Genomic DNA, 57,671 nt, shown 5'->3' with positions numbered 1-57,671 from the left:
TATTGTCTGATGCAGTTTGATAACGGCACGGCTTCCAGTGGGCTATCCTGGCTGTCAGTTGGCATGACGATGATGTGTATTGCAGGCTATGCGATGAGCGCCGCGCCGGTGGTGTGGATCCTGTGTTCGGAAATTCAGCCACTGAAATGCCGTGATTTTGGTATTACCTGCTCCACCACCACCAACTGGGTGTCGAACATGATCATTGGCGCAACGTTCCTGACGCTGCTCGACAGCATTGGTGCCGCCGGTACGTTCTGGCTCTATACTGCGCTGAACGTCGTGTTTATTGGCATCACGTTCTGGCTGATTCCAGAAACCAAAAACGTCACGCTGGAGCATATCGAACGTAAGCTGATGGCAGGCGAGAAGTTAAGAGATATTGGGGTGTAAGTCAGACAAGCATGCCGGATAGCGGTTCAGCCTTATCCGGCCTGCGAGTGGAGTCTCTTATAGGCCGGGAAAGCGTCAACGCGACCCGGTTTTTTTATTTAGCACCTTACCCGTGCAGAAAATCTTCGCGAATTGGGGTAAAGGTATCCAACAGCGTTCCCGGTTTTAAGCAGACGCAGCCATGCATAATGTTGGGCTGTTTATACAGGGTATCGCCCGCCCTAACGATATGTTTCTCTTCGCCGATGGTAAATTCAAACTCACCGGACAACACGTAAGTCAGCTGCTCGTGCGGATGATTGTGCATCGGGCCGATTGCGCCTTGCTCGAAGTTCACCTCAACCGCCATCATGTTACCGCCGTGAGCAAGAATGCGCCGGGTAACGCCATTGCCCAGATCGTCAAGCGTGGTCTCTTTATGAAAAATAAACATCCGGCCTTCCTGTAATTAATTAAAACAGTGTTTCATTAAAGCTATATCAGAAAATTAAAAAAAGAAATGCACGCCAACAGATGTGGAAAGTTGATCACATCTTTGGTTCACTGGAGAGACAACAACGAGTCAGGGGAAATGATGAAAACGATCGGTCTGTTAGGCGGTATGAGCTGGGAATCTACCATTCCTTATTATCGACTCATTAATGAAGGCATAAAACAGCGTCTGGGTGGTCTGCATTCTGCGCAGATTCTGTTGCACAGCGTGGATTTTCACGAGATTGAAGCCTGTCAGTCAAGCGGTGACTGGCAGCGAGCCGGTGAGATCCTCGCGCAGGCCGCCACAGGGCTACAGCAAGCCGGGGCGCAAGGAATTGTGCTGTGTACCAACACCATGCACAAAGTTGCTGAGGCGATTGAAAGCGCCTGTGATGTGCCGTTTCTGCATATTGCTGACGCGACGGGGCGGGCGATACAAAAGCAGCAGATGAACAACGTGGCGCTACTGGGTACGCGTTACACCATGGAGCAGGATTTTTACCGCGGGCGTTTACAGACTGAATTCGGCATTAGCACGTTGATCCCTGAAGCTGCTGATCGTCAGAAAATAAACCAGATTATTTTCGATGAGCTGTGTCTCGGGGAATTCAGCGAGGCTTCCCGCGATTATTACCTGGGCGTCATCGACCAACTGGCGAAACAGGGGGCGCAAGGGGTGATCTTTGGCTGTACCGAGATTGGTCTGCTGGTTCCCACCGAGCTAAGCCCACTACCGGTTTTCGACACTGCGGCAATCCATGCGCAAGATGCGGTGGCGTTTATGCTTTCGGCTGCGGATGCAAAATAGCCTCCAGCGGGTCAATAAGCCTCGGTAGATGGGCTTGCAGATGCGCCGTAAAAGCATCAACCAGCGCCGAGGCGGGGCGATGAAGCGGGTGAATCAGGCTGACTGTAAAGGGTACCGAAATACTGAAGCGGCGGATAACGACTCCGCTGCTGGCGTAATCCAGCGCGGTCAGTGGGTTCACCACCGAGATCCCAACGCCCGCCCGCACCATTGCACAAATTGAAGCGGCGCTATGGGTTTCAATCACCATGCGGCGCTTCACCTGGTGCTCATTAAACAGGGTATCCAGTAGCTGACGGTAGCTGTCGGTGCGCGACAGGCTGATGTAGTTTTCTCCCTGAAAATCCTGCGGCGTTAACACCGCTTTCTTAGTCAGCGGATGGCCCTGCGGCAGCACGCACACTTCATCCAGCGCCAGCAATTCGGTGCGTTTCGTTCCGGCAGGCGTATGCAGCGTTTCCGTTAACCCCAGATCGTGGCGCTGCGCCGACAGCCACTCTTCCAGCAGCGGTGACTCCTGCGGCACTATCTGAATATTGACCTGTGGATAGCGTGCGAGGAATGGCTGCAGCAGCGGCGGTAAAAAAGACTGTGAGAATACCGGCAGGCAAACAATCGACAATTCGCCCTGGCGAAACTCGCGCAGACTTTCGGCGGCGCTCACAATTCTGTCCAGGCCATACCACGAACGTTGCACCTCTTCAAACAGACGTAACCCTTGCACGGTTGGGTGCAGTCGGCCACGCGTACGTTCAAACAGCGTTAATCCCAGCACTTTCTCGAATCGGGCCAGTTCCCGGCTGACGGTGGGCTGCGAGGTATGTAGCATGCGCGCGGCTTCTGTCAGATTGCCTGCCGTCATGATGGCGTGAAAAATTTCGATGTGTCGCAGGTTAACGGCGGGCATGGGCAATCCTCGAATGAATCAATCCATATCATTTTTGCATAGACTCACGATAAAACGATATTTTTTATTCTTTTCGGGCTGTGGCGTAATCATAAAAAAGCCAATACCGGAGCACACCATGCCACGCCCACTCAATAGTACTGACACTGACCTGACCGCCGACAACCTGCTACGCCTGCCTGCCGAATTCGGCTGCCCGGTGTGGGTCTATGATGCGCAGATTATCCGCGGGCAGATTGCCAAATTGAGTCAGTTTGACGTGGTGCGTTTCGCCCAGAAGGCATGTTCGAATATTCATATTTTGCGCCTGATGCGCGAGCAGGGCGTGAAGGTTGATTCCGTCTCGCTTGGCGAAATTGAACGTGCGCTGGCGGCAGGCTTCGTACCGGGGAAAGATGAAATCGTCTTTACCGCCGATATGATTGATGAAGCGACGCTCGCGCGGGTGCATGAATTGAGCATTCCGGTAAATGCCGGGTCGGTGGATATGTTGGAACAACTGGGCCAGGTCTCGCCGGGCCATCGCGTGTGGCTACGCGTAAACCCTGGCTTTGGGCATGGGCACAGTCAGAAAACCAATACCGGCGGCGAAAACAGCAAGCACGGGATCTGGTATAGCGATCTTCCCGCGGCGCTGGAGGTGATTCAGCGCTATAAGCTGAAGCTGGTGGGGATTCATATGCATATCGGCTCCGGCGTGGACTATGCGCATCTGGAGCAGGTGTGCGGTGCGATGGTGCGCCAGGTGGTTGAATTTGGCCAGGATCTGGAGGCGATCTCCGCAGGTGGCGGTTTATCAATCCCGTATCACGAAGGCGAAGAGGCGATCGATACCGATCACTACTTTGGATTGTGGAACGCTGCGCGTGAACAGATTGCTAAACACCTGGGTCACCCGATCGCGCTTGAGATAGAGCCGGGGCGTTTTCTGGTCGCGGAAGCTGGCGTGTTAGTGGCGCAGGTGCGTAGTGTAAAAGAGATGGGTAGCCGCCACTTTGTGCTGATCGATGCGGGCTTCAACGATCTAATGCGCCCGGCCATGTACGGTAGCTATCACCATATCTCCGCGCTGGCAGGGGATGGTCGTTCTCTGGAACACACCCCGCAACGGGAAACCGTGGTAGCCGGGCCGCTGTGTGAATCTGGCGACGTGTTTACCCAGCAGGAGGGCGGAAATGTGGAAACCCGTCTGTTGCCTGCGGTGGTGCCGGGCGATTATCTGGTGCTGCATGATACTGGGGCGTACGGCGCGTCAATGTCGTCAAACTACAATAGCCGTCCGCTGCTGCCGGAGGTTTTGTTCGATAACGGTGTGGCGCGGCTAATTCGCCGTCGCCAGACCATTGATGAGCTGTTAGCGCTGGAATTAATCTGATTACAGCGTTGTGAAATGCCGGATGGCGCTACGCTTATTCGGCCTACGAGATTAACTGCGCCGCCATCCGGCATTTGATTACTTAAAGTATGGCCCGAGCGTTACTGAGTCACGTAGTACCAGTTTGCCGGTAAACGGTGGGATTGGCTCGACGCTCTCGCCGTTGGCCAGCCGGATAGCCTGGTCGATTGCCGTGGTTATCATGGTATCAATCGGCAGATAAACGGTAGACAGCCCCGGCTCCAGCCATTTGGCGCTGGGCGCATCATCAAAACCAAACAGTGAGACGTCCGTTGGGATCCTCAGCCCGGCCTGATGTAACGCTTTTGATGCGCCTAATGCCATGTCATCGTTACAGGCGAACAGGGCGCTGAATCTCACCCCTTCCTCCAGCAGTTCACGGCAGGCCTCATAGCCTCGCGTCATCGTGGAGTCGCCGTATTTGACCTTATTGGGATCCCAGGGAATACCGTTTTTTTCCAGCGCCTTACGATACCCCATCAGGCGGGATTTACCGGTAGGCGTATGGCCTGGCACAGTGATACAAGCAATATCGCTATGTCCCTGCGAGATCAGATAATTGACCGCCTGATAGGCCGCGTCTTCCTGTTCAAAGAAAATTGCGCGATCGCGGGCCTGGCTGACATCACGGTTGATGACCAGCAAGGGCATAGCAATGCTGTTCATCAACGACATAATCGCCTTTTCACTCATATAGCGGGTATAGAGAATAATGGCGTCGCACTGCCTGTCCGCCAGCATTTGCACGGCTTCCTGCTCACGCTCTGGTGTGTCGTGTCCGTCGGTGACGATCAACTGCTTGCCGTGAGATTCCGTCTGGCGTGAAGCCTGTTGCAGCAGGCGGCCAAAGTAGAATCCATCAAATGTGGAAACTACCAGACCAATGCTGTTGCTGGTGCGGTTTGCCAAAGAGCGCGCTAAAAAATTAGGCCGATAATCAAGTGCCTGCATGGCCTTAAACACTTTCTGGCGCGTGCTCTCTTTTACCTGACCCGTGCCATTCAGTACGCGCGAAACGGTCGCTTTTGAGACGCCTGCGTGTCGTGAAACGTCCAACATCGTAGTCATAACGCTATCCTGGTTAATCGTTTGACGATGAATTCCCCGGCTCTGTCAGCGTCGAAACGGAATGGCGACGCACCAGAGTTGGGTTAAAAACGTGGGTAATTTCAGGCACGGGACGCTTCTCCGCCAGCGCGAGCGCCAGTTCGGCAGCCTGGGTTGCCATCGTCACGATCGGGTAGCGCACCGTGGTCAGACGCGGGCGCACGTAGCGGGAAACCAGCACATCATCAAAACCAATCAGCGAGATTTCTCCCGGCACATCAATGCCGTTATCATTCAATACGCCCATGGCACCAGCCGCCATTGAGTCGTTGTAGCAGGCTACCGCAGTGAAGTTTTTGCCACGGCCAAGTAACTCGGTCATGGCCTGCTCACCGCCGCTTTCATCCGGTTCACCAAACGTTACCAGTCGATCGCTGACAGGAATATTGCTCTCTGCCAGCGCGTCGTAATAGCCTTGCAGACGATCTTCAGCATCTGAAATCGTGTGATTGGAGCACAGATAGCCAATGCGCGTATGGCCCTGCTGAATGAGGTGTCGGGTCGCGAGCCAGGCGCCGAAACGGTCATCAAGGGCAACGCAACGTTGTTCGAATCCCGGCAGAATTCGGTTAATCAATACCATGCCGGGGATTTGCTTCATGAGCGATGCCAGCTCAGCATCCGGGATAATTTTTGCGTGGACAACAAGGGCTGCGCAGCGGTGGCGAATGAGCTGTTCAATCGCCAGTCGTTCCTTCTGTTCGTTATGGTAGCCGTTACCAATCAGTAAAAAATTACCGGTGTTATACGCCACCTGCTCGACAGCTTTAACCATTGCCCCAAAAAATGGATCGGACACATCACCTACCACCAGACCGATGGTTTCAGTGGATTGTTGTGCCAGCGCACGCGCATTGGCGTTGGGGTGGTAGCTGAGTGATTCCATTGCACTCGTTACGGCCAGGCGCGATGCTTCGCTGGCTTTAGGGGAATCATTAATCACTCGAGAAACGGTGGCGACTGATACACCAGCTAGTCGGGCTACATCCTTTATGGTCGCCATGATAGTACCTGTTGTGGGTAAACGCTTACATTCCGTCAGTGTTACGGAAAATGGCTGGCTGTTCAAGCAGATTGCCCGTCAGAACGTCGCAAATGTGAGCGCACACGAGCGAAGTAAGACAGAAAATAGAAAATGCTAATTTTTGCTTACACTTTGCGATGTGCTGTTGCGATTGTTCGCTGGTGAGGGAACTGAGCAGATTGCTAGAGTTGAGATCCCAGAGGTATTGATAGGTGAAATCAACTTTCGGGTTGATCACTAGAATTACACCAGCCTGCGCAGATGCGCAGGTTTTTTTTTACCTTCAGCCTATCTGTAACAGTAACCGATAATTTACACAACTCGTTGCATTTGGGTTCATTCCTTTGCGTTTTCGCACTGGCGTATCTGGCTGCTGACGACCACAATCAAGATCCCAGAGGTATTGATTGGTGAGATTATTCGGTACGCACTTCGTACCTGTCTCTTGCACCAACCTGCGCGGATGCGCAGGTTTTTTTTCGGATTGTATTTACCAGTTACCTGTCGCGCCAATTCCCCAACTCGTATACTCTCCCACCATTGATGTTTATATAATTAATGGCACAGGGAGTTGAGATGCTATTTGGCTTTTTTCGTAATCTGTTTCGCGTGCTTTTCCGCGTTCGCGTCACGGGCGATGTCGGCGCGCTACAGGGAGAACGCGTTCTAATCACTCCCAACCATGTCTCATTTATAGACGGCATCCTGTTGGCGCTCTTTTTACCGATTCGTCCCGTCTTCGCTGTTTACACCTCGATCAGCCAGCAATGGTATATGCGCTGGCTAACCCCGCTGATTGATTTCGTACCGTTAGATCCAACCAAACCGATGTCGATTAAACATCTGGTTCGTCTGGTCGAACAGGGCCGTCCGGTGGTTATTTTCCCGGAAGGACGTATTTCGACCTCCGGCTCGTTAATGAAAATTTATGACGGCGCGGGGTTTGTTGCCGCTAAGTCGGGGGCGACGGTGGTTCCTGTGCGCATTGAAGGCGCGGAGCTTTCCCGCTTTAGCCGCCTGAAAGGTTTGGTTAAACAGCGATTCTTCCCGCGCATCCGCTTACACATCCTACCGCCCACACAACTGCCGATGCCGGAAGCTCCGCGTGCTCGCGATCGCCGCAAAATTGCCGGAGAGATGCTGCATCAAATTATGATGGAAGCACGCATGGCGGTTCGTCCGCGTGAAACGCTATACGAGTCGCTGCTGGCGGCGAAATACCGTTTTGGCGCAGGCAAAAACTGCATTGAAGATGTTAACTTTACCCCGGACAGCTACCGCAAGCTGCTGACAAAGACGCTCTTTGTGGCCCGTATTCTGGAAAAATACAGCGTCGAAGGTGAAAAAATCGGCCTGATGCTGCCAAACGCTGGGATCAGCGCAGCGGTCATTTTTGGCGCCATTGCGCGCCGACGCATTCCGGCCATGATGAACTACACCGCGGGCGTGAAAGGATTAACCAGCGCCATTACTGCGTCTGAAATTAAAACGATCTTCACATCCCGACAGTTTCTCGATAAAGGCAAACTCTGGCATTTACCGGAACAGCTCACCCAGGTGCGTTGGGTTTATCTGGAAGACTTAAAAGCTGATGTGACCTTTAGCGATAAGCTGTGGATTTTCTCACATCTGCTGGCACCGCATCTGGCGCAGGTGAAGCAGCAGCCGGAAGACGCTGCGGTGATCCTCTTTACTTCTGGTTCAGAAGGCCATCCGAAAGGTGTGGTTCACAGTCATAAAAGCATTCTGGCGAACGTTGAGCAGATCAAAACGATTGCCGATTTCACCGCCGATGACCGTTTTATGTCGGCGCTGCCGCTGTTCCACTCCTTTGGCCTGACGGTGGGATTATTCACGCCGCTACTGACTGGCGCAGAAGTGTTTCTTTATCCCAGCCCGCTGCATTACCGCATTGTGCCAGAGCTGGTATACGATCGGAACTGCACCGTGTTGTTTGGTACTTCAACGTTCCTCGGCAACTACGCGCGTTTTGCGCATCCGTACGATTTCCACCGCCTGCGCTATGTGGTGGCGGGAGCGGAAAAACTTCAGGACAGCACAAAGCAGCTGTGGCAGGAGAAATTTGGCCTGCGCGTTCTTGAAGGCTATGGCGTGACGGAATGTGCGCCGGTTGTGTCGATTAACGTACCAATGGCGGCAAAATCGGGAACGGTAGGGCGCATCTTGCCTGGTATGGATGCTCGACTGTTGGCCGTTCCGGGAATTGAGGACGGTGGGCGTTTACAGCTGAAAGGTCCTAATATTATGAGCGGCTATTTGCGCGTCGAAAAACCTGGCGTGCTGGAAGTGCCGACAGCAGAGAATGCGCAAGGTGAGATTGAGCGCGGCTGGTATGACACCGGAGACATCGTGCGCTTTGATGAAAACGGCTTTGTACAGATTCAGGGGCGCGCTAAGCGTTTCGCTAAAATTGCCGGAGAGATGGTTTCGCTGGAAATGGTTGAGCAACTTGCGTTGGCGGTATCTGCAGACAAAATGCACGCCACGGCGATCAAGAGTGATGCCAGCAAAGGTGAGGCGCTGGTGCTGTTCACTACCGATAGCGAACTCACGCGTGAAAAACTACAGCAGTATGCGCGGGCGCACGGTGTACCTGAACTCGCCATACCACGTGATATTCGCCATCTGAAGCAACTCCCCTTACTCGGCAGTGGTAAGCCGGATTTTGTTACGCTGAAAAGCTGGGTCGATGAGCCGGAAAAACAACATGAGTGAGTCAGTGCACACTAACACTTCAATCTGGTCCAAAGGGATGATGTCCGTTATCGCCGCGCAGTTTCTGTCGGCGTTTGGCGATAATGCGTTGCTGTTTGCTACGCTGGCGTTGCTGAAAGAACAATTCTATCCGGACTGGAGTCAGCCAATCCTGCAAATGGTGTTTGTGGGCGCTTACATTCTGTTTGCTCCCTTTGTGGGACAGGTGGCGGATAGCTTTGCCAAAGGCAGAGTGATGATGTTCGCGAACGCTCTGAAACTGCTGGGCGCGGCGAGTATTTGTTTCGGTATTAATCCGTTTCTTGGGTATACGCTGGTGGGGATCGGCGCGGCGGCATATTCACCGGCCAAGTACGGCATTCTCGGTGAACTGACTACCGGCGACAAACTGGTGAAGGCTAACGGCCTGATGGAAGCCTCCACCATTGCCGCGATTTTGCTCGGTTCTGTCGCCGGCGGCGTTCTGGCCGACTGGCACGTGATTGCCGCGCTTTCTGCCTGTGCCCTGGCCTATGCTGGCGCGGTGGTGGCTAACCTGTATATCCCGAAACTGGCCGCGGCTCGTCCTGGCCAGTCCTGGCATCTGGGGAAAATGACGCGCAGTTTCTTCTGTGCGGCTTCATCGTTGTGGCGTAATGGCGAGACGCGTTTCTCGCTGGTCGGAACCAGCCTTTTTTGGGGCGCGGGCGTTACGCTGCGTTTTCTGCTGGTGCTGTGGGTCCCGGTGGCGCTCGGCATCACCGATAACGCCACGCCGACCTACCTCAATGCCATGGTAGCGATCGGGATTGTGGTCGGTGCGGGTGCGGCAGCGAAGCTCGTAACGCTGGAAACCGTGTCGCGCTGTATGCCTGCGGGGATCCTGATTGGCGTCGTGGTGCTGATTTTCTCTCTTCAACATTCGCTGCTTCCGGCTTACGCATTGCTGATGCTTATCGGCGTGTCGGGTGGCTTCTTTGTGGTACCGCTGAATGCGTTGCTGCAGGAACGGGGTAAGAAAAGCGTCGGCGCGGGTAATGCGATAGCGGTGCAAAACCTGGGCGAAAACAGCGCGATGCTGTTGATGCTCGGTATTTACTCACTGGCGGTGCTGGTGGGGATCCCGGCTGTTGCGATTGGTATTGGATTTGGTGCGCTGTTTGCTCTGGCGATTGCGGCACTGTGGATTTGGCAGCGCCGCCATTAGTCTGTTGTATGCTGTTGCCGGATGCTCACTTTGTAGGCCTGATAAGCGTAGCGCCATCAGGCGCTAATCGTCACGGTTCGAGATGAGCATGCTATGAATGTGCCGGATGGCGGCGTTGCCTTATCCGGCCTACAGGATGCTCACTTTGTAGGCCTGATAAGCGCAGCGCCATCAGGCGCTAATCGTCACGGTTCGAGATGAGCATGCTATGAATGTGCCGGATGGCGGCGTTGCCTTATCCGGCCTACAGGATGCTCACTTTGTAGGCCTGATAAGCGTAGCGCCATCAGGCGCTAATCGTCACGGTGCGAGATAAGTATGCTATGAATGTGCCGGATGGCGGCGTTACCGTATACGGCCTACAGGATGCTCACTTTGTAGGCCTGATAAGCGTAGCGCCATCAGGCGCTAACTGTTACGGTGCAGGATAGGTATACACCTGATGCACCGCTTCAATCTCCGCCAGTACTTCTTCGCTCAACTCCAGATGCAGACTTTCAACGTTGGTTTTTAGCTGCTCCATCGTCGTGGCGCCCAGCAAAGTGCTGGCGACAAACGGCTGACGACGCACGAATGCCAGCGCCATTTGCGCAGGATCCAGATTATGGCGTTTCGCGATATCTACATAGGCCGCAACGGCTTTCTGCGTCTGCTCGCCGCTGTAGCGCGTGAAACGACTAAACAACGTATTGCGTGCACCGGCAGGTTTCGCGCCGTTCAGGTATTTCCCGGTTAACGTACCGAAGCCCAGGCAAGAGTAAGCCAGCAGCTCAACGCCTTCATACTGGCTCACTTCAGCCAGTCCAACCTCAAAGCTGCGGTTCAGCAGGCTGTAGGGGTTCTGGATGGTGGCGATGCGTGGCAGATCGTGTTTGTCCGCCAGGTGTAGATAGCGCATCACGCCAAACGCGGTTTCATTAGAAACGCCGATGTAGCGAATTTTCCCGGCGCGCTGAAACTCGGCCAGTGCGTCCAGCGTATCGAGAAGGGAAACGACCGGCGCGGAGTCTGTCCAGCTGTAACCTAACTTACCAAAACAGTTGGTCGGGCGCTGTGGCCAGTGAACCTGATACAGATCCAGATAATCGGTTTTCAGTCTTTTCAGGCTGTCGTGCAGCGCTTCACGGATATTTTTACGATCCAGCGCCTGATTCGGTCGAATGCCGCTGTCGTTGTTACGTGATGGTCCGCTGACCTTAGACGCAACGAGCAGCTTTTCGCGGCTGCCGTGTTTGGCGAGCCAGTTACCTACGTAGGTTTCGGTGAGACCCTGGGTTTCAGGACGCGGCGGTACCGGATACATCTCGGCAACGTCGATCAAATTAATGCCCTGTGCTACGGCATAATCGAGCTGTGCATGTGCGTCGGCTTCGCTGTTTTGTTCACCAAACGTCATTGTGCCCAGCCCCAGTGTACTGACTTCCAGCGAGCTGTGGGGTATACGGTGATATTGCATAGCCGTTTCCTTTTTATAATCACGACATAAGGATTATAAAAATGGCTGAGGGAAGAGAAAAAGGGAAGTAAAATTGTTAAGGCCAGCGCGCTGCTGACCTCAACCATCAGCGTTCAATGATTTGAGACACATCATCACGGTTAATCTGCATCGCATTGCCCTGCTGGTCGTGATAGCTCACCAGACCAGTATCATCGTCAATTTCTGGTTTTCCATCGGTCAGGATCATTCGACCATCTTTTGTCGCCATAACATAATCGCTGCTGCATCCGGAAACGGCAAAAGCCAGTCCTACGGCGGAAATCAAAACTGCCCATTTTTTCATCTGCTTATCCTCACATGGCCTGCGTCTGACAATAGTTTAGTAATAACGCGAAGTTGTGCAGGGTGAAAGCAGTAAAATCTTAAACTGTGAGAAGGGGTAGGTGTGGCTGGCATTCGCTCCCCTTGCGGGGAGCGATGGATTTCATCAGAGCGGATTTTTTTTATTACGCCACAGGTTCAGGGTCTCTACCGCGATAGAGAAGAACATGGCGAAATAGATATATCCTTTCGGAACGTGGACGTCGAAACTTTCCAGAATCAGCGTAAAACCGACCAGAATCAGAAACGAGAGCGCCAGCATTTTCACCGAAGGGTGGCGATCGACAAACTCACCAATCGGGCGAGCAGCAAACATCATCACGCCTACGGCAATCACCACCGCCGCCATCATGATAAACAGATGATCGGACAAACCAACCGCAGTAATCACGGAATCCAGACTGAAGATAATGTCTAACAACATGATCTGTACAATCGCGCCCAGGAAAGAAGATACGCGGGTTTTTAACCCCTCTTCCTCACCTTCAATGGATTCGTGGATCTCTTTACTGGCTTTCCAGATCAGGAACAATCCCCCCAGCAGAAGGATCAGGTCGCGTGCTGATATCGCCTCGCCAAACAGCTCGAATAACGGGTTTGTCAGCCGCGTTACCCAGGCGATAGAAGCCAGCAGTGCCAGACGCATGATCATCGCCGCCGCCAGCCCAATACGTCGGGCATGATTGCGTTGCGCTGTCGGGAGTTTGGCTACAACCAGAGAAAGGAAAATAATATTGTCGATCCCAAGAACGATCTCCAGCAGCGTCAGCGTACCGAGCGCAAGCCAGGCGTTAGGATCGGTTATCCATGCAAATAACATCGAACAAAGTCCTGCCAAAAAAAAGAAGCGGTAATTATAGGCCCGTAACGCGGCAGGTGAAAGGCCGGACGGTGCCTATTGCGCCTGGAACAAGAAATGTCGCTCAAGCAATGCGCGGGTGAAGTTCTTTTTCAGGTAAAAGCCGCGTGGCAGGGTCAGGATGGGTTCGCCGTTGGCGCCAATGGCCTCGGTAAGCGCGCGGGCGTTGGCGGCTTTAGGACGCAGTTGCAGTACTTCCCCATGGCGAGCGGTGATGCGTTCGACATGTCCTAACACAATCATGTCCATTAACTCTTCCCAGTCCAGACGCAATTGCCGGTCTTCTTCTTCATTCGGGCTCCACAGCAGGGGAGAGCCGACGCGGCGCTCAGCCAGAGGGATGCTGCGTTCGCCTTCTACCGGGATCCACAGAACACGTTTGAGTTTGTGCCGTACATGGCTGGTTTCCCAGGTGACGCCGGTATTGCCGGTTAACGGCGCCACACACACAAAGGTGGTTTCCAGCGGTCTGCCAAGACTGTCCACAGGGATCGTTTTCAGCTCCACGCCCAGCGCCGCAAAATCCTGCTCTGGTTTACTGCCCGCGCTGGCACCGAGCCAGATTTCCAGCAGGACGCCAATCCAGCCTTTATCGCGCTTAAGATCCTTCGGCGTAACGATTCCCGCCATTGCCGCTAATTCTCCTAACGCGTAGCCCGAAAGCTGCCGTGCCTGGCTCAGCAACTGTGCTTCAGATTCAGGGGGAGAAAGCAACGGACGGAGTTCTGGCATCGGGTTAACCCTTAGGTGAAAAAATGAGCAATGATTTTATACCGTGTGGACAGAGTTTATCTTTTTCCACATGCTTTATTCAATTCTATGATTTATATTGGTTTTTAGATTCACGTTCGCAGAGTTGCGCAACAGCGAAGCGGGTTTTCCAATTCTGGTCACTGACAATGAACAGGATCTTACACCATGTTATCCACAGAAAGATGGGATAACTGTGAAAAACCCCCACTACTGTTTCAATTTACAGCCTTGACGTGCGACGAAAATCGAATTTTCACACAAATTGTGCCTAACTTATTGGCATAATCTGTGGATAAAACCAACGCTGGTCGATCTTTCATCAGCGTTAAGATCGTATGCGTGATGCACATCACATTTCTGTGTGTTTATCTGCGTGGATCGGTTTTAACTTTATGAATGTATGAGAGTATTTTTGATATGTGACGAATGTCTTATTCGGACTGTTCTGGGTTTTCCCATAGTAATTCCGTACTTCTTCACAACTATATCCACAGAAAAGGTGAATAAAATCGCCTTGCTTGCCCTTCTTCTGTTTATAACTCGGCCTTTAACTGTGAGTTATTCAATTGTTATTAGAATATCGCACCCTTAACAGAGTGGTTTACCGCCCCTCAGGAGTGTGAAACAATCGTTTGTATATAAGGTTTATGTTGAGGTAGTCCGGTGATTGATGACGATGGCTACCGCCCGAATGTAGGGATAGTAATTTGTAACCGCCAGGGGCAGGTCATGTGGGCCCGGCGATTTGGTCAGCACTCCTGGCAATTCCCACAAGGTGGGATCAATGCAGGAGAGACAGCAGAGCAGGCGATGTACCGGGAACTCTTTGAAGAAGTGGGTCTCAGTCGTAAAGATGTACGGATCCTTGCTTCTACTCGTAACTGGTTGCGTTACAAGTTACCGAAACGTTTGGTGCGTTGGGACACAAAGCCGGTTTGTATCGGCCAGAAACAAAAATGGTTTCTTCTGCAATTGGTCAGCAGTGATGCTGAAATCAATATGCAAACCAGCAGTACACCTGAGTTCGACGGCTGGCGCTGGGTGAGTTACTGGTATCCGGTTCGACAGGTGGTGTCATTTAAACGCGATGTCTATCGCAGGGTGATGAAAGAATTCGCAAGTGTTGTCATGGCGCTTCAGGAGAGCACTCCTAAACCGCAAAGCGCACCTGCGTACAGACGTAAAAGAGGTTAAGCTACGCAAATTATGCTCACCCGCCTGCGCGAAATAGTCGAAAAGGTGGCCAGTGCTCCGCGTCTGAACGAAGCGCTGAATATACTGGTTACCGACATCTGTCTTGCGATGGATACAGAGGTCTGCTCGGTCTATCTGGCCGATCACGATCGACGTTGTTATTACCTCATGGCGACCCGGGGACTAAAAAAACCACGTGGTCGCACTGTCGCACTCGCGTTTGATGAAGGTATCGTTGGCCTGGTTGGCAGGCTGGCGGAACCTATCAACCTCGCCGATGCGCAAAAACATCCCAGCTTCAAATACATTCCTTCGGTAAAAGAAGAGCGTTTTCGTGCATTCTTAGGCGTACCGATCATTCAGCGTCGCCAGCTTTTAGGTGTGCTGGTGGTGCAGCAGCGTGAGCTGCGTCAGTACGATGAAAGTGAAGAGTCTTTCCTCGTCACGCTCGCCACGCAAATGGCGGCCATACTTTCGCAGTCGCAGCTAAACGCGCTGTTCGGCCAGTACCGTCAAACGCGTATCCGTGCGCTGCCTGCCGCTCCCGGTGTGGCAATAGCCGAAGGTTGGCAGGATGCGACGCTGCCGTTGATGGAACAGGTCTACCAGGCTTCAACGCTGGATCCTGTGCTTGAACGCGAGCGATTGACCGGTGCGCTGGAAGAGGCGGCGAACGAATTCCGCCGCTACAGCAAGCGTTTTACCGCTGGGGCGCAGAAAGAAACGGCGGCGATCTTTGATCTTTACTCGCACTTGCTTTCCGATACCCGTCTGCGCCGCGAGCTGTTTGCGGAAGTGGATAACGGTTCGGTGGCCGAATGGGCGGTTAAAACGATCATTGAAAAGTTTGCCGAACAGTTCGCCGCGCTGAGCGATAACTACCTCAAAGAGCGGGCCGGAGATTTACGCGCGCTGGGCCAGCGCCTGCTGTTCCACCTTGATGACTCTATCCAGGGGCCGAATGCCTGGCCGGAACGCTTTGTGCTGGTGGCGGACGAACTTTCGGCGACCACGCTGGCGGAGCTTCCTCAGGACCGGTTAGTTGGCGTGGTTGTCCGGGACGGCGCAGCCAACTCTCATGCGGCAATTATGGTGCGTGCGCTGGGTATCCCTACCGTCATGGGGGCCGATATCCAGCCGTCGGTGCTGCATCGCCGTACGCTGGTGGTGGACGGTTATCGCGGTGAACTGCTGGTCGATCCGGAACCGGTATTGATCCAGGAATACCAGCGTCTTATCAGTGAAGAAATTGAGCTGAGCCGCCTGGCGGAAGACGACGTCAACCAGCCAGCACAGCTGAAAAGCGGCGAGCGCGTGAAGGTGATGCTCAATGCGGGCCTCAGCCCGGAACATGAAGAAAAGCTGGGTAGCCGAATCGACGGCATTGGCCTCTATCGCACCGAAATTCCGTTCATGCTGCAAAGCGGATTTCCTTCGGAAGAAGAACAGGTTGCGCAGTATCAGGGGATGCTGCAAATGTTTAACGACAAGCCGGTGACCCTGCGTACGCTGGATGTCGGCGCCGATAAACAGCTGCCCTATATGCCGATCAGTGAAGAGAACCCCTGCCTTGGCTGGCGAGGGATCCGCATAACGCTCGATCAGCCGGAGATCTTTTTGATCCAGGTTCGCGCTATGCTGCGTGCGAATGCGGCAACCGGAAACCTGAGCATTTTGCTGCCGATGGTAACCAGCATCGATGAAGTGGACGAAGCGCGACGTTTGATTGAACGCGCCGGACGCGAAGTGGAGGAGATGATCGGTTACGAGATCCCGAAACCGCGCATTGGCATCATGCTGGAAGTTCCGTCGATGGTGTTCATGCTGCCGCATCTGACAAACCGGATAGACTTTATCTCGGTTGGAACCAACGACCTTACCCAGTACATACTGGCCGTCGATCGTAACAACACACGGGTAGCCAGCATTTATGACAGCCTGCATCCGGGGATGTTGCGTGCGCTGGCGATGATTGCGCAGGAAGCCGAAAGAAGCGGTATCGATTTGCGCCTGTGTGGTGAAATGGCGGGCGACCCGATGTGCGTGGCTATTCTGATCGGTCTCGGTTTCCGTCATTTGTCGATGAACGGTCGTTCTGTCGCTCGCGTAAAATATCTGCTGCGTCATATCGATTTTGATGAGGCGCAAACGCTGGCGCAGCGCAGCCTGGAGGCACAGATGGCAACAGAAGTACGCCATCAGGTAGCGGCCTTCATGGAGCGTCGTGGCATGGGGGGCTTGATTCGCGGGGGATTGTAGGTCTGATAAGCGTAGCGCTATCAGGTATTACGGGGGATAGAGATTACCTATACAGATCTTTTACATCTTCCCGGCATCCGCTTCTAACCCCTTGTGCTATCATTCGCACCTTTGGAGCGCCTGCATTATGCAGGCGCGCTTATCAATTGCTGTCTGACTTCAGCGAAATAACAAGAACTTGTGGTGACAGATGACCAGTAGCTATCTGCATTTTCCGGATTTCGATCCGGTCATTTTCTCAATCGGACCCGTCGCGCTTCACTGGTACGGCTTAATGTATTTGGTGGGGTTTATTTTCGCGATGTGGCTGGCGACGCGCCGCGCGAATCGTCCGGGCAGTGGCTGGACCAAAAATGAAGTAGAAAACTTACTGTATGCGGGCTTCCTCGGGGTTTTCCTCGGTGGGCGTATTGGTTACGTACTGTTCTATAACTTCCCGTTATTCCTCGATAATCCCCTGTATCTGTTCCGCGTCTGGGACGGCGGTATGTCCTTCCACGGTGGACTTATCGGTGTGATCCTGGTGATGATTATCTTCGCCAAACGCACTAAGCGTTCGTTCTTCCAGGTTTCTGATTTCATTGCCCCGCTGATTCCGTTTGGCCTGGGTGCAGGGCGTCTGGGCAACTTTATCAACGGTGAGCTGTGGGGACGCGTTGACCCGAACTTCAAGTACGCCATGCTGTTCCCCGGCTCCCGTACCGAAGATATTTTACTGCTGCAAACTAACCCGCAATGGCAGTCTATTTTTGATACCTACGGCTCGCTGCCACGCCACGCCTCACAGCTTTATGAGATGGCGTTGGAAGGCGTTGTGCTGTTTATCATTCTGAACTTGTACATTCGCAAACCGCGCCCGATGGGTTCGGTATCCGGTCTGTTCCTGATTGGTTATGGCGCGTTTCGTATTATTGTTGAATTCTTCCGCCAGCCGGATGCGCAGTTTACCGGCACCTGGGTACAGTACATCAGCATGGGGCAGATCCTCTCTATCCCGATGATTGTCGCAGGCATTATTATGATGGTTTGGGCGTACCGCCGCAGCCCACAGCAACACGTTTCCTGAGGAACCATGAAACAGTATTTAGAACTGATGCAAAAAGTGCTGGATGAAGGCACACAGAAAAACGACCGTACCGGAACCGGAACGCTTTCCATTTTTGGTCATCAGATGCGTTTTAATCTGCAGGAAGGGTTCCCGCTGGTTACGACTAAACGCTGCCATTTACGCTCGATCATTCATGAGCTGCTGTGGTTCTTGCAGGGCGATACTAACGTTGCCTACCTGCATGAAAACAACGTCTCAATCTGGGACGAATGGGCGGATGAAAACGGTAATTTAGGCCCGGTTTATGGCAAACAATGGCGCGCGTGGCCTACGCCAGATGGTCGCCATATCGACCAGATCACCACCGTGCTAAACCAGCTGAAAAATGATCCGGACTCTCGCCGCATCATCGTTTCAGCATGGAACGTCGGCGAGCTGGATAAAATGGCGCTGGCACCGTGCCATGCGTTCTTCCAGTTCTACGTGGCGGATGGCAAGCTCTCCTGCCAGCTGTATCAGCGTTCGTGCGATGTGTTCCTCGGCCTGCCGTTTAACATTGCCAGCTACGCTTTGCTGGTACACATGATGGCGCAGCAGTGCGATCTGGAAGTGGGTGATTTTGTCTGGACCGGCGGCGACACGCACCTGTACAGCAACCATATGGATCAAACTCATCTGCAGCTTAGCCGTGAACCGCGCGCGCTGCCGAAACTGGTTATCAAACGTAAGCCTGAATCAATCTTTGACTATCGCTTCGAAGACTTCGAAATTGAAGGCTACGATCCGCACCCGGGTATTAAAGCACCGGTAGCTATCTAACCTGTTTCATGCTGTCACAACCGACGCCCATGTGCGTCGGTTTTTTTTGTCTCAAATCGCGTTCTTCGGCGTGGATTCCTGAAATATTGCAACGGCCTGTAACGCGCTAAATATTCCCCATAGCTCGCCGTAGAAACCGAATTTCCCGCTCGTTATTCATTTTCCTCACGCCATACTGGCGATATGAAAAAACAACAAGGTTACACGCTTCTCGAAACCCTGATTGCGATGCTGATTGTCGCGGCGCTTGGTGCATCTGGGCTGTATGGTTGGCAGCGCTGGCAGCAGCAACAGCGGCTGTGGCAGACCGCCTGCCAGGTGCGGGACTACCTGCTGCAACTGCGTGAAGATGCTAACTGGCGTAACCGCGATCACGTGATAAGCGTGATTCGGGATGGCACATCATGGTGTTTTGTCAGCTCTGCGGCTTCGCAAACCACGTGTCGACCCGCTTCGTCTTTGGTTTTTACACCGCTCTGGGACGACGTCGAAATGGCAGAGATAACACCTTCACTGGCCTTTTTTGGGCTGCGCAATACGGCATGGGCCGGACATATACGTCTGAAAAATGCGAGTGGGGAATGGCGCGTGGTGGTGTCTGGCTGGGGGCGAATCAGGCTTTGCGAGCGCGATGAGGCCAGATTATGTCAGTAAACGAACGGGGATTTTCACTGCTGGAGATGCTCATTGCCATGGCGATTAGCAGTATTTTATTGCTTAGCTCAGCACGATTTTTACCGGCGCTACAGCGAGAGATTCTGCGTAACACACGCCAGTTAGTACTGGAAGATGAAATATGGCAGCGGGTCTACACCGTGGCGAAGCATCTTCAGCGGGCGGGGTATTGCCGGGGAAACTGTGTCGGAGAGGGACTGGTGATATCGGCTAAGGGAGACTGTGTTATTGCCCGCTGGGATGCCAACAGCAATGGCGTTTGGGAAAGCAGTCCCGTGAAAGAGGCTGATTCTATTGGGTTTCGTTTACAGGACAAGGTGTTGGAAACCGTGCGTGGAGCCACCGGCTGCACTGGCAAAGGATGGGAGAAAATGACCGATCCGGCCACGATGCAGATTGAGGCATTCCAGGTTGAAAGGCTGAATTTCAGCGGATATTCCCCGCTTCTTACGCTGCGTTTGCGTGGAGTGAGCAATGACCAACCACAAAAAGTTGTTGAAGCGGTCTACAGCGTTACGGGATTCAACCTGTGAACCGTGAGAGAGGCGTATCCTCTCTGGCAATGGTCCTGTTGCTGCTGGTGCTCGGTAGTCTGCTGCTGCAAGGCGTTAGCAGACAGGAGGCCAGTTTTGCTGCGCGTGTGGCCACACAAAGTCAGGCGCTGCAGCGTCAGGCGGTAGTGCAATCCGCGATGGAATGGGGGCGTATGCAGCCCTGGCGCTTACAACCCCCCGTACAGTGTCGGCGCGTTCCCACGCAGGATGCCGCGGTTTGCCTGCGCCGGCTTACCAATAATTATGTGCTGCTTATTGCCCACTATGAAGGGATATCGTTATGGCGTCAGGGGGTGGTTATTGATGGCAACATAGAATTCTCGGCGCGTGGCTGGAGCGATTTTTGTCCGCTAAAGGAGCAGACGTTATGCCAGATCCCCTGAACAGACAGCGTGGCTTTAGTCTGCCGGAAGTGATGCTGGCAATGGTACTAATGATCATGATTGTGACCGCGTTGTCAGGATACCAGCGGGTACTAATGAACAGCTTTATCATCAGAAACCAATATCAGCAACTCTGGCGCCACGCCTGGCAGCAAACCCAGCTGTACCCGTTTTCATCGCCTGTGAACTGGCAGGTTAACCGAATGCAGACAACGAGAGCGGGATGTGTCAGCATCAACGTTATAATTTCTTCACCCCTCGGCAGGCAGGGTCAGATGACGCGTCTGCATTGCCCGAATCGTCAGTAGTCAGGAGTCGCTATGTTAAGGGTCTACCACTCCAACCGTCTGGATGTGCTGGAAGCGTTAATGGAATTTATCGTTGAGCGCGAGCGGCTGGACGACCCCTTTGAACCTGAGATGATCCTGGTTCAAAGTACCGGTATGGCGCAGTGGCTACAAATGACTCTTGCACAGAAGTTTAGTATTGCCGCCAATATCGATTTTCCGCTGCCCGCGAGTTTTATCTGGGATATGTTTGTGCGCGTGCTGCCGGATATCCCGAAAGAGAGTGCGTTCAGCAAACAGAGCATGAGCTGGAAGTTGATGACGCTGTTGCCACAATTGCTGGATAGCGATGACTTCGCATTGCTACGCCACTATCTGACGGACGACACTGATAAACGTAAGCTTTTTCAGCTTTCCTCGCGCGCGGCTGACCTTTTCGATCAGTATTTAGTCTACCGCCCTGACTGGTTGACCCAGTGGGAAGCGGGGCGACAGGTTGAGGGACTTGGCGAGTCTCAGGCCTGGCAGGCACCGTTGTGGAAAGCGCTGGTGGAATACACCGCGGAATTGGGCCAACCGCGCTGGCATCGTGCCAATTTATACCAACGATTTATTCAGACGTTGGAAAACGCGTCCGAGTGCCCACAGGGACTGCCTTCTCGGGTCTTTATTTGCGGTATTTCGGCGCTACCGCCGGTTTACCTGCAGGCCTTGCAGGCGCTGGGTAAGCACATTGATATTCATCTGCTGTTTACCAACCCTTGTCGCTACTACTGGGGGGATATTAAAGATCCGGCCTGGCTGGCGAAGCTGATGGCACGTCAGCGTCGGCACAGCTTTGAAGAACGGCATCTGCCGCTGTTTCGTGATAATCAGAAAGCCGAAGGATTATTTAACAGCGATGGCGAACAGGATGTGGGCAACCCGATGCTGGCCTCGTGGGGCAAGCTGGGGCGTGATTACATTTATTTGCTTTCGGAGCTGGAAAACAGTCAGGAACTGGATGCGTTTGTCGACATTACGCCTGACAACCTTTTGCATAATATTCAATCGGATATTCTGGAACTTGAAAGTCATGCCGTGGCGGGCGTTACGCTGGAAGAATATTCCCGTAGCGACAATAAACGCCGGCTTGAGCTGAACGACACCAGCGTGACTTTCCATGTCTGCCATAGCCCACAGCGCGAGGTGGAAATTCTTCATGACCGGCTTTTGGCCATGCTGGAAGCGGACCCAACGCTGACGCCGCGCGATATTATCGTGATGGTGGCGGACATCGACAGCTACAGCCCATTCATTCAGTCGGTCTTTGGTAGCGCGCCAGCCGAGCGTTACTTACCTTATGCGATATCTGACCGTCGGGCACGCCAGTCTCATCCCGTCTTACAGGCCTTTATCAGCCTGCTGTCGCTGCCGGATAGCCGTTTTGTCTCAGAGGATGTCCTGGCGTTACTGGATGTTCCCGTGCTGGCGGCGCGTTTCAACATTGATGAAGAAGGGTTGCGCTATCTTCGCTTATGGGTCAATGAATCCGGGATTCGTTGGGGAATTGACGACGATAACGTGCGTGAACTGGAACTTCCGCCGACAGGTCAGCATACCTGGCAATTTGGTTTAACGCGTATGCTGCTCGGCTACGCGATGGAAAGCTCGCAGGGCGAGTGGCAATCGGTATTGCCTTACGATGAGTCCAGCGGCCTGATTGCCGAGCTGGTAGGGCATCTGGCCTCGTTGCTGATGCAGCTTAATCTCTGGCGTAGAGGGTTGGCGCAGGAACGACCGCTGGAAGAGTGGCTACCCGTTTGTCGGGAAATGCTTAATGATTTCTTCCTACCGGACGCGGACACCGAAGCGGCAATGACGCTGATTGAACAGCAGTGGCAGGCCATTATTACCGAAGGTTTAGGGGCTGAGTACGGCGATGCTATACCGCTCTCTCTGTTGCGTGATGAGCTAGCCCAGCGCCTTGACCAGGAACGCATCAGCCAGCGCTTCCTGGCGGGGCCCGTTAACATTTGTACGCTGATGCCGATGCGCTCCATTCCGTTCAAAGTGGTGTGCCTGCTGGGTATGAACGATGGGGTTTATCCGCGTCAACTTGCGCCGCTGGGCTTTGATTTAATGAGCCAAAAACCGATGCGGGGTGACCGCAGTCGTCGCGATGATGACCGCTATTTGTTCCTCGAAGCATTAATCTCGGCACAGCAGACGCTCTACATCAGCTACATTGGCCGCTCTATTCAGGATAACAGCGAGCGCTTCCCGTCGGTGCTGGTGCAAGAACTGATGGACTACATTGGACAAAGCCATTATCTGCCGGGCGATGAATCGTTGACCTGTGATCAAAGCGAGGCAAGGGTAAAAGCGCATATAACCCGTTTGCATACCCGTATGCCCTTTGATGCACAAAACTATTTGCCGGGCGAACAGCAAAGCTATGCCCGGGAATGGCTGCCTGCGGCGAGTCTGTCAGGAAAAGCGCACACGGATTTTGTGCAGCCTCTTCCCTTTGAAATGCCAGAAACGCTAACGCTGGAAACGCTGCAGCGATTTTGGGCACATCCGGTACGCGCCTTTTTCCAGATGCGTTTAAGGGTCAACTTCCGCTCTGAAGAGAGTGAGATCCCGGATACGGAACCTTTCACTCTTGAAGGGTTAACCCGCTACCAGCTTAATCAGCAATTGCTTAATACGCTGGTTGAAGAGAACGATGCTGAACGACTGTTCCGCCGTTTTCGTGCGGCGGGCGCGCTACCCTATGGGCCGTTTGGCGAAATTCTGTGGGATACGCAGCGTCAGGAAATGCAGTCGCTGGCTGAACGCATTATCGCCTGTCGTCAGCCCTGTCAGAGCATGGAAATCGATCTTAACTGTCACGGCGTGCAAATCACCGGCTGGCTGCCGCAGGTGCAAGAGGACGGTTTGTTGCGCTGGCGCCCATCTTTGATAAGCATTGCGCAGGGTGTGCAACTTTGGCTGGAACATCTTGTCTATTGTGCCAGTGGCGGTAGGGGAGAGAGCCGATTGTTCCTGCGTAAAGATGGAGAATGGCGTTTTCCGCCGCTGGATGCAGAACAGGCGCTGCTGTACCTGTCGCAACTCATTGAGGGGTATCGGGAAGGCATGTCGTCACCATTGCTGGTATTACCCGAAAGCGGCGGTGCATGGATAAAAACCTGTTATGACGCCGCAAATGATGCCATGTTAGATGACGATGCAACGTTGCAAAAAGCGCGCAGTAAGTTTCTGCAAGCCTATGAAGGCAACATGATGGTACGTGGCGAAGGTGATGATATCTGGTATCAGCGTCTTTGGCGTCAACTGGATGCTGATACGCAGGAGGCTATTGTTTTACAGTCTCAGCGCTACCTGTTACCGATTTTTCGCTTTAATCAGTCATGATGATTGTATAAAAATTGCGCAATTCGATGGCTTCCACTATGATGCGCATTCTGTCACGGACTGATTCTTACAAAGAGAAGATGCTGGCTCGTTCAGCACATAGTCTTGCCCTGTTCAGATCATGTATTTATGCGTGGTTTGTAGTGAACAGGTGAATTCGTTAATGATGAGGTTTGTGAATGCCCCGCAGCACCTGGTTCAGCGCATTGCTGTTGTTCGTCGCCCTTTGGGTTCCCGTAAGTCAGGCAGATACCGGTTGGCAGCCTTTAGCTGAAACCATCCGTAAAAGCGATAAAGACACCCGTCAGTATCAGGCCGTGCGCCTTGATAACGGCATGGTTGTGCTGCTGGTATCCGATCCTCAGGCCGTGAAATCCCTTTCTGCACTGGTAGTCCCCGTGGGCTCGCTGGAAGATCCGGACGATCATCAGGGACTGGCGCACTATCTCGAACACATGTGTCTGATGGGCTCGAAAAAATACCCACAGCCAGACAGCCTGGCTGAATTCCTGAAAATGCACGGCGGTAGCCACAATGCCAGCACTGCGCCTTATCGTACGGCCTTCTATCTTGAAGTCGAAAACGACGCGCTGGTGGGGGCGGTGGATCGCCTGGCGGATGCTATTGCCGATCCATTGCTGGATAAAAAATATGCCGACCGCGAGCGTAACGCGGTTAACTCCGAGCTGACACTGGCGCGTACCCGAGACGGGATGCGTATGGCGCAGGTGAGCGCTGAGACGATCAACCCGGCGCACCCAGGTTCGCGTTTCTCTGGCGGAAATCTTGAGACATTAAGCGATAAACCGGGCAACCCGGTGCTGCAAGCATTACAAAAATTTCATGAAAAGTACTACTCTGCGAACCTGATGAAGGCGGTGATTTATAGCAATAAACCGCTGCCAGAGCTGGCGCGGATAGCGGCTGACACCTTTGGGCGCGTACCGAACAGGAATATCGCAAAGCCTGAGATTACCGTCCCGGTCGTCACTGATGCGCAAAAGGGCATCATCATCCACTATGTTCCGGCAATGCCGCGTAAAGTATTGCGCGTCGAGTTTCGTATCGATAACAACAGCGCGCAGTTCCGCAGTAAAACCGATGAACTGGTGACCTACCTGATTGGCAATCGTAGCCCGGGCACGTTGTCTGACTGGCTGCAAAAGCAGGGCCTGGTTGAAGGTATTCGCGCAGACTCCGATCCGGTGGTCAACGGGAACAGCGGCGTATTAGCCATTTCCGCGACGTTAACCGACAAGGGGCTGGCGAACCGCGATGAAGTTGTCGCGGCAATCTTTAGCTACCTCAATTTGTTACGCGAGAAAGGTGTCGATAAACGCTATTTTGACGAGCTGGCGCACGTGCTGGATCTCGATTTCCGTTATCCCTCCATCACCCGTGATATGGACTACGTGGAATGGCTGGCTGATACCATGATCCGCGTTCCCGTCGAGCATACGCTGGATGCGGTGAATATTGCTGACCAGTACGATGCGAAAGCCGTTGAGCAACGTCTGGCAATGATGACGCCGCAGAATGCGCGTATCTGGTATATCAGCGCGAAAGAGCCGCATAATAAAACCGCTTATTTTGTCGATGCGCCTTACCAGGTGGATAAAATCAGCGACAAAACCTTTGCCGACTGGCAGCAAAAAGCGCAGGGCATTGCGCTGTCGTTACCGGAGTTGAACCCCTACATTCCGGATGATTTCACGCTGATTAAGACGGATAAAAAATACGCTCATCCTGAGCTGATCGTTGATGAGCCGGATTTACGCGTGGTGTATGCCCCGAGCCAGTATTTTGCCAGCGAGCCGAAGGCTGATGTCAGCGTGATCCTGCGTAACCCGAAAGCCATGGACAGCGCCCGCAACCAGGTATTATTCGCCCTGAACGACTACCTGGCGGGAATCGCGCTCGATCAGTTAAGCAACCAGGCATCGGTGGGTGGAATAGGTTTTTCGACCAACGCTAACAATGGTCTGATGCTTAACGCTAATGGCTACACTCAACGTTTGCCGCAGCTTTTTCAGGCGCTGCTGAGCGGCTATTTCAGCTATACCTCAACGGACGAACAGCTGGAACAGGCGAAATCCTGGTATGCCCAGATGATGGATTCCGCAGAAAAGGGTAAAGCTTACGATCAGGCTATTATGCCGGTGCAGATGCTTTCTCAGGTGCCGTACTTCTCCCGCGACGAGCGACGTAAGCTGCTGCCTTCCATCACCCTGAAAGAGGTGATGACCTACCGCGACGCCTTAAAAACCGGTGCGCGACCTGAATTCCTGGTCATTGGCAATATGAGCGAAGCTCAGACGACGAGCATGGCGCGGGATATCCAAAAACAGCTTGGTGCGAACGGATCACAGTGGTGTCGCAACAAAGATGTGGTTGTGGACAAGAAGCAGTCCGTCATCTTTGAAAAAGCAGGCAGCAGCACGGATTCAGCGCTGGCCGCGGTATTTGTGCCAACCGGATACGATGAATACGCCAGTTCAGCCTACAGCGCTATGTTAGGTCAGATTGTTCAGCCGTGGTTCTACAATCAGCTGCGTACTGAAGAACAGTTAGGCTACGCCGTATTTGCTTTCCCGATGAGCGTTGGCCGTCAGTGGGGAATGGGGTTCCTGCTGCAAAGCAGTGATAAGCAGCCGTCTTACCTCTGGGAGCGTTATAAAGCGTTCTTCCCGACGGCGGAAGCGAAGCTGCGGGCGATGAAACCTGAAGAGTTCGCGCAAATTCAGCAGGCGATTATTGCGCAAATGCTACAGGCGCCGCAAACGCTGGGGGCAGAAGCCTCACAGTTAAGCAAAGATTTTGATCGCGGCAATATGCGCTTCGATTCACGTGATAAAATAGTGGCTCAGATTAAACTGCTGACGCCGCAAAAACTTGCCGACTTCTTCCATCAGGCGGTGGTTGAGCCGCAAGGCATGGCTATATTGTCACAGGTTTCCGGCAGTCAGAATGGGAAAGCAGAATATGTGCACCCGGAAGGCTGGAAAGTGTGGCAGACCGTCAGCGCGTTGCAGCAAACCTTACCCCTGATGAGTGATAAGAATGAATGATGCCGCTGAGTCCCTTGATCCACTGCGCTTGCCCCTGACGGGCGAGCGCCTGATTGAAGCCTCTGCGGGCACCGGTAAAACCTTTACCATCGCCGCCCTGTATTTACGTTTACTGCTTGGACTAGGCGGCTCTGCCGCCTTTCCTCGTCCTCTGACCGTCGAAGAACTGCTGGTGGTTACCTTCACCGAGGCGGCTACCGAAGAGTTGCGTGGTCGAATTCGTAGCAATATTCATGAACTGCGAATTGCCTGCCTGCGTGGAACCACCGACAACCCGCTATATGCCCGTTTGTTAGATGAAATTGCCGATAAAAAACAGGCCGCGCAGTGGCTGCTATTGGCTGAAAGACAGATGGATGAAGCGGCGGTGTTTACCATCCACGGCTTTTGTCAGCGTATGCTCAGTCTCAATGCCTTTGAGTCAGGCATGCTGTTCGAACAGCAGCTGATAGAAGATGAATCGCTGCTGCGCTATCAGGCCTGCGCGGACTTCTGGCGTCGGCACTGCTACCCGCTGCCCCGCGACATTGCGCAGGTGGTTTTTGAAACGTGGAAAGGACCGCAAGCGCTGCTGAGAGATATCGATCGCTATCTGCAGGGGGAAGCGCCGGTTATCAAGGCGCCACCGTCTGATGACGAAACGCTGGCCGCCCGGCATGAACAAATTCTCGCACGCATTAACCAGATCAAGCAGCAATGGCGTGATTCTGTTGATGAGCTGGATGGCCTGATGGAAGCCTCCGGAATTGACCGGCGTAAATTTAATCGCGGTAATCAGGGCAAGTGGATCGAAAAGATCAGCGCGTGGGCGCAGGAAGAAACACAAAGTTATCAGCTTCCTGACGCGCTGGAGAAATTCTCACAGCGTTTTCTGGAAGAGCGAACCAAAGCGGGCGGGATAACCCCTCAGCACCCGCTGTTTGTCGCTATTGATGAACTGCTTAGCGAACCGTTAACTCTCCGCGATCTGGTGATCACCCGGGCGCTGGCGGAGATCCGCTCGGCAGTTGCCGAGGAAAAACGTCGCCGCGGCGAGCTGGGTTTTGACGATATGCTCAGCCGTCTGGATGCGGCGTTGCGCAGTGAAAGCGGAGATGCGCTGGCGACGGCTATTCGTACTCGTTTTCCGGTCGCCATGATCGATGAATTCCAGGATACCGATCCACAGCAGTACCGTATTTTTCGTCGGATCTGGCAGCATCAGCCGGATACCGCACTGCTGCTAATTGGTGATCCGAAACAGGCAATTTACGCGTTTCGCGGCGCGGATATCTTCACCTATATGAAGGCGCGCAGCGAAGTCAGCGCACACTATACGCTCGATACCAACTGGCGTTCGGCCCCCGGCATGGTCAATAGCGTGAATACGCTTTTCAGCCAGATGGACGACGCCTTTATGTTCCGCGAAATCCCTTTCAGCCCGGTAAAATCCGCAGAAAAAAACCAGGCGTTACGGTTTGTTTTGCACGGCGAAACGCAGCCAGCTATGAGTATGTGGCTGATGGAAGGAGAAAGTTGCGGCGTAGGCGATTATCAGAGCTACATGGCCCAGGTGTGCGCCACACAAATTCGCGACTGGCTTAAGGCCGGGCATTCTGGCGCAGCGCAACTGGTCAGTGGCAAAGCATCCAGCCCGGTACGCGCGTCAGATATCAGCGTACTGGTGCGTAGCCGCCAGGAGGCGGCGCTGGTCCGTGATGCGCTGACGCAACTGGCCATTCCCTCTGTCTACCTCTCCAACCGTGACAGCGTATTTGAAACACTGGAAGCGCAGGAGTTGCTATGGGTGCTGCAGGCGGTGATGACGCCGGAACGTGAGAACACGTTGCGTAGCGCGCTGGCGACCTCAATGATGGGTCTGAATGCGCAGGATATTGAAGCGTTAAATACTGACGAGAATGCCTGGGATGCGGTGGTCGAAGAATTCGACGGCTATCGTCAGATCTGGCATAAACGCGGCGTGATGCCGATGCTACGTGCGCTGATGACGGCTCGCCAGATTGCAGAGAACCTGCTGGCGACGGCGGGAGGCGAACGTCGACTGACCGACATTTTACATATCAGCGAACTGTTGCAGGAAGCGGGCTCGCAGCTGGAAAGCGAGCATGCGCTGGTGCGCTGGTTGTCCCAGCATATTCTTGAACCCGACAGCAACGCGTCCAGCCAGCAGCTCAGGCTGGAAAGCGACAAGCATCTGGTCAAAATCGTCACCATCCATAAATCGAAAGGGCTGGAGTATCCGCTGGTCTGGCTGCCGTTTATCACCAATTTCCGCGTTCAGGATCAGGCTTTCTACCACGATCGTAGCTCTTTTGAAGCCGTGCTGGATCTCAGCGATGCTGAGGAGAGCGTTGAGCTAGCCGAAGCAGAGCGTCTGGCGGAAGACCTGCGTTTGCTGTATGTCGCGCTAACCCGTTCGGTATGGCATTGCAGCCTTGGCGTTGCGCCGTTGGTACGACGTCGGAGCGATAAAAAAGGGGATACCGATGTGCATCAGAGCGCCCTTGGTCGCCTGTTGCAAAAAGGTGAGCCGATGGATGCCGTGGGTCTGCGTAGCGCGATTGAAGCGCTTTGTAGCAATGATATTGCTTGCCAGACTCCCGCGCAGCCTGACGGTGAACCCTGGCAGGTTGCGCAGGCTGTTAGCAGCGAACTGAGTGCAAAAATACTGCAGCGTAAGCCCGGTGATAGCTGGCGCGTGACCAGTTATTCCGGTTTGCAACAGCGTGGACAGGGTATCGCGCAGGATCTGATCCCAAGACTGGATATCGATGCCGCAGGCGTCGGTGAGGTTATTGAAGAGTCAGGGCTTACACCGCATCAGTTTCCGCGCGGCGCTTCGCCGGGTACATTCTTGCATAGCCTGTTTGAAGACCTCGATTTTACGCAACCGGTGGATCCGCATTGGGTCGAGGAGCAACTGGCGTTGGGCGGTTATGACGCACACTGGACGCCGGTTTTGACCGAATGGCTGGACGCCATTTTGCAGGCGCCTCTCAACGAGACGGGCGTGAGTTTGAGCCAGCTATCCGCGCGTGAAAAACAGGTGGAGATGGAGTTTTATCTGCCGATTTCGCAGCCGTTGATGGCCAACCAGCTTGATGCGTTAATTCGCCAATACGATCCGCTCTCGGCGGGGGGCCCTGCGTTGGACTTTATGCAGGTTCGCGGCATGCTGAAAGGTTTTATTGACCTGGTATTCCGCCACCAGGGGCGTTATTACCTGCTCGATTACAAATCGAACTGGCTGGGCGAAGACAGCTCCGCCTATACGCAGCAGGCGATGGCCTCTGCCATGCAGGCGCATCGCTACGACCTTCAATACCAACTTTATACCCTCGCGCTGCATCGCTACTTACGCCATCGCATTGCTGATTACGATTATGAACGCCATTTTGGCGGCGTTATCTATCTCTTCCTGCGCGGCGTTGACAGTGAAAATCCGCAGCAGGGAATTTACGCGACCCGACCTGACGGAGAGTTGATTGCGTTGATGGACGAGATGTTTGCCGGTGCGGTGCAGGAGACGATGCTATGACAATCCAGAAACGATTTCTGGAGGCTGTTGAGCAAAAACAGCTCCGGCCTCTGGATGCTCAGTTCGCGCTGGCGGTTGCCGGAAGTGACAACCCTGCCGTTGCGCTGGCTGCGGCGTTGCTCAGTCGTGAAGCGGGAGAAGGGCACGTCTGCTTACCGCTTTCACGGTTATCTCTGAGCGAGGACGCGCATCCTCTGTTAAGCGCCTGGCTCGCTGAAACGGGCGAACCAGAAGACTGGGCGGAATGTCTGCTGGCTTCCAGTGCGGTAAGCCGTGGCGAGCAACCCACGCCGCTGGTGCTGTACGGCGATCGCTTGTATCTGAACCGGATGTGGCACAACGAACGTACGGTAGCTCGCTTTTTCAGTGAAGTGAACCACGCCATTGAAGTGGATGAACAACGGCTGACCCACACGCTGGCGGCGCTGTTTCCGCCATCGGAGGGGGTTAACTGGCAAAAAGTAGCCGCTGCTGTTGCGCTCACCCGCCGGATATCGGTGATCTCAGGCGGACCGGGGACGGGAAAAACGACAACGGTCGCAAGGCTGCTGGCGGCGTTGATTCAAATGGCCGACGGTGAGCGCTGTCGTATTCGACTGGCGGCGCCAACGGGAAAAGCGGCTGCGCGCCTGACCGCCTCACTGGGCGCGGCGTTACGAGAGCTGCCGCTAACCGATGAGCAAAAGAAACGCATCCCCGATGACGCCAGTACGCTGCATCGATTATTAGGCGCTCAGCCTGGCAGTCAGCGCCTGCGTCATCATGCGGGAAACCCGCTGCATTTGGATGTGCTGGTGGTGGATGAAGCCTCGATGATTGATTTACCGATGATGTCGCGCCTTATCGATGCGCTGCCGCCGCACGGACGGGTGATTTTTCTGGGCGATCGCGACCAGCTCGCTTCCGTCGAAGCGGGGGCCGTGCTGGGGGATATCTGTGCTTTCGTCGGTGACGGGTTTACCCCGGAACGCGCCCGCCAGCTCAGTCGCCTGACCGGGAGCGCTATTCCTGCCGGGTCGGGACTTCAGGCAGCAGCGTTGCGCGACAGTCTGTGCCTGCTGCAAAAAAGCTACCGTTTCGGCAGCGATTCCGGAATCGGTCAGTTGGCTGCGGCGATTAATCGCGGCGACAAAACTGCGATAAAAACGGTGTTCCAGCAGGGATTTAGCGACATCGAAAAAAGCACGCTACACAGCAGCGAGGATTATGCCGCGATGCTGGATGAGGCGCTGTCGGGATATGGGCACTACCTGGATTTGCTGCACGGGGGTGCCGAGCCGGGGGCTGTCATTCAGGCCTTCAATGAGTATCAACTGCTATGCGCCCTGCGGGAAGGTCCGTTTGGCGTTAGTGGTTTGAATGAACGCATTGAGCAGGTGATGGCGCAAAAACGTAAAATTCATCGTTCGACCCATAGCCGCTGGTATGAGGGAAGGCCGGTGATGATCGCGCGCAATGACAGTTCGCTGGGATTATTTAACGGTGATATCGGCGTTGCCCTCGACCGTGGACAGGGCCTGAGGGTGTGGTTTGCGCTGCCGGATGGTTCTATCAAATCGGTGCAGCCCAGCCGCTTGCCTGAACATGAAACCACCTGGGCGATGACGGTGCACAAATCGCAGGGATCTGAGTTTGACCACGCGGCGTTGATTTTACCCAGCCAGCATTCACCCGTGGTTACCCGCGAGCTGGTCTATACCGCCGTTACCCGCGCGCGCCGCCGCCTGTCGCTGTATGCCGATGAGCGGATACTGAGCCGCGCCATTGCCACCCGTACCGAACGTCGCAGCGGACTGTCAGCATTATTTAATGACGGCATGATGTAGATGTAGGCCGGATAAGCGTCAGCGACATCCGGCCTAAAAAAGATGTGCCAGCGATGTAGGCCGGATAAGGCAGTTATGCCGCATCCGGCAACCACTCCTATGCCAAATCCGCCATCAGCACTTTTGACCGCCGCTGATAGTTGTACATCTCTTTCTTGCTTTCCGGCAGCAGGTCGATATCCACCGGCGTGAAGCCGCGCTCTTGGAACCAGTGGATGCTGCGTGTGGTTAACACAAACAGCTTGCTCAACCCCATTTGCCGGGCCTGCGCGGCGATTCGTTCCAGCAACACTTCCCCGCGTGACGAGCTACGGTAGTCCGGATGCACTGCTACACACGCCATTTCGCCAATTCTCTCTTCCGGGAAAGGGTACAGAGCGGCACAGGCGATGGTCAGGTTATCACGCTGAATAATCGTGAATTTGTCGATCTCCATTTCCAACTGCTCGCGCGAGCGGCGCACCAGAATACCTTGCTGCTCCAGCGGGCGGATAAGCTCCAGAATCCCGCCGATATCGTTAATGGTAGCGCGACGGATCTGCTCGGCGCTTTCCATTACGATCTGCGTACCGATCCCGTCGCGGGAGAACAGTTCCTGCAGCAATGCACCATCTTCCTGATAGCTGATCAGATGGCAACGGCGTACGCCACTGCGACAGGCCTTCACTGCCCCACGCAGGAAGCGCACCGTGCCGGAGCTGTAATCGCCTTTCTCTTCCTGCAACTCAACGCGAGCCTGAGCTTCGTTAGGAAACAGCTCGGAAATAATATCGCCGTCATCGTTGGTGACACCCTGAGAGGAGCAAAAGCCGATCATTTTCTCGGCCTTCAGTTTGATAGCCAACTGCGTGGCGACCTCTTCTGAGGTCAGGTTAAAGCTCTCACCGGTGACGGAAACGGCGACCGGGCCCATCAGCACAATTGCGCCGCTGTCTAACTGGCGGTGAATGGCATCTTCATCAATACGACGAATACGCCCGCTATGGCAGTAATCTACGCCGTCATCAACGCCCAGCGGCTGAGAGATAATAAAATTACCGCTGACCACATTGATGTGAGCACCCTGCAATGGCGTATTATTCAGGCTCATCGACAGGCGGGCGGTAATATCAAGCTGAAGTAAACCCGCAGCCTGTTTGACCAGCTCCAGCGTTTTAGCGTCGGTAACGCGCGTATTTTTGTGGTACACCGGCTCATGATGATGCGCCGCAAGATTGGCATCAATCTGCGGTCGTGCGCCATAGACCACGACCAGGCGGATGCCGAGGCTATGAAGAAGACCAATGTCATTGACGATACTGGAAAAGTTTTCATGCTCGATGGCTTCGCCGCCCAGCATAATGACAAACGTTTTTCCCCGATGGGTATTGATATAGGGAACAGAATGGCGGAATCCCTGTACCAGTTCGGTTCTACGCTCCTTCACCACGGCACACCCTCATTGCATGATTATTCGTAATTTCTGTATTTTTATTCTGTTTTGGCGCTGTGCGCAAGCGTAATTTTTACCCATGCCGAAGATTTTTCTCAGTAATGCCGTGAATATAAAAAGAATGTTTACCCTTTTATAGATGACAGATTATGCGTCATTCGCTAAAGTTTCCGGTCAATTCGGACGTTTTACGTATTACCTCTTAAAAAGATTTCTTTTGCTCGGGAGAAGCATGTCGGGATCCAATTCAGCAATCAGTCGCCGCCGTTTATTGAAAGGTGCGGGTGCTATGTGGCTTTTGAGCGTCAGCCAGGTGGGTCTGGCGGCCGTGAGTCAGGTCGTTGCCGTACGTATCTGGCCTGCGTCCAGCTACACTCGCGTCACGGTAGAATCTAACCGTCTGCTGAAATACAAACAGTTTGCCCTGAGTAATCCTGAGCGTGTGGTTGTGGATATTGAAGACGTTAATTTGAACTCGGTGCTCAAGGGCATTGGGACGCAGATTCGTCCTGACGATCCGTATATTAAGTCGGCGCGCGTTGGCCAGTTTGATCCAAAGACCGTGCGGATGGTGTTCGAGCTGAAACAGAATGTGAAGCCGCAACTTTTTGCTCTGGCTCCGGTGGCAGGCTTTAAAGAACGTCTGGTGATGGATCTCTATCCCGCGAATGCCCAGGACGTTCAGGATCCGCTGCTGGCATTGCTGGAAGATTACAACAAGGGCGATCTGGATAAACAGGTGCCACCTGCACAAAGTGGCCCGCAGCCGGGTAAAGCGGGGCGCGATCGTCCCATTGTCATTATGCTGGATCCAGGCCACGGCGGAGAAGACTCCGGTGCGGTGGGGAAATACAAGACGCGTGAAAAGGATGTGGTGCTGCAGATTGCCCGCCGCCTGCGAGCCCTCATAGAGAAAGAGGGCAACATGAAGGTCTTTATGACACGAAATGAAGATATTTTCATTCCGCTTAAAGTCCGCGTGGCGAAAGCGCAGAAGCAGCGTGCTGACCTGTTTGTCTCTATTCACGCTGATGCCTTTACCAGTCGACAACCCAGCGGTTCGTCGGTGTTTGCGCTCTCGACCAAAGGTGCGACCAGTACCGCCGCGAAATATCTGGCGCAGACCCAGAACGCCTCGGATCTCATTGGTGGCGTCAGTAAGAGCGGTGACCGCTACGTCGACCACACCATGTTCGACATGGTGCAGTCGCTGACCATCGCCGACAGCCTGAAGTTTGGTAAAGCGGTATTGAACAAGCTTGGCAAAATCAACAATCTGCATAAGAACCAGGTTGAACAGGCCGGGTTTGCGGTGCTAAAAGCGCCGGATATCCCGTCTATTCTGGTCGAAACGGCATTTATCAGTAACGTTGAGGAAGAGCGCAAACTCAAAACGGCGACCTTCCAGCAGGAAGTTGCAGAGTCGATTCTGGCAGGGATTAAAGCCTACTTTGCCGATGGGGCGACGCTGGCGAGAAGGGGATAACAAAAAAGCGCTGGAAAGCGCTTTTTTTATGGGCGACAGAAACAAAAAAACACCCGTTAAGGTGTTTAATGTGTTGGTTGCGGGGGCCGGATTTGAACCGACGACCTTCGGGTTATGAGCCCGACGAGCTACCAGGCTGCTCCACCCCGCGTCACCGTACTGCTTATATTTTATCAAATTTGATTGGTTGCGGGGGCCGGATTTGAACCGACGACCTTCGGGTTATGAGCCCGACGAGCTACCAGGCTGCTCCACCCCGCGTCCGTCTTTTTGCTTCGTATTTCAAACCACATCAGCGTTGGCTTTCCTCGTTCACCTCAGTCACTTACTGGAGTAAGCTCCTAAGGATTCACTGCGTCGCCGCCTTGCTGTGATTCGAACTACTTTGCAAAAATCTTACATCAAATTTTAATTGGTTGCGGGGGCCAGATTTGAACTGACGACCTTCGGGTTATGAGCCCGACGAGCTACCAGGCTGCTCCACCCCGCGTCCGTGGATGCGCACTATACTCTGCTCGCATTTTCATGCAACCCTTTTTTCACCTTGATCACGTTTTTAGGGTGAAAATGAACAAAAACAACGCATTCTGGGTTATTTTTTGCTCAAAATTTGCGTTCGGGTATGTATACGCATTTCATTAGGTTCGGGGGTTTGTTATCTTCGTCTCGCATTCAGGCAACATAAGACGAGAACAATGAAAGGACGTTGGGCAAAATATCTTCTGGCGGGAGCTGTAGTCGCGATGCTCGCCGCGTGTTCCTCAAAACCCACCGATCGTGGGCAGCAGTATAAAGACGGGAAATTTACCCAGCCTTTCTCACTGGTGAACCAGCCTGATGCGGTTGGCGCGCCAATCAATGCCGGTGATTTCGCCGAGCAGGTTAATCAAATTCGCAGCGCTTCGCCACGTTTGTACGGCAACCAGAGCGACGTCTACAACGCTATCCAGCAATGGTTACGTGCGGGCGGTGATACGCGCAGTATGCGCCAGTTTGGTATTGATGCCTGGCAAATGGAAGGGGCGGACAACTACGGTAACGTCCAGTTTACCGGTTACTACACACCGGTTATCCAGGCGCGCCATACGCGCCAGGGCGAGTTTCAGTATCCTATCTATCGCATGCCGCCAAAACGTGGGCGCTTACCCTCTCGTGCCGAGATCTACGCGGGCGCGCTAAGCGACAATTATATTCTGGCATACAGCAACTCCCTGATGGATAACTTCATTATGGATGTTCAGGGCAGTGGTTACATCGATTTTGGCGATGGCAGCCCGCTCAACTTCTTTAGCTATGCCGGGAAAAACGGCCACGCCTATCGCAGTATCGGTAAAGTGCTTATCGACCGTGGCGAAGTGAAAAAAGAAGATATGTCGATGCAGGCTATTCGCCACTGGGGTGAAACGCACAGCGAAGCCGAAGTGCGTGAGCTGCTGGAGCAGAACCCATCGTTTGTCTTCTTTAAACCGCAATCTTTTGCGCCGGTGAAAGGGGCCAGCGCAGTGCCGCTGATTGGCCGCGCGTCCGTAGCTTCTGACCGTAGTATCATTCCTGCGGGCACAACGTTACTGGCGGAAGTCCCGTTACTGGACAATAACGGCAAGTTTACCGGCCAGTACGAACTGCGCCTGATGGTGGCGTTAGATGTGGGTGGGGCTATTAAAGGGCAGCACTTCGACATCTATCAGGGTATTGGCGCTGACGCCGGACACCGTGCCGGGTGGTATAATCACTACGGTCGCGTATGGGTACTAAAAACAGCGCCGGGTGCGGGTAACGTGTTCAGCGGTTAATTGCCGGATGGCGCTTCGCTTATCAAGCCTACATTATTGAGTAGGCCTGATAAGGCGTAGCCGGCATCAGGCAGTCAGACTGCTCGGTATTAATGAATTTGAGGTTCTATGTCTGTGGTTATTAGCGATGCCTGGCGCCAACGTTTTGGCGGTACGGCACGTCTGTATGGCGAAAATGCGTTGCAGCTGTTTGCCCAATCGCACGTTTGCGTGGTTGGGATTGGCGGAGTAGGGTCATGGGCGGCGGAAGCGCTGGCGAGAACCGGTATTGGCGCTATCACACTCATTGATATGGATGATGTGTGCGTCACCAATACAAACCGCCAGATCCATGCGCTGCGTGATAACGTCGGTCTGGCAAAAGCTGAAGTGATGGCGGAGCGTATCCGACAGATTAACCCGGAGTGCCGGGTGAACGTGGTCGATGATTTTGTTACCCCAGATAACGTTGCTGAATATATGAATGCGGGATTTTCGTACGTCATCGATGCGATTGATAGCGTGCGCCCAAAAGCGGCACTGATCGCGTACTGTCGGCGTAACAAAATTCCGCTGGTGACCACCGGTGGTGCGGGCGGACAGATCGATCCTACCCAGATTCAGGTCGTTGATTTGGCAAAAACCATCCAGGATCCGCTGGCGGCCAAGCTACGTGAGCGGCTGAAAAGCGATTTTGGCGTGGTGAAAAACAGTAAAGGCAAGCTGGGCGTGGACTGCGTGTTCTCGACCGAAGCGCTGGTTTACCCGCAGGCAGATGGCTCGGTATGTGCGATGAAAGCGACGGCGGAAGGGCCGAAGCGTATGGATTGCGCGTCCGGGTTTGGCGCGGCCACCATGGTGACAGCCACCTTTGGCTTTGTTGCTGTCTCCCATGCGCTGAAGAAGATGATGGCGAAGGCCGCGCGTCAGGCCTGATAGTGTCGGATGTCGCTACGCTTATCCGACCTACGGTTCGTGCAGTGTTGTAGGCCGGATAAGACATATCAGCGTCGTCATCCAGCTTTCTGGGCCGCCTCGAGAATCGCCTCGTTCAGAGCATGTAGTCCCTGGCTACGCGAGGCGCTGAGCTGAGCGCGTAAACCCAGTTCGTCAAATAACGCCATCGGAGAACGCGCCAGTAACTCGGCTGCCGTTTTACCTTCGACCGCGGTGAGTAATACCGCCAACAGTCCACGTACTATTCGACCTTCGCTGTCGCCGAAGAAATGCAGAGTACCATTCTCATGAAGGGTATGTCCCAGCCAGACGCGGTTTTCGCAGCCCGCAATTTCTTTGGCCTGCGCCTTTAGCGCATCCGGGAGCGCCGGCAACTGCTTACCCAGCAGAATCAGCTGGCGATATTTATCTTCCCACTGAGTAAGCGGGATAAAGGTATTGCGTAACGTCTCTTCGGTTACGGTTGTGCCAAACGGGTGTCCGGCGAACAGAGGGCTTGTCATTAATCCACCAATATTTCCAGCGCGCGGTCGACGGCTGCGACCAACGCATCCACATCGCTTTGGGTATTATAAGGGGCAAATGAGGCGCGTAGTGTTCCGGATACGCCCAGTTCCGCCAGCAGCGGCTGTGCGCAGTGTTGCCCCGCGCGCAGCGCAATGCCATATTCGGCCAGCAGAGTGACCATATCGCTGTGATGAACACCCGCGAAATCAAAGGCTAACAGACTGGAGTCCTGGCAGCGGAAGGAAAGAAAGCCAGGGCGTTTCGCAAGGGCATCTTCTGCCAGCGTCGCCAGACCCCGGCTCCAGTTTTCGGCCTGCCCAACGTCGACGTCCGCCAGCCATTCGAGCGCCGCGCTTAGCCCGATAACGCCTGCAACGTTAGGCGTACCGGCTTCCAGCTTCCATGGTGCGGGCTGAGTGGTGAAACCGTCAAAACTGACTTCGCTAATCATCTTACCGCCCCCAAGCCAGGGAGACATGGCTTCCAGCAGTTCCGGCTTACCGTACAGCACGCCAATACCGGTGGGGCCATATAGCTTGTGGCCTGAAAACGCATAGAAATCAATATCCAACTGCTGTACATCGGCAGGGTAATGCACAATCCCCTGGGCACCATCAACCATCACCACCATGCCAGCCGCATGGGCGAGCGTAATGGCGCGGACCAGATCCGGGCAGCCACCGGTGACGTTCGACATTTGCCCGAGCGCCAGAATGCGGCTGCGCGGGGTGATGAGCTGCGTGAGGCGCTCAACGTCTGGCAATAAATGGGGGGTGAGTGGGAGTTTGACAACCTTAGCCCCCGTTTGCTCCGCGACCATCAGCCAGGGAACGAGGTTGGCGTGATGTTCCGCTGCGCTAACGATAATCTCATCACCCGGTTGAAGGCGTGGACGCGCATAGCTTTGGGCAACCATGTTGATCGCTTCCGTTGTGCCGCGGGTCCAGACGATGGTTTTGTCATCCGACGCATTAATCAGGTGTGCGACTTTTTCCCGCGCGGCTTCATAGCGTGCGGTCAGGCGCTGGGCTTCAGCAAACTGGCTGCGATGGACGTTCCCGGCACTCAGACTATAAAACTGATGGGTAGCCTCAATGACCGCCTGTGGCTTTAGCGCCGTAGCAGCGCTGTCGAGATAGACGCCAGCATCGTTGAGTGCGGGAAATTGTGCGCGAAACTGCGCGGGGTTAAAAGCGTTCATGGTATTCCTCAGTTCAGTAAACCGATCGTGGCGCAAAAAGGGCATTGATACAAGGGTTGTGCTAACCATCGGAATACTCTGGATATCCTGGCAAAGCCCGTTCAGTGTCTTATGCTAAATAGTGTTAGGCGAATACTTTTGCCTGTTATGGAATTCATTTTATCTAGCATAAATCGCTTTAAGGAGAAGAAGATGAAAAAGACTGCCGCCATTATTTCTGCCTGTATGCTGACTTTTGCCCTGAGCGCCTGTTCTGGTTCGAATTACGTGATGCACACCAATGATGGCCGCTCAATCGTAGCTGATGGTAAACCACAGACCGATAATGAAACGGGGATGATTTCGTATAAAGACGCTAACGGCAACAAACAGCAGATTAACCGCACTGACGTGAAAGAGATGGTAGAACTGGAGCAATAACAGCCGGTCGGCCATCGACGAAATGTGGACAAAAAAAAGCACCGCAATTTGGCGGTGCTACATTAATCACTATGGACAGACAGGGTAAATGTACAGGAAGTGAAAAAGGGTAGCTTTGCTACCATGGTCTGAATCGCAGACCAATTGCAAACACAACAACACAACATCACAACCGTAAGCCAAAAGCCCACCAGAACACGCATTCCGATAAAACTTTTCGTTCCGGCTTCAGGAAGTGCCGCCACTATAGGTATTTGCTGGTAGAACCTCAACGGACAATTTATAATGGCTCAGATAAAAAAAACTAATAGGTTACAGCCTGTTAGCTAATTGTTAAATTCATTTAACATCAAAGCCTAAAAGTCATGTCAAAACGATTACCACCCTTAAATGCGTTACGTGTTTTTGATGCTGCAGCGCGTCATTTAAGCTTTACTCGCGCAGCAGAAGAGCTTTTTGTGACGCAGGCCGCAGTAAGTCACCAAATCAAGTCACTTGAGGATTTTTTGGGGCTAAAACTGTTTCGTCGACGCAATCGATCTTTGCTGTTAACGGAAGAAGGTCAAAGCTACTTTCTCGACATTAAAGAGATTTTTTCGCAATTAACCGACGCGACGCGTAAACTTCAGGCACGCAGTGCAAAAGGTGCGCTTACCGTTAGTTTATTGCCCAGTTTTGCGATCCAATGGCTGGTGCCCAGACTCTCTAGCTTTAACTCAGCTTATCCGGGAATCGATGTCAGGATCCAGGCGGTGGACCGTCAGGAAGACAAACTGGCTGATGATGTTGATGTGGCGATTTTCTACGGACGCGGCAACTGGCCGGGCCTGCGCGTTGAAAAATTGTACGCAGAATATTTATTGCCGGTCTGCTCTCCGCTGTTGCTTACCGGTGATAAACCGCTAAAGACACCGGACGACCTGGCAAAACACACTTTATTGCATGATGCGTCGCGGCGAGACTGGCAAGCCTATACGCGCCAGCTTGGCCTGAATCATATCAACGTGCAGCAGGGACCTATCTTCAGCCATAGCGCCATGGTGCTACAGGCTGCAATCCATGGACAGGGGATCGCGCTGGCTAACAACGTCATGGCGCAGTCCGAAATTGAAGCCGGACGTCTGGTCTGTCCGTTTAACGATGTTCTGGTCAGCAAAAACGCATTTTATCTGGTTTGTCATGACAGTCAGGCAGAACTGGGTAAAATAGCCGCCTTCCGTCAGTGGATTCTGGCGAAAGCGGCCACGGAACAAGAAAAATTCCGCTTTCGTTATGAACAATAATTTACGTAGGGTATTCAAATGACCAGCCGTTTTATGCTGATTTTTGCCGCCGTAAGTGGCTTTATCTTTGTGGCGTTGGGCGCCTTTGGGGCACATGTTCTGAGCAAAACCCTCGGTGTTGTTGAAATGGGGTGGATTCAGACCGGCCTTGAGTATCAGGCGTTTCATACGCTGGCTATCTTTGGCCTGGCCGTCGCCATGCAACGGCGCATTAGTATTTGGTTTTACTGGAGTAGCGTGTTTCTGGCATTAGGTACAGTGCTGTTTAGCGGCAGCCTGTATTGTCTCGCGCTCTCTCATTTACGCCTGTGGGCGTTTGTTACCCCTGTCGGCGGCTTCAGCTTCCTCGTAGGCTGGGCGCTGATGTTAGTGGGCGCTATTCGATTGAAACGTAAGGGCGTTAGCCATGAATAAGGTTGTATTGTTGTGTCGCCCAGGTTTTGAAAAAGAGTGCGCCGCAGAAATTACGGATAAAGCAGGACGCCGGGAAATCTTCGGTTTTGCCCGCGTGAAAGACAATGCGGGTTACGTCATCTTCGAATGCTATCAGCAGGACGATGCTGAAAAGTTAGTGAAAGAGCTGCCGTTTAGTTCGCTGATTTTTGCTCGTCAAATGTTTGTGGTGGGCGAGCTGCTGCAATACTTACCGCCGGAAGATCGTATTACACCGATCGTTGGCATGTTGCAGGGCGTGGTGGAAAAGGGTGGCGATCTGCGAGTAGAAGTTGCCGACACCAATGAAAGCAAAGAGCTGGTTAAATTTTGCCGTAAATTTACCGTACCGTTGCGTGCAGCGCTGCGCGAAGCGGGCGTACTGGCAAAGTATGAAACGCCAAAGCGTCCGGTGGTTCACGTCTTCTTTATCGCCCCTGGCTGTTGTTATACCGGCTATTCCTGGCCTGACAATAACTCACCGTTTTACATGGGGATTCCGCGTCTGAAGTTTCCAGCCGATGCGCCGAGCCGTTCAACGCTCAAGCTGGAAGAAGCGCTGCACGTGTTTATCCCTGCCGATGAATGGGATGAGCGTCTGGCGAACGGAATGTATGCGGTGGATTTAGGCGCCTGCCCGGGCGGATGGACCTATCAGCTGGTTAAACGCAACATGTGGGTTTATTCCGTGGATAACGGCCCGATGGCGCAAAGCCTGATGGATACCGGGCAGGTCACCTGGCTACGTGAAGACGGATTTAAGTACCGTCCGAATCGTAATAACATTTCGTGGATGGTCTGTGACATGGTGGAGAAGCCGGCGAAGGTTGCCGCGCTGATGGCACAATGGCTGGTCAACGGCTGGTGTCGTGAGACGATCTTCAACCTCAAGCTGCCGATGAAAAAACGCTACGAAGAGGTATCACAGAACCTGGCTTACATTCAGGCCCAGCTTGATGAACACGGCGTAAATGCCCAGATTCAGGCGCGTCAGCTGTATCATGACCGTGAAGAAGTAACCGTTCACGTACGTCGTCTGTGGGCTGCCGTCGGCGGTCGTCGCGACGAGCGATAAGGCTACAACCCAGGCCGGATGGCGGCGTAATCGCCCTATTCGGCCTGGATTGCTTCAATCAGCTGTGTATCTGAAACAATATGCGTCACATCATCCAGATGCCCAATTCTGGCCTCCCCCGAACGATTAAATTTACTTTTATCGATCAGTAATAAAGACTGCGATGCACGCTTAAGCAGAATGGATTTGAAGTCTGCGTTGGTTGCATTTGAGTCCCAGAGCGCACCGTCGCTGTCGATCCCTTCGCAGGAAAAAATAAACAGGTCAATCTCGAGTGGTTTTAGCTGCGAGATAAGCGAGGGATTAACGTAGCAACCGTATTTGCGCTCAAGGCGACCGCCGGAGCTGATAAGCTGAATATGTTCACGTTTAGCCAATTCCTGGCAGATGGGCTGGCTGTTGGTAAAAACGTGAATGTTGATGTCCGGTAACTGTCGCGCCAGATACCAGCAGGTAGAGCTGGCGTCTAAGGCAATCACCATACCTTCTTCGATCCAGGCCAACGCTTCACGGGCGATATCCGCTTTGTGCGCATAGTGGCTTTTGAGTCGAATATGAAATGGGTCACCGCTGTCCTGATTTTCCCGGTGAATAACTTTGGCCCGACCGTGGTTGCGTAACACTTTTCCCTGGGTCTGTAACTCGCTGAGATCGCGGCGGATGGTCTCTTTGCTGACGTTAAGCTGCAAAGCCAGGGCTTCGGTTGTCAGGCTTTTGTGGTTAGTAAGCAGATCTACGATTGCCTGCTGGCGCGCCGCTTTCATGTTCTGATCCTCATCTAATGATGAATGCCCGTACCTGACGGGCATTCTGACCAGAGATTACGGCGTTACCCCTTTTTTTAAAAGAATATTCCCGTACTTTGCCCGCTCTCCTGTGATAACGATCGCAAACGCCTTTTGTGCTCGTTCGTAAAAGGCAAAGCGGTCAATACGCGTGATATCCGGGCAGGGGGTCTGTAATGAAAGTGCCTGACGATAGCGAGCCTCAACATCAGGATCGAGAGTGTCGCCTTCAACCGCAGCCATCATCACCAGCGGTGGGGCGTAGCTGTCCAGTTCAAATAGCGGAATAAGCGCCCGCAGCAGATCGCTGACCAGCAGACCGTCAGCGCGGATGACCTGCGGCCCCATGCTGTTGGCCGGGAAGTGGGCATCGGAAAAGATAATCTCATCGCCGTGTCCCATTTCGGCCAGCACTTTCAGTAAGTCGGGGGAAATTAAGGGAGATATCGTTTTAAGCATGTTACTCGACTCCTGTGAGTTCGGATTCGGTTTGCGGATAGAAGTAACGGTACTGATAGCGCACCTGTTCGCGTGCCTGCTCCGGAGAGGTAAATTCCCCGATGCCTGACCAGGCAAACATTGCGGCGCCTGCCACGGTGGTTTCGGCATCATCCAGCACTTTGACAGGGATCCCGAGAACGTTCGCTTTGATTTGGTTCCACAAGATGTTGCGGCTGCCCCCGCCAACTAATAGCAGTTCAGTGGCCTGGAAATGGCCGATTTTTTCCAGCGTTTGCAGATTCCGCTGCAGCTGTTCTGTCAGTCCTTCCAGCGCGGCGCGATAAAAGTGCCCACGGGTAGTATTGAGGGTAACCCCTTGCCAGCCCGCATTCTGACAGGCCAGCAGGTCGCAGTGCATCTTCACCCCTTCGGCACCAGCGGGAATATCCCGAGCTTCATCAATCAACGTTTGCCAGGGCGTGTCCGCGGTCCATAACAGCTTACGAACCCATTCAAGCACACCGGAGGCCAGCCACTGCATACCGGGATTGTTAAGCCCAGCCTGACTATCCAGCTCACAGGTGGAGCCCGCATAATGACTGAGCAGGGAGGTATTTACCTGCGCACTGCGTACCATCAGAATTTCCCATGTGCCGGAAGAGAGTACCGGTTCATCCTGTTGGGCTCCTGCGCCAAATAGCGCAAACTGTGTGTCGTGTCCGGCAGAGATGACTGGAATACCCTCTGGAAGTCCGAGCTGGCTGGCGGCCTCGCGTTGCAGTACCCCAATTTGTTCGCCTGCTTCAACCAGGCGCGGAAACAGGCGACGCGGTATGCCTGTTGCCTGCAAAATGTCCTGGCTGAAATCACGTTGCTGGATATCCAGCATCTGGCTGGTTCCCGCCATGGTGATGTCAGTTGTGAACTCGCCGGTTAAACGTTGGTTGATAAGCGACGAGATAAACAGCCAGGCGTGCGCCTGTTCCAGTAATTGCGGGTGGTTCTCTTTCAGCCACACCAGTTTGTACAGCGTATTGAAGCTAAACGCCCCAACGCCGGAGATTTCCTGCAGTTGCTGCGGTGACATATAACGATGGATATTTTCCATTACCGCTGCGGTGCGTGGGCATTTCCAACTGATCACCGGATACAGTTGTTTTCCGTTCTTATCCACCAGCGCGCCATCCACGCCGAAGGTGGTGACGGCGATCCCGCGAATTTGGCAGGCGGCCAATTGTGAGGAAAGCCGCTGACAGCAGTCGGCAAAGCGCTGCAGAATGGCCTCCAGCGACCATTGGTGCCAGGCACTGTTTTCTGCGGCGATGTCACTGGCGTTCGGGGTCGCTGCGCGGGCGACAATCTTCCCCTGTCGGTCAACGGCAATGGCCCGTACGTTGGTCGCGCCACAGTCGAGAACCAGAATAACCTCTTGTTTCATAATTGCTCCTGGGAGATTACCTATTACCTGATGGCGGCTTCGCCTTATCCGGCCTACAAAACCGTGTGCTTCGTAGGCCGCGCCGCCATCAGGCAATCGCTCGATGTTTAACGCTTATACAGCGGACCGTAGTTCTGACAAGCGCGGTAATCCTGACCTTCCGTATCCATACCGTGGGCGGCCCAGGAGGAAGGACGATAAATTTTCTCGTCTTCCACGTTGTGCATGCACACCGGGATACGCAGCATGGCAGCCAGAGTGATAAAGTCCGCACCTACGTGACCAATCGTCAGCACCCCGTGGTTAGCGCCCCAGTTAGCCATGACGGAATAGACGTCGCTGAACGGGCCCTTGCCGGTTAAGCGCGGAGCAAACCAGGTGGTTGGCCATGTGGAGTTGGTACGCGCATCAAGCTGGTCGTGCATATCTTTCGGCAACTCCACGCTCCAGCCTTCCGCGATTTGTAGCACCGGCCCCAACCCTTTGATGATGTTGATACGGCTCATGGTGAACGGCACACCGCCTTCAGTCAGGAAGCGAGATGAGTAACCGCCCCCGCGGAAGTATTCGTGAATAGCCGGGCACCATTCGGTTGCCGCCAGGCATTCATCCGCCTCTTTCTGCGAGATTTCCCAGTGTGGTTTCATGGTCGGTTTACCTTCGCTGTCGCGCTGTTTGCAGGAACCGTCCAGTGCCGCAGAACCGGAGTTAATCAAGTGAATGATGCCGTGCTCAGCAAGGCCGGTCAGCGGTTTACCCGTCACGCGTTCAACCGCCTCTGGCGACCAGTAGGTGCGCACATCGGCAAAGACCTGGGCCGTGCCGGTGAGTTGATGGCCGAACAGCATCGCTACGCCGTTCAGGCTGTCGTTTTCGGTTGCGACAACGAACGGTTCACGAACGCCATTCCAGTCAAAGGAACTGTTGAGCAACGCTTCGGCGGTATCGCCATTTGGGTATTGATCGGTCCAGTGACGCTGGCCCTGGAAGCCTGCGGCGATCGCGTTATAGCCCAGGGATTCTTCGACCAGACCTTTGTCTGCCAGCTTTTTGTTACCCTGCATCATGTCGCGAATGCACATAGCCATCAGCAGGCTTTCTTTCAGCACTGCGCGGCTTTGTTCTGCGTTACGCTTATATTGCTGCGCGTTCTGATCTTCGCCGTAGCGGAAGTTTTTGTCCGCCCACGCCAGCGCCATTTCCAGCTCGGTTTCATCATAGATTTTCTGGTCAATGCGACGACGCAGCTCGGTCATATCAACCGCCTGCACCTTCATACCCAGCCAGGATTCAAAGAAGTTATGGTCGACGATAGAACCGGCGATGCCCATTGATACACCACCGACAGACAGGTAGCTTTTCCCTTTCATACTGGCGACCGCTAAGCCGGCACGGGCAAAGCGCAGCAGTTTTTCTTCAACATCGGCAGGGATAGATGTGTCGTCTGCATCCTGTACGTCATGACCATAGATGGAGAAGGCAGGAAGGCCTTTTTGGCTGTGAGCTGCCAGTGCGGCGGCCAGGTAAACCGCCCCCGGACGTTCCGTGCCGTTGAAGCCCCAGATCGCTTTCGGGCGCATCGGATCCATGTCGATGGTTTCACTGCCGTAGCACCAACATGGGGTAACGGTAATCGTCACGCCAACATTCTGGCTGCTGAATTTTTCTTCACAGGCTGCGGATTCCGCCATGCCGGCGATACAGGTATCGGCAATCACACATTCAATTTGTGCGCCGCAGGCATGACGAAGTTTTTCAGTGATAAGCGCTGCGGTAGCTTTAGCCATATTCATGGTTTGCTCTTCGAGCGACTCACGTACACCCATACGACGTCCGTCAATAACCGGGCGAATACCAATTTTTGGTAAGCTGATTTTTTTCATCACAGATTCCTCACGTTATTCGGATAAATATTCAGTTGGCTGCCGTTTGTGAACGGAAGCGGGCAAAAATAAAGATGATGGCGAAGCAAAGCGCCGGGACCAGTTCAGCGGTCGGGATATTGCCAGCGGCATCGCTGACAAAGCCCATCACCGGGGTCACAATGCCGCCGCCAATGATGGTCATGACGATAAAAGACGAGCCGTATTTGGTGTCTTGTCCCAGATTTTTGATCCCCAGAGAAAAAATGGTTGGGTACTGAATCGACATAAATGCGCTGCACAACGTCAGGGCCAGCAGGCCGATCTGGCCACCGGTGAAGGCGGAAATCAGGCACAGAATCATGGCAAGCAGGGCATATGCGGCCAGCACTTTATGCGGCGCAAAGCGACTGATAAGCCAGGTGCCGGAGAAACGACCGATAAAGAAGCACACCATGGTGCCGGTCAGGTAGTTGGCGGCGAAACCTGGCGTCATGCCTGGGATCTCTTCGATTGCGTAGCGAATCAGGTAGCTCCAGCAGGCAGTTTGTGCACCGACGTAGCAGAACTGCGCCAGTACCGCCCAACGCCAGTGACGAATGCGCACCAGGCGGGAAAGGGACGCGGAGAATGAACTCTGAGCGTTGTCACTGTGATCGTCACTTTGCAGGGTCGGAAACTTGGTAAACATGATCAGCAGGGCGACCAGCAAAACGACCGCGACGATGATCATATAAGGGGTTTGAACCGATAACACCAGGCTGTGCTTGTAGGCGCTTAGCTGTTCTGGCGCCATCTTATCGAGTACGTCTTGAGATTGATGTGGCACATTAGACAAAATAAGACTTTGCCCAAAAACAACCGCAATAATGGCACCAAATGAGTTAAAAGTTTGCGCGAGATTTAATCGGAAATGACCGCCGCTTTCCGGGCCCAGTACGGTTACAAAGGGGTTGGCAGCCGTTTCCAGACAACCTAAGCCCGCCGCAATAATAAATAGGCCAATCAGGAATAAGGTGTAATTCATTACCTCAGCCGCTGGCCAGAATAATGCTGCACCGATGGCATATAAAAATAATCCGGTAATAATGCCTGCTTTATAACTAAGTTTTTTCATCAGGATCCCGGCTGGGATTGGAATGACGAAATAACCAAAATAAAAAGCAGATTGAATCAGACCAGCCTGAAAGTTTGTTAATGTAAAAGCTTGCTGAAATTGTGGTAATAAAATGTCATTAAGATTATTGGCAACCGCCCAAAGAAAAAACAGTGAACAGAGTAACGCGAAGGGAATGACATAATTTTTTGTCTGCCCCCGCTCTACCGCATGAAAACTTTGTGTTTGTATTGATGTGTTTCCCATAGCATCCTCATCAGTTCATAAGCATGTTCAACAGCTTAAGAGTACGGTTGGTGATTTTTACCAACCTGCTAATCCAGGTGAGTTCCGGTAACCTGCCAGATAAAATTGGCCTTCATGAATGAACTCATGAATTCATTTTCAAATAAAAACCGGCCATTAATATGATGGTGGTCACATTTATGCTCAGGGTGTGGGTTTATGTGATTATCATCACTTTAATTTCTTTAAAACAATGACCGTTTGAGAAAAATAAATTAAAAAGCCACAGGGATAATGCCCGAATTAATTAGTTAAGTGGAAAACGGGCAATGGTAACAATTTATTCGCAAATGACCGTTTTACAATGGTTTTATTAAGAACGGACATTTTGGAATTGTAATATTATGCCTGCATGTTTTTATTCAGCGTTATTAGTTGATGAACATCACAAAATCCAGTGCTAAAAATTCCCTTCTCTTTATTCAGCATGATGATAGTTAGCAAATACCCGCTTAAATCAACAGAGCGTCGAGGTATTAGCAATGTTCTGTTGTCGCATTTTGACTCACTGAGAGAGGTAAGTAATGGAACGAAATACGCTGGCACGGCAGATTATCAATACCTGCCTGGAAATGACCCGTCTGGGGTTGAATCAGGGGACTGCGGGTAATGTAAGTGTGCGTTACCAGGACGGGATGTTAATTACCCCGACGGGTATTCCGTATGACAAACTCACCGAATCCCACATAGTGTACATCAACGCTGAGGGGCAGCACGAAGAAGGGAAATTACCTTCCAGCGAGTGGCGGTTCCATATGGCCGCTTATCAGACGCGTCCCGATGCTCAGGCGGTGGTCCATAATCATGCCGTGCATTGTACTGCTGTTTCTATTCTCAATCGGCCAATCCCGGCAATCCATTACATGATTGCGGCGGCTGGCGGTAACTCAATTCCCTGTGCGCCATATGCGACGTTTGGTACGCGTGAGCTTTCCGAGCACGTTGCGGTAGCGCTGAAAAACCGAAAAGCAACGCTGTTGCAGCATCATGGGCTGATCGCCTGCGAGGAAAATCTGGAAAAAGCCCTGTGGTTAGCGCATGAAGTGGAAGTGCTGGCGCAGCTTTATCTCAGCACGCTGGCGATTACCGATCCGGTTCCGGTACTGGACGATGAGGCTATCGCTATTGTGCTGGAAAAATTCAAAACATATGGATTGCGTATTGAGGAATAGGAGATAAAACGATGGCGAACAGAATGATTCTGAACGAAACGGCATGGTTTGGCCGGGGAGCTGTTGGCGCATTAACCGATGAAGTTATTCGTCGTGGTTATCGCAAAGCATTGATTGTGACTGATAAAAATCTGGTGCAGTGCGGCATTGTTGAGAAGGTGACTTCCCGAATGGATGCTGCAGGTCTGGCATGGGAAATCTATTCAGGCGTTATTCCTAATCCAACCATTGCGGTAGTTCAGGAAGGATTGAGTGTCTTTCAGCAAAGCGGCGCAGACTATCTGGTCGCCATTGGCGGCGGCTCCCCGCAGGATACCTGTAAAGCGATTGGCATTATTAACAATAACCCGGAGTTTGCGGATGTACGCAGCCTTGAAGGGTTATCGCCGACACGCTTCCCGAGCGTGCCAGTTATGGCTATCCCAACCACTGCGGGAACGGCGGCGGAAGTGACCATTAACTACGTGATCACTGACGAAGAGAATCGGCGTAAGTTTGTTTGTGTCGATCCACATGACATCCCGCAGGTGGCGTTCATTGATGCTGACATGATGGACGGCATGCCTGCCGCATTAAAAGCGGCTACTGGCGTAGATGCACTGACTCATGCCATTGAAGGCTACATCACGCAGGCTGCGTGGGCGCTTACCGATGCGCTGCACATTAAAGCCATCGAAATTATTGCCGGGTCATTACGCGGTTCCGTTGCGGGCGACAGCCAGGCGGGGGAAGCGATGGCTCTGGGCCAGTACGTTGCCGGGATGGGTTTCTCCAACGTAGGTCTGGGATTAGTGCATGGCATGGCACACCCGTTAGGCGCGTTCTACAACACGCCGCACGGCGTCGCGAATGCCATTTTGCTGCCGCACGTGATGCACTATAACGCCGAATTCACCGGGGAAAAATTCCGCGATATCGCCCGGGTAATGGGGGTTAAGGTTGAAGGACTGACGCTGGCAGAGGCACGCAAAGCGGCGGTGGATGCCGTCTTCGCCCTTAATCGCGATGTAGGTATCCCACTGCATCTACGCGATGTTGGCGTCCGTAAAGAGGATATTCCTGCGCTGGCGCAAGCCGCATTTGACGATGTTTGTACCGGGGGAAATCCGCGTGAAGCGAGCCTTGGGGATATCGTTGAGCTGTACCATACCGCCTGGTAATCACCTGGCGTTTATCTGGCCTACAGGGTTGTACAATAAGTAGGCCGGATAAGCGCAGCGCCATCCGGAAATAAGACTACCGCGCCAGCCGTAGCTGCTGTAGGTTTCCGTCGATATGTAAGTCTGTTTGCAGCCGCGCGATATCGCGACACAAAAACGCCATCTCCCGATGTTCTTCGAGTTTCTTGCGCCATTTCTCCGGTACATCATCCAGGTGTTCATACAGCGCTTCCAGCGTTGGAAACTGTGCCAGCAGTTGTGTGGCGCTTTTAGGACCAATACCGGCTACCCCCGGTATTTTAGAACTGCTGATCCCAGCCAGTCCCCAGTAATCAGGCAACTGTTGCGGCAGTACGCCGAACTCTTTCTCGATAAACGGCGCATCCAGCCAGCGTTTCTGGAAATAATCGCGAATCCGCAGCGTTGGGGAGAGTAGCTGACAGTAGCCTTTATCGGTTGAGACGATAGTCGCCTGGTGTCTCGCCTGGCTAACTTTCACCGCCAGAGTGGCGGCTAAATCATCGGCTTCATTCCCGCTGGATACCCAGCAGCAGACGCCGCGCTGTTCAAAAGCGGCGCGTAAGGCGGGCATTTCCTGGTGTAAATCGTCAGGCATCGGCGGGCGACCGGCTTTGTAGTCAGGTAACCGTTGGTGACGCCAGCCGCTGTTACGCGCTTCGTCATCAAATACCGCCACGGCGTGCGTGGGCTGACTGTGCACAATCAGCTGATCGAGCGCGTGCTGGCATGTCTCCACGCAGGGGGAGCCCTGTACGGCGTGAATACGGCGGATGAGATTCAGTGCATCAACAATGAGCAGGTGGACGGCCACGGTGTTCTCCCTAACAAATTAGTCTGTAGGGTAACATTCACGACGAGTGGAGACGAGCATTGCGAAAGAGCGCTATCCGTAAGCCTGATAAGCGAAGCGCCATCAGGCAATAAAAGCCGGATGCGGCGAGCGCCTTATCCGGCCTACAGAAACGAAAATGTGCTGAGAATTAATCGCAGGTGACAATCTTCATCGCCAGACCACCACGAGAGGTTTCGCGGTATTTGGCGTTCATGTCTTTACCGGTTTCGTACATGGTCTCGATAACTTTATCGAGGCACACGCGTGGTTCACTGGTACGGCGCAGCGCCATACGTGCAGCGTTCACCGCTTTAACCGAAGCAATGGCATTACGCTCAATGCACGGTACCTGAACCTGGCCGGCAACCGGGTCGCAGGTCAGACCCAGGTTGTGTTCCATACCGATTTCTGCCGCGATGCACACCTGCATTGGGCTACCACCCAGCAGTTCAGCCAGACCAGCCGCTGCCATGGAGCAGGCGACGCCAACTTCACCCTGACAGCCGACTTCGGCACCAGAGATAGAGGCGTTCATCTTGTACAGTGAACCAATGGCGCTCGCGACCAGCATGTAGCGTGCCAGCGAGTTAGCGTTCACTTCACGGATAAACTTGTCGTAATACGCCAGTACGGCAGGAACAATCCCGCATGCACCGTTGGTTGGTGCAGTCACCACGCGTCCACCGGCTGCGTTTTCTTCGTTCACGGCCAGCGCGAACATGTTGATCCAGTCAACAACCGCCATCGGGTCGGTGGTGGTTTTGTCGCTGCTGACCAGCATGCGACGCAGCGCAGCAGCACGACGCGGAACGCGCAGTTTGCCCGGCAATACACCTTCAGTAGTGATGCCGCGTTCAATCCCGCTACGCATCACTTCCCAGACGTTAGCAAAGTGCTGTTCCAGCTCTTCTTTGCTGTGCAGCGCCAGTTCGTTTTGCATCATCAGACCGGAAAGTGACAGGCCGGTTTCCTGGCAATGACGTTGCAAATCAGCTGCGGATTTATACGGATATGGCACGTTTACCGGAGAGTTGTTCGGTAAACCAAAATGTTCTTCATCAACGATGAACCCACCGCCAATGGAATAGTAAGTCTGGCTGTAAATAGCCTTTTCGCCCGCCAGTGCGGTAATGCGCATCCCGTTTTCGTGCAGGGACAGATTGTCCGCATGGAAATTCATGCACTTGTCGACCGGGAACTCGACCTCATGTTGACCATCTGCCAGCAGCAAACGCCCATGAGTATTCACATCCTGGATAAAGGACGGAATAGCATCAATGTCTACGGTATCCGGCAGATTACCCGCCAGGCCCATAATAATCGCGATGTCGGTATGGTGACCTTTCCCCGTCAGAGATAAAGAGCCATAGACATCAACCACTACGCGGGTTACGTCAGTGAGAATTCCGCGTGCAATCAGGTCATCCGTGAATTGTTTGCCTGCTTTCATCGGGCCAACAGTGTGGGAGCTGGAAGGGCCAATGCCGATTTTGAAAATATCGAATACGCTAATCATGAGGCGTCCATTGTGTATCGAGGTGCGCCGCCCCGAGGAGCGGCGCAGGGGAATTAACTGAACAGAGAGTAGAAAATAGCGGAGATAGCGATCAGGCCCATAATCACAACGAAGACGTTGCTGATATGGCCGCTGTACTTACGCATTGCCGGTACTTTCTGAATGGCATACATCGGCATCAGGAACAGAATCATCGCGATGATTGGGCCACCCAGGGTCTCAATCATGCCGAGGATGCTTGGGTTCAGCGTAGCCACAATCCAGGTGGTTACCAGCATGAACAGCGCAGTGATTTTGTTCAGTTTGTTGATTTCGATGGATTTGCCTTTGCCACGCAGAGACTTAATCACCATACCATTGAAGCCTTCACGTGCGCCCAGGTAGTGGCCCAGGAAGGATTTGGTGATAGCGATAATCGCGATGATCGGTGCCATCCAGGCAATAATCGGCGCGTTAAAGTGGTTCGCCAGGTAAGACAGAATCGAGATGTTCTGCTCTTTCGCTGCTGCCAGGTCCGCCGGAGTCAGGCTGAACACGCAGCTGAAGACGAAGAACATAACGGTCAGTACCATCATGATGTGAGCGAATGCCAGAATCTTGGAGCATTTTTTCTCTGCTTCATCACCGTACTCTTCACGCTTCGCCACGGCGAAGGAGGAGATGATCGGGGAGTGGTTGAAGGAGAACACCATTACCGGAATTGCCAGCCACAGGGTCAACAGCAGGCCGTTGCCGGTGGTTGCCGCAGAGTCAAATGACATGGTTTCCAGAATCGCACCGCTCCACTGAGGGATCAGGTACAGCGCCAGCAGCATCAGAGCCGCAACGAACGGGAATACCAGGATGCTCATCGCCTTAACGATCATCTGCTCACCGAAGCGCACGATGGTCATCATGCCGACAATCAGGATCAGTGACAGGATTGCGCGCGGCGGCGGCGTAATCGCCAGCTGGTGGGTCAGGAAGCTTTCAACCGTGTTGGTGATTGCTACGCTGTAAACCAACAGAATCGGGTAGATAGCGAAGAAGTAGAGCAGGGTAATCAGTTTACCTGCACCAACACCAAAGTGTTCTTCTACAACTTCGGTGATGTCTTCACCCGGATTTTTACCGGACAGCACAAAGCGAGTCAGACCGCGGTGTGCAAAGAAGGTCATTGGGAAGGCAAGGATCGCCATGATGATCAGCGGGATCATACCGCCTACGCCTGCGTTAATCGGCAGGAACAATACACCCGCCCCAATCGCCGTGCCGTAAAGGCCCAGCATCCACATGGTGTCTGTTTTGCGCCATGCGCTGCGGGTCTGGCCCGTAACGATAGTGCTGGTTTGAGTGTTTTCCATCTATTTCTCCTGGAGGAAGCTTAAAAAGTCGGGTTTGGGGTCAATCCAATGAGAAAGTACCCGACTGTAAATCGAAATTCGTTGAGCGATTTTTATATAATTTTTCGCCGTAATAATTTTCGGGCGGAAAGATACATTTTAGTAATGAATGTATCAGTGATCGGGATCCCAAATGCAATAATCCACCTTTTATGTGGATAAATTTGGGCCATTAATCTGTTAAAAAATAGTCAAAGCGAATTTACGGGCGCGAAGGCTAACATTAACGACATATCTCATGAAAGCGAAGGCGCGAAGATAGGCGTGTTCAGCTGTAAAAACTGTTGTTTTTAGATGATTTCGGCGACTAATAATAATTTTCTAAGATAAATCACGGTTGGTTTTTCAAGGTAATCGTTTGCGTAGTGCGCTGTTTTTTATGAATCATCACTGGTATTTATATGATTGTCGGAGCTATGTGACTGGTATCACTAAAAAAAGCCGGGAGGCAAGTGCGCCAAACCCGGCTTTGATATGGACAAAACTGTCACCGCTATAGCGCTGCTAGCGGGTGTTGAAGGTTAGGCGCAGATCTCGTAACAAGGGATATACGCAGTGCCCGGTAACTTCATACGATGTTGTGCAACAAAGCCCTGCAGGAGATCGTCCATGCGGCGCATCATTTCGCGGTCACCGTGGATTTTGTACGGGCCAAACTCTTCAATAGCGCGGATCCCGACTTCCTTCACGTTACCTGCCACAATACCGGAGAATGCACGACGTAAATCGGCGGCCAATACTTCAACGGGTTGATCCGGGTACAGCTTCAGGTTGGCCATGTTTTCATGGGACGGCTCGAACGGCATCTGCAGATCGGGCGCGATACGAATCGACCAGTTAAAGCTGTATGCATCTCCTGTGTCGCGACGGTTTTCTTTCACCAGCGGCATCGCTTTTTTCATCAGACGCGCCACTTCGGCCGCATCGTCAATGATAATGCGATAGTGGCGACGCGCATCTTCCCCTAGCGTGTGCACGATAAATTCGTCCAGCACGCGGAAGTAATCCGCACTCTCTTTTGGTCCGGTCAGGATCAGCGGTAGAACCTGATCTTTGTTGGCCGGATTCATCAGGATCCCCAGCAGATACAGCAGCTCTTCTGCTGTCCCTACACCACCCGGGAAGATGATAATACCGTGGGCGATACGCACGAACGCTTCCAGACGTTTTTCAATGTCCGGCATGATGATCAGTTCGTTTACCAGCGGGTTAGGCGGTTCAGCGGCGATGATTGACGGTTCGGTCATGCCAATAAAGCGGCTGTCTTTGTATCGCTGCTGGGCGTGGCCGACCGCAGCGCCTTTCATTGGCGCTTCCATCGCCCCCGGACCGCAGCCGGTACAGATGTTCAGTTCGCGCAGACCCAGTTGGGTGCCGACGCGACGGGCATACAGGTACTCATTTTCGTTGATTGAGTGACCGCCCCAGCAGACGACCATGTTCGGCGCTTCACCGACGTGCAGCGCCCGGGCATTACGCAGGATCGAGAATACGAGGTTGGTAATATGCACCGAGCTTTCGAGATCCAGATGCTGAAAACGACCGGCGTTATGGATCTGGCCATTGACGAACAGAATGTCGCGCAGCACGGCAAACAGGTTAGCCTGTAGCGCACGAATAATGCGTCCATCAACAAACGCATCTTCAGGTGGGTTGATCAGTTCCAGCTTCACGCCCCGTTCGCGGCGCAGTACGTTAATATCGAAACTTTCAAAGCGGGACAGCAGTTCTTTACTGTTGTCGGTCAAACTGCCGGAGTTCAGAACGGCAAGCGAACAGTTACGAAACAGTTGATACAGGTCGCTGCTGGCCGTGCGTTTAAGCATATCGACTTCCAGCTGCGACAACATGTCCATTGAGCCAAGCGGGCTAATATGTGTAATCAAGTAAACTCCTTATGGGACGCAACACGTCATTCCCTATTGATTACAATAGCCCTGGCTTATGACCTTTCACAACCTTGTGCGCGGAATCCGGCACGCAAATTTGAGAAAAAAGATTACTGACGTACCAGACGACCGGTTGCCGGAGTGAAATCGGTGTTGGTGCGCCATGGGTTAATGTCTAGGCCGCCACGTCGCGTGTAGCGTGCATAGACGCTCAGTTTCTCTGGCTGGCAGAAGCGCAGAATGTCATTGAAAATACGTTCCACGCACTGCTCATGAAATTCATTATGGTGGCGGAAGGAGACCAGATAACGCAGCAGCTTCTCTCTGTCGATTTTCCGTCCACGATACTGAATTTGTATGGAGCCCCAGTCGGGCTGGTGGGTGATCAGACAGTTGGATTTCAGTAGATGGCTGACCAGCGTCTCTTCGACTGCCTTTTCACCGCTCACGGCATTTTCCAGATACGCAGTGCTGAACTGATAGTTGTCGATGACGATATCCTGATTGTCGATACAGGTCCCATTAAAGTGGGCTATCGGCTGCCCTTCCAGTTCGTCAAGGCGGTACAGCGCCACGCTGACATCGCCCTGAGCGCAGGCGCGCAGATCGTTTTCCAGCGTCTGGCGTACCGCGTCCCAGGAATCAAAACGCGTCTGGTTAAAACTGTTCAGGTACAGCTTAAAGCTTTTCG

Annotated in this window: 47 protein-coding genes and 3 tRNA genes (2 of these 50 running past the window's edge); 26 read left to right on the top strand and 24 right to left on the bottom strand. The window is 53.3% G+C overall.

Features of this window, described 5'->3' with window-relative positions:
• Positions 1-393, top strand: partial view of an arabinose-proton symporter AraE gene (gene araE, locus OGX97_RS19525; protein ID WP_003033926.1) — the end only. The gene continues 1,026 nt to the left of window position 1, outside the view; the window shows 393 of its 1,419 coding nt (coding positions 1,027-1,419); its start codon lies beyond the left edge, outside the window; its stop codon occupies positions 391-393.
• A gap of 106 nt (positions 394-499) precedes the next feature.
• On the opposite strand, the gene OGX97_RS19520 is transcribed toward araE, so the two are convergent.
• The gene (locus tag OGX97_RS19520; RefSeq protein ID WP_003825583.1) at positions 500-826 is read right to left on the bottom strand and encodes a cupin domain-containing protein; all 327 of its coding nucleotides are present in this window, start codon (positions 824-826) and stop codon (positions 500-502) included.
• A gap of 141 nt (positions 827-967) precedes the next feature.
• On the opposite strand from OGX97_RS19520, the gene OGX97_RS19515 reads away from it, so the two are divergent.
• Positions 968-1,675 carry an aspartate/glutamate racemase gene (locus tag OGX97_RS19515; RefSeq protein ID WP_235127582.1) on the top strand — a complete coding sequence of 236 codons (708 nt, stop codon included), beginning with the start codon at positions 968-970 and terminating at the stop codon, positions 1,673-1,675.
• Here OGX97_RS19515 and OGX97_RS19510 read toward each other — a convergent pair.
• A complete protein-coding gene (locus OGX97_RS19510) occupies positions 1,647-2,582 on the bottom strand; it encodes a LysR family transcriptional regulator (protein ID WP_008785717.1) in 936 nt (311 codons plus the stop codon). The genes OGX97_RS19515 and OGX97_RS19510 overlap by 29 nt on opposite strands.
• 118 nt (positions 2,583-2,700) lie before the next feature.
• On the opposite strand from OGX97_RS19510, the gene lysA reads away from it, so the two are divergent.
• On the top strand, positions 2,701-3,957 hold the full coding sequence (lysA, locus tag OGX97_RS19505; protein WP_235126875.1) for a diaminopimelate decarboxylase: 1,257 nt from the start codon (positions 2,701-2,703) through the stop codon (positions 3,955-3,957).
• A 78-nt stretch (positions 3,958-4,035) separates the two neighbouring features.
• Here the strand turns inward: lysA and OGX97_RS19500 are convergent, their stop codons facing one another.
• Together OGX97_RS19500 and galR are read right to left on the bottom strand one after the other, a co-directional pair.
• Positions 4,036-5,046 carry a LacI family DNA-binding transcriptional regulator gene (locus OGX97_RS19500; RefSeq protein WP_235126876.1) on the bottom strand — a complete coding sequence of 337 codons (1,011 nt, stop codon included), beginning with the start codon at positions 5,044-5,046 and terminating at the stop codon, positions 4,036-4,038.
• A 13-nt stretch (positions 5,047-5,059) separates the two neighbouring features.
• Entirely contained in the window at positions 5,060-6,088 is a 1,029-nt protein-coding gene (gene galR / locus OGX97_RS19495; RefSeq protein ID WP_191215430.1) for an HTH-type transcriptional regulator GalR, read from the bottom strand.
• 597 nt (positions 6,089-6,685) lie between these two features.
• Between galR and aas the strand changes: the two genes are divergently transcribed.
• Both aas and lplT read left to right on the top strand, forming a co-directional pair.
• Positions 6,686-8,845 (top strand): bifunctional acyl-ACP--phospholipid O-acyltransferase/long-chain-fatty-acid--ACP ligase, encoded by a 2,160-nt coding sequence (gene aas, locus OGX97_RS19490; protein ID WP_235126877.1) that lies wholly within the window; start codon positions 6,686-6,688, stop codon positions 8,843-8,845.
• A complete protein-coding gene (lplT, locus tag OGX97_RS19485; RefSeq protein ID WP_008785713.1) occupies positions 8,838-10,031 on the top strand; it encodes a lysophospholipid transporter LplT in 1,194 nt (397 codons plus the stop codon). Before aas ends, lplT begins: the two co-directional genes overlap by 8 nt.
• A gap of 415 nt (positions 10,032-10,446) precedes the next feature.
• Here lplT and OGX97_RS19480 read toward each other — a convergent pair whose 3' ends face one another.
• From OGX97_RS19480 to mutH, 4 genes are all read right to left on the bottom strand, one after another.
• Complete coding sequence (locus OGX97_RS19480) at positions 10,447-11,487, bottom strand: NADP(H)-dependent aldo-keto reductase (protein ID WP_032944858.1); 1,041 nt, start codon at positions 11,485-11,487, stop codon at positions 10,447-10,449.
• A gap of 106 nt (positions 11,488-11,593) precedes the next feature.
• Positions 11,594-11,812, bottom strand: coding sequence for a lipoprotein YgdR (gene ygdR / locus OGX97_RS19475; protein WP_000758660.1), 219 nt, complete (start codon positions 11,810-11,812; stop codon positions 11,594-11,596).
• Positions 11,813-11,956: 144 nt separating this feature from the next.
• A complete protein-coding gene (locus tag OGX97_RS19470; RefSeq protein ID WP_003033961.1) occupies positions 11,957-12,670 on the bottom strand; it encodes a TerC family protein in 714 nt (237 codons plus the stop codon).
• Between the two features lie 75 nt (positions 12,671-12,745).
• Positions 12,746-13,441, bottom strand: a complete 696-nt coding sequence (gene mutH, locus OGX97_RS19465; RefSeq protein WP_003033965.1) for a DNA mismatch repair endonuclease MutH — start codon at positions 13,439-13,441, stop codon at positions 12,746-12,748.
• Positions 13,442-14,125: 684 nt separating this feature from the next.
• Here mutH and rppH point away from each other — a divergent pair.
• From rppH to recD, 12 genes are all read left to right on the top strand, one after another.
• Complete coding sequence (gene rppH / locus OGX97_RS19460) at positions 14,126-14,656, top strand: RNA pyrophosphohydrolase (protein WP_003825602.1); 531 nt, start codon at positions 14,126-14,128, stop codon at positions 14,654-14,656.
• 12 nt (positions 14,657-14,668) lie between these two features.
• A complete protein-coding gene (ptsP, locus tag OGX97_RS19455; RefSeq protein WP_003825604.1) occupies positions 14,669-16,915 on the top strand; it encodes a phosphoenolpyruvate--protein phosphotransferase in 2,247 nt (748 codons plus the stop codon).
• A gap of 190 nt (positions 16,916-17,105) precedes the next feature.
• Positions 17,106-17,981: a prolipoprotein diacylglyceryl transferase gene (gene lgt, locus OGX97_RS19450; RefSeq protein ID WP_003825606.1), complete on the top strand. Its 876-nt coding sequence runs from the start codon at positions 17,106-17,108 to the stop codon at positions 17,979-17,981.
• Positions 17,982-17,987: 6 nt separating this feature from the next.
• Complete coding sequence (gene thyA / locus OGX97_RS19445; protein ID WP_003033990.1) at positions 17,988-18,782, top strand: thymidylate synthase; 795 nt, start codon at positions 17,988-17,990, stop codon at positions 18,780-18,782.
• Positions 18,783-18,965: 183 nt separating this feature from the next.
• On the top strand, positions 18,966-19,436 hold the full coding sequence (locus OGX97_RS19440; protein WP_204191830.1) for a prepilin peptidase-dependent protein: 471 nt from the start codon (positions 18,966-18,968) through the stop codon (positions 19,434-19,436).
• The gene (locus tag OGX97_RS19435) at positions 19,427-19,990 is read left to right on the top strand and encodes a prepilin peptidase-dependent protein (protein WP_057067306.1); all 564 of its coding nucleotides are present in this window, start codon (positions 19,427-19,429) and stop codon (positions 19,988-19,990) included. Before OGX97_RS19440 ends, OGX97_RS19435 begins: the two co-directional genes overlap by 10 nt.
• Positions 19,987-20,394 carry a DUF2509 family protein gene (locus tag OGX97_RS19430; protein ID WP_032944853.1) on the top strand — a complete coding sequence of 136 codons (408 nt, stop codon included), beginning with the start codon at positions 19,987-19,989 and terminating at the stop codon, positions 20,392-20,394. Before OGX97_RS19435 ends, OGX97_RS19430 begins: the two co-directional genes overlap by 4 nt.
• Positions 20,379-20,702 carry a prepilin-type N-terminal cleavage/methylation domain-containing protein gene (locus OGX97_RS19425; RefSeq protein WP_008785708.1) on the top strand — a complete coding sequence of 108 codons (324 nt, stop codon included), beginning with the start codon at positions 20,379-20,381 and terminating at the stop codon, positions 20,700-20,702. Before OGX97_RS19430 ends, OGX97_RS19425 begins: the two co-directional genes overlap by 16 nt.
• Positions 20,703-20,714: 12 nt before the next feature.
• Complete coding sequence (recC, locus tag OGX97_RS19420) at positions 20,715-24,083, top strand: exodeoxyribonuclease V subunit gamma (protein ID WP_167820633.1); 3,369 nt, start codon at positions 20,715-20,717, stop codon at positions 24,081-24,083.
• 179 nt (positions 24,084-24,262) lie between these two features.
• Positions 24,263-27,151, top strand: a complete 2,889-nt coding sequence (gene ptrA / locus OGX97_RS19415) for a pitrilysin (protein ID WP_032944851.1) — start codon at positions 24,263-24,265, stop codon at positions 27,149-27,151.
• Positions 27,144-30,689, top strand: coding sequence for an exodeoxyribonuclease V subunit beta (recB, locus tag OGX97_RS19410; RefSeq protein ID WP_279850835.1), 3,546 nt, complete (start codon positions 27,144-27,146; stop codon positions 30,687-30,689). Before ptrA ends, recB begins: the two co-directional genes overlap by 8 nt.
• The gene (gene recD / locus OGX97_RS19405) at positions 30,686-32,515 is read left to right on the top strand and encodes an exodeoxyribonuclease V subunit alpha (protein ID WP_235126881.1); all 1,830 of its coding nucleotides are present in this window, start codon (positions 30,686-30,688) and stop codon (positions 32,513-32,515) included. Before recB ends, recD begins: the two co-directional genes overlap by 4 nt.
• Positions 32,516-32,612: 97 nt before the next feature.
• Here the strand turns inward: recD and argA are convergent, their stop codons facing one another.
• Complete coding sequence (gene argA, locus OGX97_RS19400) at positions 32,613-33,944, bottom strand: amino-acid N-acetyltransferase (protein ID WP_003034012.1); 1,332 nt, start codon at positions 33,942-33,944, stop codon at positions 32,613-32,615.
• A 235-nt stretch (positions 33,945-34,179) separates the two neighbouring features.
• Between argA and amiC the strand changes: the two genes are divergently transcribed.
• Positions 34,180-35,433 carry an N-acetylmuramoyl-L-alanine amidase AmiC gene (amiC, locus tag OGX97_RS19395; RefSeq protein ID WP_003034016.1) on the top strand — a complete coding sequence of 418 codons (1,254 nt, stop codon included), beginning with the start codon at positions 34,180-34,182 and terminating at the stop codon, positions 35,431-35,433.
• A 74-nt stretch (positions 35,434-35,507) separates the two neighbouring features.
• Here amiC and OGX97_RS19390 read toward each other — a convergent pair.
• The 3 genes from OGX97_RS19390 to OGX97_RS19380 form a co-directional block, all read right to left on the bottom strand.
• Positions 35,508-35,584, bottom strand: a tRNA-Met gene (locus OGX97_RS19390).
• A gap of 33 nt (positions 35,585-35,617) precedes the next feature.
• Positions 35,618-35,694: transfer RNA gene (locus tag OGX97_RS19385), tRNA-Met, on the bottom strand.
• Between the two features lie 152 nt (positions 35,695-35,846).
• Positions 35,847-35,923 (bottom strand) — tRNA-Met (locus OGX97_RS19380).
• A gap of 205 nt (positions 35,924-36,128) precedes the next feature.
• Here OGX97_RS19380 and mltA point away from each other — a divergent pair.
• Positions 36,129-37,226 (top strand): murein transglycosylase A, encoded by a 1,098-nt coding sequence (mltA, locus tag OGX97_RS19375; protein WP_008785702.1) that lies wholly within the window; start codon positions 36,129-36,131, stop codon positions 37,224-37,226.
• 108 nt (positions 37,227-37,334) lie between these two features.
• Positions 37,335-38,141, top strand: coding sequence for a tRNA cyclic N6-threonylcarbamoyladenosine(37) synthase TcdA (tcdA, locus tag OGX97_RS19370; RefSeq protein ID WP_003825630.1), 807 nt, complete (start codon positions 37,335-37,337; stop codon positions 38,139-38,141).
• A gap of 77 nt (positions 38,142-38,218) precedes the next feature.
• Here the strand turns inward: tcdA and csdE are convergent, their stop codons facing one another.
• Both csdE and csdA read right to left on the bottom strand, forming a co-directional pair.
• A complete protein-coding gene (gene csdE, locus OGX97_RS19365; RefSeq protein WP_103014855.1) occupies positions 38,219-38,665 on the bottom strand; it encodes a cysteine desulfurase sulfur acceptor subunit CsdE in 447 nt (148 codons plus the stop codon).
• The gene (gene csdA / locus OGX97_RS19360) at positions 38,665-39,870 is read right to left on the bottom strand and encodes a cysteine desulfurase CsdA (RefSeq protein WP_218658965.1); all 1,206 of its coding nucleotides are present in this window, start codon (positions 39,868-39,870) and stop codon (positions 38,665-38,667) included. The genes csdE and csdA overlap by 1 nt, the downstream gene beginning before the upstream one ends.
• 192 nt (positions 39,871-40,062) lie before the next feature.
• Between csdA and OGX97_RS19355 the strand changes: the two genes are divergently transcribed.
• The 4 genes from OGX97_RS19355 to rlmM all read left to right on the top strand — a co-directional run bounded on the left by OGX97_RS19355 (position 40,063) and on the right by rlmM (position 43,080).
• Positions 40,063-40,290 (top strand): YgdI/YgdR family lipoprotein, encoded by a 228-nt coding sequence (locus tag OGX97_RS19355; RefSeq protein WP_003825635.1) that lies wholly within the window; start codon positions 40,063-40,065, stop codon positions 40,288-40,290.
• Between the two features lie 365 nt (positions 40,291-40,655).
• Positions 40,656-41,573, top strand: a complete 918-nt coding sequence (gene gcvA / locus OGX97_RS19350; RefSeq protein ID WP_003034035.1) for a glycine cleavage system transcriptional regulator GcvA — start codon at positions 40,656-40,658, stop codon at positions 41,571-41,573.
• Positions 41,574-41,591: 18 nt separating this feature from the next.
• A complete protein-coding gene (locus tag OGX97_RS19345; protein WP_003034037.1) occupies positions 41,592-41,987 on the top strand; it encodes a DUF423 domain-containing protein in 396 nt (131 codons plus the stop codon).
• The gene (gene rlmM, locus OGX97_RS19340) at positions 41,980-43,080 is read left to right on the top strand and encodes a 23S rRNA (cytidine(2498)-2'-O)-methyltransferase RlmM (RefSeq protein ID WP_003034040.1); all 1,101 of its coding nucleotides are present in this window, start codon (positions 41,980-41,982) and stop codon (positions 43,078-43,080) included. The genes OGX97_RS19345 and rlmM overlap by 8 nt, the downstream gene beginning before the upstream one ends.
• A 35-nt stretch (positions 43,081-43,115) precedes the next feature.
• Here rlmM and fucR read toward each other — a convergent pair whose 3' ends face one another.
• From fucR to fucP, 5 genes are all read right to left on the bottom strand, one after another.
• Positions 43,116-43,844: an L-fucose operon activator gene (fucR, locus tag OGX97_RS19335; protein WP_003825642.1), complete on the bottom strand. Its 729-nt coding sequence runs from the start codon at positions 43,842-43,844 to the stop codon at positions 43,116-43,118.
• Between the two features lie 57 nt (positions 43,845-43,901).
• Positions 43,902-44,324, bottom strand: a complete 423-nt coding sequence (gene fucU / locus OGX97_RS19330) for an L-fucose mutarotase (protein WP_048225364.1) — start codon at positions 44,322-44,324, stop codon at positions 43,902-43,904.
• A gap of 1 nt (position 44,325) precedes the next feature.
• Entirely contained in the window at positions 44,326-45,744 is a 1,419-nt protein-coding gene (fucK, locus tag OGX97_RS19325) for an L-fuculokinase (RefSeq protein WP_008785697.1), read from the bottom strand.
• Positions 45,745-45,851: 107 nt separating this feature from the next.
• Positions 45,852-47,627 (bottom strand): L-fucose isomerase, encoded by a 1,776-nt coding sequence (fucI, locus tag OGX97_RS19320; protein WP_003825648.1) that lies wholly within the window; start codon positions 47,625-47,627, stop codon positions 45,852-45,854.
• 31 nt (positions 47,628-47,658) lie between these two features.
• The gene (gene fucP, locus OGX97_RS19315; RefSeq protein WP_008785696.1) at positions 47,659-48,969 is read right to left on the bottom strand and encodes an L-fucose:H+ symporter permease; all 1,311 of its coding nucleotides are present in this window, start codon (positions 48,967-48,969) and stop codon (positions 47,659-47,661) included.
• 563 nt (positions 48,970-49,532) lie between these two features.
• On the opposite strand from fucP, the gene fucA reads away from it, so the two are divergent.
• Positions 49,533-50,180, top strand: coding sequence for an L-fuculose-phosphate aldolase (fucA, locus tag OGX97_RS19310; RefSeq protein WP_003825656.1), 648 nt, complete (start codon positions 49,533-49,535; stop codon positions 50,178-50,180).
• Positions 50,181-50,191: 11 nt separating this feature from the next.
• On the top strand, positions 50,192-51,340 hold the full coding sequence (fucO, locus tag OGX97_RS19305; RefSeq protein WP_057067287.1) for a lactaldehyde reductase: 1,149 nt from the start codon (positions 50,192-50,194) through the stop codon (positions 51,338-51,340).
• 76 nt (positions 51,341-51,416) lie between these two features.
• Here fucO and xni read toward each other — a convergent pair whose 3' ends face one another.
• The 5 genes from xni to queF form a co-directional block, all read right to left on the bottom strand.
• Entirely contained in the window at positions 51,417-52,172 is a 756-nt protein-coding gene (gene xni / locus OGX97_RS19300) for a flap endonuclease Xni (protein WP_279850836.1), read from the bottom strand.
• Positions 52,173-52,341: 169 nt separating this feature from the next.
• Positions 52,342-53,709, bottom strand: a complete 1,368-nt coding sequence (locus OGX97_RS19295; protein WP_003034070.1) for an L-serine ammonia-lyase — start codon at positions 53,707-53,709, stop codon at positions 52,342-52,344.
• 53 nt (positions 53,710-53,762) lie between these two features.
• Positions 53,763-55,052 (bottom strand): HAAAP family serine/threonine permease, encoded by a 1,290-nt coding sequence (locus OGX97_RS19290; protein WP_003034073.1) that lies wholly within the window; start codon positions 55,050-55,052, stop codon positions 53,763-53,765.
• A gap of 560 nt (positions 55,053-55,612) precedes the next feature.
• A complete protein-coding gene (gene ppnN / locus OGX97_RS19285; RefSeq protein ID WP_003034076.1) occupies positions 55,613-56,977 on the bottom strand; it encodes a nucleotide 5'-monophosphate nucleosidase PpnN in 1,365 nt (454 codons plus the stop codon).
• Positions 56,978-57,090: 113 nt separating this feature from the next.
• Positions 57,091-57,671, bottom strand: the 3' portion of a protein-coding gene (gene queF, locus OGX97_RS19280; RefSeq protein WP_003825665.1) for an NADPH-dependent 7-cyano-7-deazaguanine reductase QueF. The gene runs 268 nt beyond the window's last position; the window shows 581 of its 849 coding nt (coding positions 269-849); its start codon lies off the right edge, out of view; it ends in the stop codon at positions 57,091-57,093.

It is taken from the genome of Citrobacter sp. Cpo061, from assembly GCF_030332845.1.
GTDB lineage: Bacteria > Pseudomonadota > Gammaproteobacteria > Enterobacterales > Enterobacteriaceae > Citrobacter > Citrobacter portucalensis.
This window is presented reverse-complemented; position numbering and strand designations above follow the sequence as displayed.

Excerpts from the sequence above, each read along its gene's own strand:
- OGX97_RS19520 (WP_003825583.1), bottom strand. The coding sequence starts at position 826 with ATGTTTATTTTTCATAAAGAGACCACGCTTGACGATCTGGGCAATGGC.
- OGX97_RS19515 (WP_235127582.1), top strand. The coding sequence starts at position 968 with ATGAAAACGATCGGTCTGTTAGGCGGTATGAGCTGGGAATCTACCATT.
- OGX97_RS19510 (WP_008785717.1), bottom strand. The coding sequence starts at position 2,582 with ATGCCCGCCGTTAACCTGCGACACATCGAAATTTTTCACGCCATCATG.
- lysA (WP_235126875.1), top strand. The coding sequence starts at position 2,701 with ATGCCACGCCCACTCAATAGTACTGACACTGACCTGACCGCCGACAAC.
- OGX97_RS19500 (WP_235126876.1), bottom strand. The coding sequence starts at position 5,046 with ATGACTACGATGTTGGACGTTTCACGACACGCAGGCGTCTCAAAAGCG.
- galR (WP_191215430.1), bottom strand. The coding sequence starts at position 6,088 with ATGGCGACCATAAAGGATGTAGCCCGACTAGCTGGTGTATCAGTCGCC.
- aas (WP_235126877.1), top strand. The coding sequence starts at position 6,686 with ATGCTATTTGGCTTTTTTCGTAATCTGTTTCGCGTGCTTTTCCGCGTT.
- lplT (WP_008785713.1), top strand. The coding sequence starts at position 8,838 with ATGAGTGAGTCAGTGCACACTAACACTTCAATCTGGTCCAAAGGGATG.
- OGX97_RS19480 (WP_032944858.1), bottom strand. The coding sequence starts at position 11,487 with ATGCAATATCACCGTATACCCCACAGCTCGCTGGAAGTCAGTACACTG.
- ygdR (WP_000758660.1), bottom strand. The coding sequence starts at position 11,812 with ATGAAAAAATGGGCAGTTTTGATTTCCGCCGTAGGACTGGCTTTTGCC.
- OGX97_RS19470 (WP_003033961.1), bottom strand. The coding sequence starts at position 12,670 with ATGTTATTTGCATGGATAACCGATCCTAACGCCTGGCTTGCGCTCGGT.
- mutH (WP_003033965.1), bottom strand. The coding sequence starts at position 13,441 with ATGCCAGAACTCCGTCCGTTGCTTTCTCCCCCTGAATCTGAAGCACAG.
- ptsP (WP_003825604.1), top strand. The coding sequence starts at position 14,669 with ATGCTCACCCGCCTGCGCGAAATAGTCGAAAAGGTGGCCAGTGCTCCG.
- lgt (WP_003825606.1), top strand. The coding sequence starts at position 17,106 with ATGACCAGTAGCTATCTGCATTTTCCGGATTTCGATCCGGTCATTTTC.
- thyA (WP_003033990.1), top strand. The coding sequence starts at position 17,988 with ATGAAACAGTATTTAGAACTGATGCAAAAAGTGCTGGATGAAGGCACA.
- OGX97_RS19440 (WP_204191830.1), top strand. The coding sequence starts at position 18,966 with ATGAAAAAACAACAAGGTTACACGCTTCTCGAAACCCTGATTGCGATG.
- OGX97_RS19435 (WP_057067306.1), top strand. The coding sequence starts at position 19,427 with ATGTCAGTAAACGAACGGGGATTTTCACTGCTGGAGATGCTCATTGCC.
- OGX97_RS19425 (WP_008785708.1), top strand. The coding sequence starts at position 20,379 with ATGCCAGATCCCCTGAACAGACAGCGTGGCTTTAGTCTGCCGGAAGTG.
- recC (WP_167820633.1), top strand. The coding sequence starts at position 20,715 with ATGTTAAGGGTCTACCACTCCAACCGTCTGGATGTGCTGGAAGCGTTA.
- ptrA (WP_032944851.1), top strand. The coding sequence starts at position 24,263 with ATGCCCCGCAGCACCTGGTTCAGCGCATTGCTGTTGTTCGTCGCCCTT.
- recB (WP_279850835.1), top strand. The coding sequence starts at position 27,144 with ATGAATGATGCCGCTGAGTCCCTTGATCCACTGCGCTTGCCCCTGACG.
- recD (WP_235126881.1), top strand. The coding sequence starts at position 30,686 with ATGACAATCCAGAAACGATTTCTGGAGGCTGTTGAGCAAAAACAGCTC.
- amiC (WP_003034016.1), top strand. The coding sequence starts at position 34,180 with ATGTCGGGATCCAATTCAGCAATCAGTCGCCGCCGTTTATTGAAAGGT.
- mltA (WP_008785702.1), top strand. The coding sequence starts at position 36,129 with ATGAAAGGACGTTGGGCAAAATATCTTCTGGCGGGAGCTGTAGTCGCG.
- tcdA (WP_003825630.1), top strand. The coding sequence starts at position 37,335 with ATGTCTGTGGTTATTAGCGATGCCTGGCGCCAACGTTTTGGCGGTACG.
- csdE (WP_103014855.1), bottom strand. The coding sequence starts at position 38,665 with ATGACAAGCCCTCTGTTCGCCGGACACCCGTTTGGCACAACCGTAACC.
- csdA (WP_218658965.1), bottom strand. The coding sequence starts at position 39,870 with ATGAACGCTTTTAACCCCGCGCAGTTTCGCGCACAATTTCCCGCACTC.
- OGX97_RS19355 (WP_003825635.1), top strand. The coding sequence starts at position 40,063 with ATGAAAAAGACTGCCGCCATTATTTCTGCCTGTATGCTGACTTTTGCC.
- gcvA (WP_003034035.1), top strand. The coding sequence starts at position 40,656 with ATGTCAAAACGATTACCACCCTTAAATGCGTTACGTGTTTTTGATGCT.
- OGX97_RS19345 (WP_003034037.1), top strand. The coding sequence starts at position 41,592 with ATGACCAGCCGTTTTATGCTGATTTTTGCCGCCGTAAGTGGCTTTATC.
- rlmM (WP_003034040.1), top strand. The coding sequence starts at position 41,980 with ATGAATAAGGTTGTATTGTTGTGTCGCCCAGGTTTTGAAAAAGAGTGC.
- fucR (WP_003825642.1), bottom strand. The coding sequence starts at position 43,844 with ATGAAAGCGGCGCGCCAGCAGGCAATCGTAGATCTGCTTACTAACCAC.
- fucU (WP_048225364.1), bottom strand. The coding sequence starts at position 44,324 with ATGCTTAAAACGATATCTCCCTTAATTTCCCCCGACTTACTGAAAGTG.
- fucK (WP_008785697.1), bottom strand. The coding sequence starts at position 45,744 with ATGAAACAAGAGGTTATTCTGGTTCTCGACTGTGGCGCGACCAACGTA.
- fucI (WP_003825648.1), bottom strand. The coding sequence starts at position 47,627 with ATGAAAAAAATCAGCTTACCAAAAATTGGTATTCGCCCGGTTATTGAC.
- fucP (WP_008785696.1), bottom strand. The coding sequence starts at position 48,969 with ATGGGAAACACATCAATACAAACACAAAGTTTTCATGCGGTAGAGCGG.
- fucA (WP_003825656.1), top strand. The coding sequence starts at position 49,533 with ATGGAACGAAATACGCTGGCACGGCAGATTATCAATACCTGCCTGGAA.
- fucO (WP_057067287.1), top strand. The coding sequence starts at position 50,192 with ATGGCGAACAGAATGATTCTGAACGAAACGGCATGGTTTGGCCGGGGA.
- OGX97_RS19295 (WP_003034070.1), bottom strand. The coding sequence starts at position 53,709 with ATGATTAGCGTATTCGATATTTTCAAAATCGGCATTGGCCCTTCCAGC.
- OGX97_RS19290 (WP_003034073.1), bottom strand. The coding sequence starts at position 55,052 with ATGGAAAACACTCAAACCAGCACTATCGTTACGGGCCAGACCCGCAGC.